The sequence below is a fragment of the Aquimarina sp. MAR_2010_214 genome, assembly GCF_002846555.1.
Taxonomy (GTDB): Bacteria; Bacteroidota; Bacteroidia; order Flavobacteriales; family Flavobacteriaceae; genus Aquimarina.
On the sequence record NZ_PJMS01000001.1, the window covers coordinates 3,806,313 to 3,863,983 of the forward strand.

At 31.2% G+C, this 57,671-nt stretch carries 56 protein-coding genes (2 of these 56 cut by a window edge); 41 read left to right on the forward strand and 15 right to left on the reverse strand.

The genetic code is table 11. The features are described from left to right. The 9 genes from ATE84_RS16360 to ATE84_RS16400 form a co-directional block, all read left to right on the forward strand. Positions 1-385 carry the 3' end of an ABC transporter ATP-binding protein gene (locus tag ATE84_RS16360; RefSeq protein ID WP_101448985.1) on the forward strand. Its footprint begins 509 nt before the window's first position, so only the last 385 of its 894 coding nucleotides appear in the window; its start codon lies beyond the left edge, outside the window; the stop codon is at positions 383-385. Between the two features lie 50 nt (positions 386-435). Further along, positions 436-4,065, forward strand: a complete 3,630-nt coding sequence (locus ATE84_RS16365) for a M1 family aminopeptidase (RefSeq protein WP_101448986.1) — start codon at positions 436-438, stop codon at positions 4,063-4,065. A 381-nt stretch (positions 4,066-4,446) separates the two neighbouring features. Further along, positions 4,447-6,027 (forward strand): patatin-like phospholipase family protein, encoded by a 1,581-nt coding sequence (locus ATE84_RS16370; protein ID WP_101448987.1) that lies wholly within the window; start codon positions 4,447-4,449, stop codon positions 6,025-6,027. Further along, a complete protein-coding gene (locus ATE84_RS16375; RefSeq protein WP_101448988.1) occupies positions 6,027-6,566 on the forward strand; it encodes a hypothetical protein in 540 nt (179 codons plus the stop codon). Before ATE84_RS16370 ends, ATE84_RS16375 begins: the two co-directional genes overlap by 1 nt. Positions 6,567-6,697: 131 nt before the next feature. After that, positions 6,698-7,048 carry a hypothetical protein gene (locus ATE84_RS16380; protein ID WP_143273654.1) on the forward strand — a complete coding sequence of 117 codons (351 nt, stop codon included), beginning with the start codon at positions 6,698-6,700 and terminating at the stop codon, positions 7,046-7,048. A gap of 4 nt (positions 7,049-7,052) precedes the next feature. Continuing rightward, positions 7,053-8,189: a hypothetical protein gene (locus ATE84_RS16385; protein ID WP_101448990.1), complete on the forward strand. Its 1,137-nt coding sequence runs from the start codon at positions 7,053-7,055 to the stop codon at positions 8,187-8,189. Between the two features lie 322 nt (positions 8,190-8,511). After that, complete coding sequence (locus ATE84_RS16390) at positions 8,512-10,686, forward strand: S9 family peptidase (RefSeq protein WP_101448991.1); 2,175 nt, start codon at positions 8,512-8,514, stop codon at positions 10,684-10,686. A 221-nt stretch (positions 10,687-10,907) separates the two neighbouring features. Beyond that, positions 10,908-11,948 carry a helix-turn-helix domain-containing protein gene (locus ATE84_RS16395; protein WP_101448992.1) on the forward strand — a complete coding sequence of 347 codons (1,041 nt, stop codon included), beginning with the start codon at positions 10,908-10,910 and terminating at the stop codon, positions 11,946-11,948. Between the two features lie 99 nt (positions 11,949-12,047). After that, positions 12,048-13,781: a S41 family peptidase gene (locus ATE84_RS16400; RefSeq protein ID WP_101448993.1), complete on the forward strand. Its 1,734-nt coding sequence runs from the start codon at positions 12,048-12,050 to the stop codon at positions 13,779-13,781. A gap of 15 nt (positions 13,782-13,796) precedes the next feature. Here ATE84_RS16400 and ATE84_RS16405 read toward each other — a convergent pair whose 3' ends face one another. Next, the gene (locus ATE84_RS16405; protein WP_233195829.1) at positions 13,797-14,495 is read right to left on the reverse strand and encodes a LytTR family DNA-binding domain-containing protein; all 699 of its coding nucleotides are present in this window, start codon (positions 14,493-14,495) and stop codon (positions 13,797-13,799) included. Then, positions 14,495-15,199: a sensor histidine kinase gene (locus ATE84_RS16410; RefSeq protein WP_158237270.1), complete on the reverse strand. Its 705-nt coding sequence runs from the start codon at positions 15,197-15,199 to the stop codon at positions 14,495-14,497. The genes ATE84_RS16405 and ATE84_RS16410 overlap by 1 nt, the downstream gene beginning before the upstream one ends. 557 nt (positions 15,200-15,756) lie before the next feature. On the opposite strand from ATE84_RS16410, the gene ATE84_RS16415 reads away from it, so the two are divergent. From ATE84_RS16415 to ATE84_RS16540, 26 genes are all read left to right on the forward strand, one after another. Continuing rightward, a complete protein-coding gene (locus ATE84_RS16415) occupies positions 15,757-16,332 on the forward strand; it encodes a nuclear transport factor 2 family protein (RefSeq protein WP_101448996.1) in 576 nt (191 codons plus the stop codon). Between the two features lie 17 nt (positions 16,333-16,349). Beyond that, positions 16,350-18,512, forward strand: coding sequence for a DUF5916 domain-containing protein (locus tag ATE84_RS16420; protein ID WP_101448997.1), 2,163 nt, complete (start codon positions 16,350-16,352; stop codon positions 18,510-18,512). Between the two features lie 196 nt (positions 18,513-18,708). Beyond that, on the forward strand, positions 18,709-19,539 hold the full coding sequence (locus ATE84_RS16425; protein ID WP_143273655.1) for a phospholipase A: 831 nt from the start codon (positions 18,709-18,711) through the stop codon (positions 19,537-19,539). 207 nt (positions 19,540-19,746) lie between these two features. Beyond that, positions 19,747-21,063 (forward strand): cation:proton antiporter, encoded by a 1,317-nt coding sequence (locus ATE84_RS16430; RefSeq protein WP_101448999.1) that lies wholly within the window; start codon positions 19,747-19,749, stop codon positions 21,061-21,063. Beyond that, positions 21,063-21,779, forward strand: coding sequence for a YafY family protein (locus tag ATE84_RS16435; protein WP_101449000.1), 717 nt, complete (start codon positions 21,063-21,065; stop codon positions 21,777-21,779). Before ATE84_RS16430 ends, ATE84_RS16435 begins: the two co-directional genes overlap by 1 nt. 126 nt (positions 21,780-21,905) lie before the next feature. Continuing rightward, positions 21,906-22,220, forward strand: a complete 315-nt coding sequence (locus ATE84_RS16440; protein WP_143273656.1) for a hypothetical protein — start codon at positions 21,906-21,908, stop codon at positions 22,218-22,220. 216 nt (positions 22,221-22,436) lie between these two features. Continuing rightward, complete coding sequence (locus tag ATE84_RS16445) at positions 22,437-23,258, forward strand: M48 family metallopeptidase (RefSeq protein ID WP_101449002.1); 822 nt, start codon at positions 22,437-22,439, stop codon at positions 23,256-23,258. A 126-nt stretch (positions 23,259-23,384) separates the two neighbouring features. Next, on the forward strand, positions 23,385-24,701 hold the full coding sequence (locus tag ATE84_RS16450; protein ID WP_101449003.1) for an MFS transporter: 1,317 nt from the start codon (positions 23,385-23,387) through the stop codon (positions 24,699-24,701). Between the two features lie 204 nt (positions 24,702-24,905). Further along, positions 24,906-25,385, forward strand: a complete 480-nt coding sequence (locus ATE84_RS16455) for a lipocalin family protein (RefSeq protein WP_024770202.1) — start codon at positions 24,906-24,908, stop codon at positions 25,383-25,385. 16 nt (positions 25,386-25,401) lie between these two features. Beyond that, positions 25,402-26,094 (forward strand): OmpA family protein, encoded by a 693-nt coding sequence (locus ATE84_RS16460; protein WP_101449004.1) that lies wholly within the window; start codon positions 25,402-25,404, stop codon positions 26,092-26,094. A gap of 80 nt (positions 26,095-26,174) precedes the next feature. Further along, entirely contained in the window at positions 26,175-27,305 is a 1,131-nt protein-coding gene (locus tag ATE84_RS16465; protein ID WP_101449005.1) for an NAD(P)/FAD-dependent oxidoreductase, read from the forward strand. Continuing rightward, a complete protein-coding gene (locus ATE84_RS16470) occupies positions 27,299-28,018 on the forward strand; it encodes a methyltransferase domain-containing protein (RefSeq protein ID WP_101449006.1) in 720 nt (239 codons plus the stop codon). The genes ATE84_RS16465 and ATE84_RS16470 overlap by 7 nt, the downstream gene beginning before the upstream one ends. Before the next feature lie 66 nt (positions 28,019-28,084). Continuing rightward, positions 28,085-29,092, forward strand: a complete 1,008-nt coding sequence (locus ATE84_RS16475; RefSeq protein ID WP_369828528.1) for a type III polyketide synthase — start codon at positions 28,085-28,087, stop codon at positions 29,090-29,092. A gap of 298 nt (positions 29,093-29,390) precedes the next feature. Next, entirely contained in the window at positions 29,391-29,729 is a 339-nt protein-coding gene (locus tag ATE84_RS16480) for a hypothetical protein (protein WP_101449008.1), read from the forward strand. 20 nt (positions 29,730-29,749) lie between these two features. Beyond that, positions 29,750-29,983, forward strand: a complete 234-nt coding sequence (locus ATE84_RS16485) for a hypothetical protein (RefSeq protein WP_101449009.1) — start codon at positions 29,750-29,752, stop codon at positions 29,981-29,983. Further along, the gene (locus ATE84_RS16490; RefSeq protein ID WP_101449010.1) at positions 29,964-30,419 is read left to right on the forward strand and encodes a hypothetical protein; all 456 of its coding nucleotides are present in this window, start codon (positions 29,964-29,966) and stop codon (positions 30,417-30,419) included. Before ATE84_RS16485 ends, ATE84_RS16490 begins: the two co-directional genes overlap by 20 nt. Positions 30,420-30,486: 67 nt before the next feature. Further along, positions 30,487-31,614, forward strand: a complete 1,128-nt coding sequence (locus ATE84_RS16495) for a hypothetical protein (protein ID WP_101449011.1) — start codon at positions 30,487-30,489, stop codon at positions 31,612-31,614. Next, complete coding sequence (locus tag ATE84_RS16500) at positions 31,586-32,440, forward strand: tetratricopeptide repeat protein (RefSeq protein WP_101449012.1); 855 nt, start codon at positions 31,586-31,588, stop codon at positions 32,438-32,440. The genes ATE84_RS16495 and ATE84_RS16500 overlap by 29 nt, the downstream gene beginning before the upstream one ends. A gap of 30 nt (positions 32,441-32,470) precedes the next feature. Then, positions 32,471-33,262 carry an SDR family oxidoreductase gene (locus ATE84_RS16505; RefSeq protein WP_101449013.1) on the forward strand — a complete coding sequence of 264 codons (792 nt, stop codon included), beginning with the start codon at positions 32,471-32,473 and terminating at the stop codon, positions 33,260-33,262. A 13-nt stretch (positions 33,263-33,275) separates the two neighbouring features. After that, positions 33,276-33,758 (forward strand): hypothetical protein, encoded by a 483-nt coding sequence (locus ATE84_RS16510; protein ID WP_143273657.1) that lies wholly within the window; start codon positions 33,276-33,278, stop codon positions 33,756-33,758. A gap of 12 nt (positions 33,759-33,770) precedes the next feature. Then, a complete protein-coding gene (locus ATE84_RS16515) occupies positions 33,771-34,208 on the forward strand; it encodes a 3-hydroxyacyl-ACP dehydratase FabZ family protein (protein ID WP_101449015.1) in 438 nt (145 codons plus the stop codon). A gap of 9 nt (positions 34,209-34,217) precedes the next feature. Beyond that, complete coding sequence (locus ATE84_RS16520; protein ID WP_101449016.1) at positions 34,218-35,117, forward strand: alpha/beta hydrolase; 900 nt, start codon at positions 34,218-34,220, stop codon at positions 35,115-35,117. Then, complete coding sequence (locus ATE84_RS16525; protein ID WP_101449017.1) at positions 35,110-36,384, forward strand: beta-ketoacyl synthase; 1,275 nt, start codon at positions 35,110-35,112, stop codon at positions 36,382-36,384. The genes ATE84_RS16520 and ATE84_RS16525 overlap by 8 nt, the downstream gene beginning before the upstream one ends. 37 nt (positions 36,385-36,421) lie before the next feature. Then, positions 36,422-36,676, forward strand: coding sequence for an acyl carrier protein (locus ATE84_RS16530; RefSeq protein WP_101449018.1), 255 nt, complete (start codon positions 36,422-36,424; stop codon positions 36,674-36,676). After that, positions 36,673-37,218, forward strand: coding sequence for a 4'-phosphopantetheinyl transferase superfamily protein (locus tag ATE84_RS16535; protein WP_101449019.1), 546 nt, complete (start codon positions 36,673-36,675; stop codon positions 37,216-37,218). Before ATE84_RS16530 ends, ATE84_RS16535 begins: the two co-directional genes overlap by 4 nt. A gap of 115 nt (positions 37,219-37,333) precedes the next feature. After that, on the forward strand, positions 37,334-40,183 hold the full coding sequence (locus tag ATE84_RS16540) for a pitrilysin family protein (RefSeq protein ID WP_101449020.1): 2,850 nt from the start codon (positions 37,334-37,336) through the stop codon (positions 40,181-40,183). 64 nt (positions 40,184-40,247) lie between these two features. Here ATE84_RS16540 and ATE84_RS16545 read toward each other — a convergent pair whose 3' ends face one another. Continuing rightward, complete coding sequence (locus tag ATE84_RS16545; protein WP_101449021.1) at positions 40,248-40,835, reverse strand: YceI family protein; 588 nt, start codon at positions 40,833-40,835, stop codon at positions 40,248-40,250. A 449-nt stretch (positions 40,836-41,284) separates the two neighbouring features. Between ATE84_RS16545 and ATE84_RS26235 the strand changes: the two genes are divergently transcribed. Beyond that, complete coding sequence (locus ATE84_RS26235) at positions 41,285-41,458, forward strand: hypothetical protein (RefSeq protein ID WP_158237271.1); 174 nt, start codon at positions 41,285-41,287, stop codon at positions 41,456-41,458. Between the two features lie 9 nt (positions 41,459-41,467). Here the strand turns inward: ATE84_RS26235 and ATE84_RS16550 are convergent, their stop codons facing one another. Further along, on the reverse strand, positions 41,468-42,679 hold the full coding sequence (locus ATE84_RS16550; protein ID WP_101449022.1) for a multidrug effflux MFS transporter: 1,212 nt from the start codon (positions 42,677-42,679) through the stop codon (positions 41,468-41,470). Between the two features lie 178 nt (positions 42,680-42,857). Here ATE84_RS16550 and ATE84_RS16555 point away from each other — a divergent pair, with 178 nt between their 5' ends. After that, on the forward strand, positions 42,858-43,385 hold the full coding sequence (locus tag ATE84_RS16555; RefSeq protein WP_101449023.1) for a hypothetical protein: 528 nt from the start codon (positions 42,858-42,860) through the stop codon (positions 43,383-43,385). A 116-nt stretch (positions 43,386-43,501) separates the two neighbouring features. After that, complete coding sequence (locus ATE84_RS16560) at positions 43,502-44,074, forward strand: DUF4251 domain-containing protein (protein ID WP_158237272.1); 573 nt, start codon at positions 43,502-43,504, stop codon at positions 44,072-44,074. 700 nt (positions 44,075-44,774) lie between these two features. Here ATE84_RS16560 and ATE84_RS16565 read toward each other — a convergent pair. The 6 genes from ATE84_RS16565 to ATE84_RS16590 form a co-directional block, all read right to left on the reverse strand. Then, entirely contained in the window at positions 44,775-45,239 is a 465-nt protein-coding gene (locus ATE84_RS16565) for a hypothetical protein (protein ID WP_101449025.1), read from the reverse strand. Positions 45,240-45,623: 384 nt separating this feature from the next. Beyond that, positions 45,624-47,897: an excinuclease ABC subunit UvrA gene (locus tag ATE84_RS16570; RefSeq protein ID WP_101451073.1), complete on the reverse strand. Its 2,274-nt coding sequence runs from the start codon at positions 47,895-47,897 to the stop codon at positions 45,624-45,626. 4 nt (positions 47,898-47,901) lie between these two features. Next, positions 47,902-48,465, reverse strand: a complete 564-nt coding sequence (locus ATE84_RS16575) for a TetR/AcrR family transcriptional regulator (RefSeq protein ID WP_101449026.1) — start codon at positions 48,463-48,465, stop codon at positions 47,902-47,904. Between the two features lie 2 nt (positions 48,466-48,467). Beyond that, positions 48,468-49,019 carry a dihydrofolate reductase family protein gene (locus tag ATE84_RS16580; RefSeq protein WP_101449027.1) on the reverse strand — a complete coding sequence of 184 codons (552 nt, stop codon included), beginning with the start codon at positions 49,017-49,019 and terminating at the stop codon, positions 48,468-48,470. Between the two features lie 310 nt (positions 49,020-49,329). Then, the gene (locus ATE84_RS16585; RefSeq protein ID WP_158237273.1) at positions 49,330-49,620 is read right to left on the reverse strand and encodes a type II toxin-antitoxin system RelE/ParE family toxin; all 291 of its coding nucleotides are present in this window, start codon (positions 49,618-49,620) and stop codon (positions 49,330-49,332) included. Beyond that, a complete protein-coding gene (locus ATE84_RS16590) occupies positions 49,607-49,864 on the reverse strand; it encodes a type II toxin-antitoxin system ParD family antitoxin (protein ID WP_101449029.1) in 258 nt (85 codons plus the stop codon). Before ATE84_RS16590 ends, ATE84_RS16585 begins: the two co-directional genes overlap by 14 nt. 574 nt (positions 49,865-50,438) lie before the next feature. On the opposite strand from ATE84_RS16590, the gene ATE84_RS16595 reads away from it, so the two are divergent. Continuing rightward, entirely contained in the window at positions 50,439-50,654 is a 216-nt protein-coding gene (locus ATE84_RS16595) for a helix-turn-helix transcriptional regulator (protein WP_101449030.1), read from the forward strand. 19 nt (positions 50,655-50,673) lie between these two features. On the opposite strand, the gene ATE84_RS16600 is transcribed toward ATE84_RS16595, so the two are convergent. Both ATE84_RS16600 and ATE84_RS16605 read right to left on the reverse strand, forming a co-directional pair. After that, a complete protein-coding gene (locus ATE84_RS16600) occupies positions 50,674-52,533 on the reverse strand; it encodes a hypothetical protein (protein WP_101449031.1) in 1,860 nt (619 codons plus the stop codon). 263 nt (positions 52,534-52,796) lie between these two features. Further along, positions 52,797-53,312 carry an N-acetyltransferase gene (locus ATE84_RS16605; protein WP_101449032.1) on the reverse strand — a complete coding sequence of 172 codons (516 nt, stop codon included), beginning with the start codon at positions 53,310-53,312 and terminating at the stop codon, positions 52,797-52,799. A gap of 440 nt (positions 53,313-53,752) precedes the next feature. Between ATE84_RS16605 and ATE84_RS16615 the strand changes: the two genes are divergently transcribed. Further along, positions 53,753-54,088: a helix-turn-helix domain-containing protein gene (locus ATE84_RS16615; protein WP_101449034.1), complete on the forward strand. Its 336-nt coding sequence runs from the start codon at positions 53,753-53,755 to the stop codon at positions 54,086-54,088. A 185-nt stretch (positions 54,089-54,273) separates the two neighbouring features. On the opposite strand, the gene ATE84_RS16620 is transcribed toward ATE84_RS16615, so the two are convergent. Then, positions 54,274-55,272, reverse strand: coding sequence for an IS1595 family transposase (locus ATE84_RS16620; protein ID WP_101444842.1), 999 nt, complete (start codon positions 55,270-55,272; stop codon positions 54,274-54,276). A gap of 643 nt (positions 55,273-55,915) precedes the next feature. On the opposite strand from ATE84_RS16620, the gene ATE84_RS16625 reads away from it, so the two are divergent. After that, positions 55,916-56,341, forward strand: a complete 426-nt coding sequence (locus ATE84_RS16625) for a hypothetical protein (RefSeq protein WP_101449035.1) — start codon at positions 55,916-55,918, stop codon at positions 56,339-56,341. Between the two features lie 56 nt (positions 56,342-56,397). Here the strand turns inward: ATE84_RS16625 and ATE84_RS16630 are convergent, their stop codons facing one another. Further along, positions 56,398-56,637, reverse strand: a complete 240-nt coding sequence (locus ATE84_RS16630) for a hypothetical protein (RefSeq protein ID WP_101449036.1) — start codon at positions 56,635-56,637, stop codon at positions 56,398-56,400. Between the two features lie 164 nt (positions 56,638-56,801). Further along, on the reverse strand, positions 56,802-57,671 hold the 3' portion of the coding sequence (locus ATE84_RS16635) for a slipin family protein (protein WP_101449037.1). Its footprint extends 231 nt past the window's final position; 870 of the gene's 1,101 nt are visible here — the last part of the coding sequence; the start codon falls outside the window, past its right edge; its stop codon occupies positions 56,802-56,804.

Consider the following 57,671-nt stretch of genomic DNA (forward strand, 5'->3'; position numbering starts at 1 on the left):
AAACCGGTTTTATAATCTACTAAGCGAACTGGGTGAAAATACCGTAGTCATTCTCTCTACTCATATTGTTGATGATGTTAAAGAGTTATGTACTAATATGGCCATTGTTAATCGGGGAGAAGTACTTCTGAAAGGAAATCCGGTTAAAGCTATCGAGCAATTGAAGGATAAGGTGTATAAAAAGACAATTGATAAAAATGAATTAGATAACTACAAACAACATCATGTCGTAATTGCCGAGAAATTTCTACTGGGTAAACCTGTTATTCATATTCTTAGTGAAAACAATCCGGGAGATGGATTTATACCGATTCAGGCAGATTTAGAAGATGTGTATTTCTCACAAATTTTTGGTAGAGATCAACATCAGAATGCATTGTCATAAATATAGACAGATCTAATATTTTCATTTCAATTTAATCTCAACTTAATCTTATGTGGTACGAAATACTAAAATTCGAAATTAAGTACAGAGCCAAACGCCCTGATACCTATATATACTTTGCAATTGTATTTTTATTTTCTATAGTAGCGGCAGATATTCTCATGGATAGAAACTCTGGTGCCTTGGGAACAAATTCTCCTCAGGATATAGCAAGAATAATGGCAATTGTCTCTTCTTTCTTTACTATGATTACTTCTATGATCATGGGAGTAGCTGCTTTAAGAGATTTTGATCATAATATGGAATCTCTAATGTTTATAAATCCCATCAAAAAAAGGGATTATTTAATTGGACGTTTTATAGGATCATTCATCATATTACTTTTTATTTTCTGTGGCCTGCTTTTTGGACTTATGCTAGGTGAATTTATGCCGTGGCGTGATGCAGACGTCATGTTACCTTTCAATTTCTGGCATTATCTACAACCTTTCCTGTATCTGGTTATACCCAATATATTTTTTTGTGGGGCAGTTTTCTATGTAGGAGGTGCTTTAAGCCGAAAATTAATGGTTGTATACATTCAAGGTGTGTTTTTACTAATGGCATATATAGTAACTCTTACATTATTAAAGAACCAGGATAATCGTTTTTTTGCTGCTCTTTTAGACCCATTTTCTTTTCAAACTATTAGCGTATTAACTCAATTCTGGACCAAAGCAGAACGAGGTATATTAATGCTTCCTATAGAAGGAGTGCTACTATACAACAGGTTGTTGTGGATAGGAACAGGGATAATTACGTTGATGATAGGGTATTATAAGTTTAATTTCAATTTGATTAGAGGTAAAGCCTCAAAAAAGAAACTAATAGCTGTTTCTGAAGAAGAAAACAAATCTACTGTACACCATTTGGATAATCAAGTTCCAAAGGCTAATTTATACTTTGACATTAAAGCTACTATTTTTCAATTCTGGAAGCACGTCTTATTTAATTTCAAATCAATTCTTAAAGAAACTTCATTCTGGGCCATTGTTCTTTGTGGGATGAGTATCATATTTATCAACTCTATTAGTTTAGATACCTCTTATGGTGTTAATAGTTATCCTGCTACATATATAATAGTAGAAGAGCTTCAGGAAATGTCTATATATTTCTTCTTAATGATTCTTTTGTTTTATTCTGGCGAACTTGTGTGGAAAGAAAGAGATACAAAATTGAATGGTATCTATGATGCCATACCCATGTCTGATTTCATCAATTTGGCAGGTAAGTTTATTGGACTTATGTTTATATATATAGTATTAATGTTAGCTTTAATATTGGCAGGAGTGATTTTCCAAACATTAAGTGGGTATTACCACTATGAATTGGATGTATATTTCTATGGTTTTTTTATTGAAATCTTTCCATTTCTTATCCTTTTAACATTTATCTCCTTTTTTTTCCAGGTTATGACTAATCATAAGTTCTTAGGACACATTATGGTTGTAATCTTTTTCTTTGTGGCGTTTATTTTGCTGGAAGTATTAGAGTTAGATCATGGATTATACACTTTTGGTGGTGGGGATTTAGGAACATATTCAGATATGAATGGTTATGGGCATTTTTTATGGCCATACATAAGTTTCAAAATATATTGGATTTTGTTTTCTATTATTCTATTTATTATTACCACCATATTTTCTGTAAGAGGTACAGAAACACATATAAAAAAGCGTTGGAAACTAAGTAAACAACGATTGACCAAGCCTTTGATAAAACTAGGTGCTGTTACTATCTTAATCTTTATAGTATTAGGGAGTTATATTTTTTACAATACCAACATTCTTAATGAATATTCATTTCCGAAGGAAGAGAGTATGTATAGAGTAAATTATGAGAAAAAACTCAAAAACTTTGAGTATTTGCCACAACCAAAAATTGTAGATGTAAATCTAAAAGTTGATCTTTTTCCATATGATAGAGATTATTCGGTTGAAGGATATTATATGCTAAGGAATACGCATAACACTACTATTAATGAAGTTCATATTCAAAAATTACCAAATTCTCAGGTAGCAATTGAATACATCAAATTTGAAAAAGGAGCTACGATAAATAATGATAATGAAGAGTATAGTTACTACATCTATAGACTAAATAAATCTCTGAAACCAGGAGATTCTATTAAAATGAAGTTTAAGCAAACATTTACTACAAAAGGTTTTGTCGAAAAATCAAATACTAAGATTGTTTATAATGGAACATTTATCGATAATTTCCATTTTCCGACAATAGGATATAATAGAAATCACGAATTACGGGATGATAAAGATCGTGAAGAGTATGGTCTGAAACCTAGAAATAGAAGACCCAAAATTGATGATCCACAAGCTATCAAAGAAGGTAGATCTAAAGGAGATGGAGAAGAAATCAATTTTGAAATGATTATTGGAACTGATGAAAGTCAAATCGCTATTGCTCCAGGTTATTTACAAAAGAAGTGGAAAGAAGAAGGTCGTAACTATTTTCATTATAAGATGGATAAACCCATGTCTAATTTCTACTCTATTGTTTCGGCAAAGTATGAAGTATTAAAAGATCAATGGATACCTACATGTGATAGCTTGGGTAATCCTGTTGATTTAGAAATTTACTACCACAAAGGACATGATTATAATCTTGACAGAATGATGAAAGGAATGAAAATGTCTTTTGATTATTTTAGTACCCATTTTGGGCCTTATCAATACAAGCAAATGCGAATATTAGAATTTCCTCGCTACCAGACTTTTGCTCAATCTTTTCCAAATACAGTACCTTTTTCTGAAGGTATAGGGTTTTTGATGGATATTGATGATGAACATGATGTAGATATGGCTTTTTATGTAACGGCTCACGAGCTGGCACACCAATGGTGGGGGCACCAGGTAAATCCTGCCTCTGTACAGGGAAGAGGAATGATTTCTGAAGCTTTGGCTCAGTATTCTGCTATTATGGTGCTGAAAGAAGCTTATCCAGAAGAAAAAGTAAGGCAATTTATTCAAACAGAAATGAATCGCTATCTAACAGGAAGAGCAGGAGAACAGACAGAAGAAATGCCATTGTCATTAGTAGAATCCGGGCAAAAATATATACATTATGGCAAAGGACTAGTGAACCTTTATGCCTTACAGGACTATATAGGAGAAAGGATGGTTAACCTTGCTTTAAAACGATTTATCAGAGACTGGAATAGTTATGATGGCCTGTTAAAGACAAAGACAGATAGATATCCAACTACAATAGATTTATTGAGTTATTTTAGGGAAGTTACACCAGATCACTTACAGTATATTATTGCTGATTTATTCGAAACTGTGATATTATATGAAAACAAGACAACCGAAGCTGTATATGAAAAACTTTCAGAAAATACATTTAAGGTAAATCTAACATTAGATGTTACAAAATACCGTATTGATAGTGCAGGAGTAGAAAAATCAGTACCTGTACAGGATTGGATTGATATTGGCGTATATGGAGAAGGACCTGATGGAGGAGAAGAGTTAATTTATTTAGAGAAACACAAAATTACCGATCAGGTAATGCAATTAGAAATTATTGTGGATCAAAAACCGATCAAAGCAGGTATTGACCCGCTGAATAAACTAATCGATAGAAAAATTGAAAATAATCAGCAAACACTTCTCATAAAATAATAGGAGTTATATTTCTGTTAAAGTAAAATTAAATATGGGATATCGTTTACAATCCTCACAATCAATAGATGTGGGGATTGTTTTTTTAATGCCACTTCAATGCATAGCGTCATGACGTGAGCCCATAAATACCCGTCAATAGGTATTTTAGTATGGTTTTAGATACATACTTTTATACATCTAAAATTAGGGGGATTCACCTCTTTTTTTGAATGTATATTTTTACTAATTTTAAATACTTCAATCGTCTCACAAATATTACCCCGATTTTTATTAATAGTAATTATGCATTTATATCCGTTTAATCATAAACCTGTTTATGTATTAACCAGATACGTGGATTCCTATTATAGTTAATGGTACTAAAAAGTAATTTCTAAAATGAATATTCAAGAACGAATTATTAAGGGCTTTTCTACTACATCTAGATTGTCTATATATAGTGAAGAAAATATAAAAAGAACAACTCGCTTTTTTACTACAGCAAATGAAATTTTAGAGAAATCAATAAATGACCCACAAGGTAAATTAAAAGACAAGTTTACTACTAACGGTCTTATAAAAAAGGAACTTATATCTGAAGCAACAATTAATGAAGTTTATGCAGGAGAATCTATAGAAAGACCAGTTGTTGATTTGGTTCAGCAAGGTGGGGGAATGTACGGAATTGCATTGTTAGGGTATACATATATTATGGAAAAGGTAGGTATTCGGTTTTATAGTCATGGAGGAACAAGTGCTGGAGCAATCAATGCGCTATTTCTGGCATCTATCCCTAACAGTATATATACTGAGGATTCAAAATTTCAGTATGGAAATAAATCACATCAAGCTACTAAATCTGAGATACTTACTCATATCATCGCAAATACAGATTTTAGCAAGTTCATGGAGAAAAATGGAATAATTGGGTGGTTACAGCAAAAATTACTTAGAAATTATAAATCAATCATTTTAAAACTTTTTCTAAGTGTTTTTTGTATAGGATTTCTTGTTGGCATATATGGGCTTTTTAGTATTATTTTTAATATTACTAATGGAGTTTCAGGAACAGAGCTTCGATTATTTGATTTTATAATAGGAACATTAAACGTAGTAGCACTTTTAATATTCATTTATATTCTTTTGGTAAAAATATTGGATACAGATTTTGGGATCAATACAGGAGAAAAATTTTATAGCTGGGCAGAAAATTTGCTGTCGTCTATACAAATAGAAACCAATAATGATCTTACAAAAAAGATGAATCAAGTAGAATTGACAAAAACCAAAAGTGAAAACACATCAAGATTAAGACCAATTGGTGACAAACCAAGACTAGTATTGATTACGTCTAATTTAACTCATAATCGTATTGTGAAATTTCCCGAGAGAGCAGATGATTATTGGACTACGCCAGGAAATATAAAACCAGCAGCATTTTTAAGAGCAACTATGTCGATTCCTTTTATTTACAAAAATTTCACCCCTGGTACAAAACATTATAAAAATGAAAAGAATACAGGGAATTCAGTAAAACTTAATGCAAGGTTTGTTGATGGTGGAATGCTCTCTAATTTTCCTATCCGCGAATTTCACAGAAAAGATAATATTGTGCCAAGATTTCCAACGTTTGGTGTTCTCCTCAGTGAAAGGGTAGTAGGTAATCAAAAAGAAAATAAAGACTCTTCGTGGAAAACAAAAAAACTAGAAAATATCACATTGATTGGATATATCACATCGTTCATAAGTACATTCAGAAATTTTTATGATAATGATTTCCTGTTTAATAATAAAGAAATTGAGAAAAGAGTAGTAACAGTAGATACAAAAGATCATAATTGGTTAGACTTTTGGATGGATGATACAGAAAAAGCTAAACTTTTTAATAAAGGTGTTGATGCTGCAATTCGACAAATTGAACAATTTGATTGGATAACTTATAAAGATATACGCGAAGAAAAAATTAAAAATTTGAATTAATGAGTAGATTAAAGTTTTATAGTAATCTTTGGAAAATTAATGTAGTACTAGTTTTTATACTGGGTATTCTGTTTGCATATATTCCATCAATACAAGTAGAGAATCTTATTAATATTGAATTCTCTAATTGTTTAGCAGAGTTTAATAATTTAATTAAAGACCCTGTATGTTTCAAGAATAATACATATTATGATTTTGTTTTTATTATAGCATATTCATTTCTTTTTTATTATTCACTTAAGGTTTTTGAGAACACCTTAAGTTTAACTCTTAAACCCTGGTTTTTTATCATTTGTTTTATTCCAGGTTTTTTTGATGTTATAGAAAACTTATCTGGATTATATTTAGTAGATTTTATTGGTAATGATAGTAGTAAAGATGCATCCAATATGTTTTCTGTTTTTTATTGGTTTGTTAGGCTTAAATGGGTTTTTGTTATCATATTTATATTAATGACATTAACCATTTTTCTTTATTACTTTGTTTTCGCTATTGAAAAATGGATTGAAACTCTTTTTTTTCCTAAAAAAGCAAAATGAATACATTTCGATTTACAAAAAAACACACTGAACTACATATAAAAAGTACCTATTTATTGGTATTTTTGATCTGATAAGCTGAAGATTATCTATAGGGTTAATAACCAACCGTATAACTTAAATATATAGCCATGAAAACATTTAAAATGAGTACTAATTCTGAGGTAAAACTTAATGTGAAAATTAGTACAGAAGCCTTAGTAGGTACAAACGTTAAATTAGATAACAAAATCATGAAAAAGAGTAGTACATACAACTTTTCTACGAACTTAGGTAACAGTAATGATATTGTAAATAAAAAGCTTAACGTAGTAACAAACTGTTTTGTAACTGATGAAAATATTGATCCAATCCTAGAAAATACAGTTTTTAAGATCAATTTAAAAGATGATGTAAACGAACAAAGTTATGAAGGTAAAAAACTGAAAATTGATGATGAATTTTTCATTGTTTTTGATGTTGTTGAATTAGTTAAAAATTAAGACGATGAATTACAAAACTATCTTATTTACAACCGTTCTAGTATATCTATCATATTCAGGTTGCGCACAAGAGGGGAAGACTGACCAAAATTTGAGTGATTTTACAATGAGTAATCCCAGTTCTCCTGCGTTTTTATTAGTAGGTGAGTCCCCAACAGAAATTTATACACCAACAAACTTGAAAGCATTAGCACTACATGTATTCAATAATTTTGGAGAAAGTTTTTCTATTGAAGTAGCTCCCTACTTTTTTATTAACCGTAAAAGTAATAACAGAACCTATTATAAATATATTGGTATAGAAGAAGACCAGACCACGGGAGAGATTAAACAGAAACCATTTAGAGGGTTAAATACTACAACATTATCTTTTGCATATGTAGATAAAGAATTTGAAGGTATTGTAGGAAAAAGAAAAACATATGCTATAGGATTGCGTACAACTTTGTTACGCTTTTATGATAAAGATAAAATACACGGAGAAGCGAAAAAAGTTGGTGATATTCTTAAAAACCTCGATAGTCCTCCTGTTGATGTATTAGCAGATGCTAGTGGAGATGATCCTGTAAAACGAGCGATAGCAGAGAAAGCTATTATCGAGCATTATAAAAAAGAAAAGGAGAAGATAAGTCCTCAATTAAAAGAGTTTAAAAAAACTATCAAACCCTATGTTAGTGTAGATGGAGCAATTGGATATAGTGCATTATTTAAAGAAGATAAGATAGATTCTGGCACAGCCAATCGCCTTGGGACTTGGATAACTGGTCAAGGAAGCTTGATCTTAAATGAAGGATCTGATAGCGAACGAAACAACTACCTTAATGTATTGGTAACTGCCAGATATATTGAAGATGAATTTAATATCAATAGTGATGATCAATTTTTTAAAACATTTTATCGAGATCTGGGAGCAAAAGTAGAACTTGAAATTGATCGATTTTCACTAGCATATGAGTATATTTCTCGTGATGGAAGTATCAATAGTGAGCGTTCTGTAGGGACTCTAAAATACACACTTTCAAAAGACATTACATTACTAGGCGGCTTTGGAAAAGATTTCCCGGTAGATGATAATTTGGTTACACTATTCGGAATTAATTGGGGAGTGAATTTTGGAGGTAAGGTTGCAATGAGAGAATAATCATTAGATAATCTACTACAAACTCCAAATAATCATTGTTTTAATAAAAACCAGAAAGGAAACCTATATGATGAATACTGTAATCAAGGCTATTCAGGACTACAAACCTAATATATAATTATAAATTTTCGTACATATTCCTTAAACATACTTACCATGCAAAATGGAACCATAATAGGCTTAGAGTATTTAACTGTCGAATAATAAAACAAGTCTAAAAACTAACAATTATATTTTTTTTATTACATTTTTTATATTTTATAATTTAAATTGTGGCAATGATTTAAAAAGAGGCTTATTAAAAACTAATTTTAAATACTTTATGAAAACTAAATTCATCTATTCACTTCTAATTTTTACGATGTTTTTTATGGCATGTAATACAGAAAAAAAAACTGATTTGGAACCTTATCAATCCATTGAAGCTCCTGTCGCCAAAAAAGTTACAGAAGAGTTAAAAGCACATGGAGATACACGTATCGATAATTATTTCTGGATGCGTCTAAGCGATAAGCAAAAAAACGCCGAAACACCCGATACTCAAACGCAAGATGTACTGGATTATCTTAATGCCGAAAACGATTACAAGGATGAGGCAATGAAACATACAGAAGGTTTGCAGAAAAAATTGTACGATGAGATTGTAGGACGTATTAAAAAAGATGATTCTTCTGTTCCTTATAATGACAATGGTTATTCATATTATACTCGTTATGAAAAGGGTATGGATTATGCTTTATATTGTCGAAAGAAATTAGATGACAATGATAAAGAAGAAATCATGCTTAACGGGCCAGAACTTGCAAAAGATCATGCTTATTTTGCTATAGGAGGTCGATCTGTAAGTCCGGATAATAAACTTTTAGCCTATAGTGTAGATACTGTTTCCCGACGTCGTTATATAGTTTATTTTAAAAATCTGGAGTCTGGAGAAATGCTATCAGATGAACTTAAAAATACAGGAGGAGGAGCCGTATGGGCAAATGATAACAAAACTGTTTTTTATGCATCTAAAGATCCAATGACACTTAGACAGGATAAGATATATAAGCATGTATTAGGAACAGATCAATCTAAGGATGAGTTAGTTTTTCATGAAAAAGATGAGACTTTTAGTTGTTTTGTATTTAAATCCAGATCAGATAAATACCTTATGATTGGTAGTAGTCAGACTTTATCGACAGAATATCGATATCTAGATGCCAATACTCCTAATGATGAATGGAAAATTATTCAACCAAGAGAAAGAGATTTAGAATATGGTGTTGATCATTATGATGATCATTTTTATATAAGAACCAATCTTGATGCTAAGAATTTTCGTTTAGTAAAAACGCCAATTACAGCTACAACAAAAGAAAACTGGGTAGATGTTATCCCACATCGCGAAGATATTCTACTACAGAGTTTTGTACTCTTTAAAGAACACTTGGTTTTACAAGAACGTGTTAATGGGTTACGTACTATTCGTGTAATGAAATGGAATGGTGATAATGATCATTATATAGAGTTTAATGATCCTGCATATTTATCGTATCCAACAACAAATTTGGATTTTGATACCAATATTTTAAGGTATGGGTATGCTTCTTTAACAACTCCTAATAGTACTATTGATTATAATATGGATACCAAAGAGCAAAAGGTACTAAAAGAAGAAGAAGTAGTGGATCCCAATTTTTCTAAAGATAATTACGTATCCGAACGTCTGTATGCAACAGCAAGAGATGGTGTGAAAATTCCTGTTTCTTTAGTATATAAAAAGGGGTTACAAAAGAATGCTAATACACCTTTGTTGCTCTACTCTTATGGTTCATATGGTAGTAGTACTGAGCCATTTTTTAGCTCAACAAGACTTAGTTTGTTAGATAGAGGATTTGTATATGCTATAGCACATATTAGAGGAGGACAAGAAATGGGAAGGCACTGGTATGAGGATGGAAAGCTACTTAAAAAGAAAAACACATTTACCGATTTTATTGATTGTGGAGAGTTTTTGGTTAAAGAAAATTATACAAGTGCAGAGCACATGTATGCAATGGGTGGTAGTGCCGGTGGTTTATTGATGGGAGCTATTTTGAATATGAAACCTGAACTATGGAATGGTGTTGTAGCTGCTGTACCTTTTGTTGATGTAGTTTCTACTATGATGGACGAAACTATACCACTAACTACTTTTGAGTTTGATGAATGGGGAAATCCTAAGAATAAAGAATATTATGAGTATATGAAATCATATTCTCCTTATGATAATGTTGAAGCAAAAGCATACCCAAACATACTAATTACAACAGGATATTGGGATAGCCAGGTACAATATTGGGAGCCGGCGAAATGGATAGCCAAATTGCGAGACCTAAAAACAGATAACAATATGCTAATCATGGATTGCGATATGGAAACAGGACATGGTGGAGCATCTGGACGTTTTCAACGTTATAAACGTACTGCTCTTTCCTATGCATTTATGATGGATCTTGAAGATATGAAAGAATAAAATTTGATTAAAAAATCAAAAAAACCGGTAAGAATATTTATTCTTACCGGTTTTTTTTGTGCCAGATAAAAGAAATACAAATAAGCTTTTCTAAAAATTTGGATCATAACGAATCCTATAAAAAGTAACTCAAAAAACTTAAATGATACTTCTATATTTGTAATCAATTTTTACTGCATTATTTTTATACAAGCTTATGTATTTGATATTTTGATCTAAATATGAACTTTTATTCTCAAATCTTATTTTTCTTTGGTGCACTAGGGGTTTTTAATAGCTTCCTGGTAAGTATATATTTTATAATTATTAAAAAACCTAAAGATTTTTCAAACATACTATTCGGAGTCTTTCTCTTGTTTCTAAGTGAGCGTGCATTACGATCTCTTATCTATTTTTTTAGTGATGCTACACCAAATTCGTATTCTACATTTGGCCCCATTACCTTTATTTTTATTGGTCCTTTTTTGTTTTTATATGTACTATCTATACTAAAATTAAATACTAAAAGCATTACCTATTGGAAACATCATATAGCATTTTGGATAGTCATAGCAATAGGTATACATCTTATATATCCTTTCAGAAGTGATCCTATATTTTGGAAAAGATATATTTTGGTTTCTATAAATATTCAATGGTTATGTTATACCCTGGTTTCGGGATATTATTTGGCAAAAAGAATGAAAAATATATCTAAAAAAGGAGAGAAACTCCTTCCTGTTAATTTGTGGTTAGTATGTTTACTTTTAGCTGTATTAATCCTATGGTTAATATTTTTCTTTACGAAATACTCTTATTTTGTAATAGGATCTATTACTTTTTCAGTATTGTTTTATTCATTCTTTCTGTATTTTCTTCTTAATAAGAAACAAAAAAATCAAATTTTCAGGGATGAAAAAAAGTATGCAGATAAAAAGATTGACAATACTAAGGCAAAAGTACTGGTAGGAAAATTACATCTTCTTATGAGTGGGCAAAAGTTGTATAAAAATCCAAATTTGAAATCTTCAGACATTGCAAAAGCACTTCATATATCTACACATCAATTTTCGCAATTGCTGAATGATAATTTAGGAAAAAGCTTTCCAGCATTTGTAAATGAATATAGAATTGAAGAAGCAAAACTAATAATTAGATCAAATACCAAATATACTTTGGATGCAATAGGCAATGAATCTGGATTTAATTCAAAATCAACATTTTACACAGTATTTAAAAAGCTTGTAGGTATGACTCCAGCAAAATATAAAGAACAATTTTAAGTTCATATTTATAAATTCAAACCAAAACAGTATAGTTTCACAACTAATAATTGTAACAAAACTCTGTTTTTTGTGAACGAATTTATCAATCAATAGAAAATGAAAAAACAAATCAAAATTCTTTTTAATGTGCTTATATGCACATGCCTATTAACAAGCTGTATCTCACAAGAGAAAAGTAAAACAGATGCTATACTAAATAATGATTCTACTGCTGCAGCTAAAAAATCAATTGTAGAGACGATTTCTGGTATTTCTACCACAAGTATTGAAGAAATTATTGATTATTATTATAAGCTTAAAAAGGAAAACCCCGAAGCTTATAATTTTGATGATGAAAATGAGCTTAATAATTATGGTTATCAATTACTAGATAAGGGAAAAATAAAAGATGCCATTAAGATTTTTGAGCTATTGGTTGCAGAATTTCCAAATTCTTCAAATCCATATGACAGTCTAGGAGAAGCATATTATGCTGATGGAAATAAAGAGCTAGCAGTTCAAAACTATGAAAAATCCCTTAAGCTTAATCCTAAAAATATAAATGCCGAAGATTGGATTAATAAAATTAAATATGCAGCATATGATTCTACAAGATTTCATAAAATGTATTCAATAAAACAATATAAAAATGACTTAGACGAATTAGGTCGCCGATTAACAGAAGTTAACCCTAATGCCTATAAATTCATAACTAAAGATGCTTTTTGGAAAGCAATAGAGGTAAAAAAGAGTCTGATTACAGAACGTACAACTTTTAGTGAATTTATCTGGCACTGTAGTGAGGTTATAGCAAATATTAGTTGTAGCCATACATCAATGGGGTATTTTAATCAAGAAAGAAAGATGATCCCTATAGAGTTACGCTTTCCTATAGAAGTAAAATTGATTAATGATAAATTATACGTATCAGATCCATTAGTCAATAGAGAGATAGTAACGTCTAAAAGTGAAATTACTTCAATTAATGGAGTTGAATTTGAAACTATCAAAACCGAAATCTTTAACCATATCTCATCACAAGGTAATATCGAAACGTATAAAAAGAACTTCATTAATTCGCATTCTACATCGATTATTCCTTATGCATTAGGCTTTCCGAAGTCTTATGTAGTGACTATAAAAGGAAAATCTAAGCCTGTTAAATTGAAAACGTTGACTAGCTATCAAAATAATTTTCAAAAACTCCCAGAATATTTATGTCAGGAGCGATTATGTCTGAAATATTCAGAAAACAATACCTCTGCAATAATGACAATACGTTCTTTTGCATATTATGGAAGTAAATTTCCAGAATTTAAAGCATTTATAGATACTAGCTTTAAAGAACTGGAACAAAAAAAGATTAAAAACTTAGTAATTGACGTAAGAGGAAATGGTGGTGGGCCATCTGATGCAGGTGTTTATTTGCTCAGATATCTTGCTCAAAAACCATTTGTATACTTTTCGAACTCTCAGTTTAATGAAAAACTAAAGCCTGTTCAACCATTTGAAAATGGATTTAAAAACAATTTATATTTTACTATAGATGGAAATGGAGGTTCTACTACCGGGCATTTTATGTCGTTGGTAAAACACTTAAAGTTGGCGACATTGGTTGGAGAAGAATTGGGCTCAAATCAATTCTGCACAGGTGGGCAAAAAAGACTTAGATTACCATATACGGGTATTATTTATGCAGTGAGCAGAAACACCTATGTAACCACAGCAACTTCACTTCCTGTTGATCGTGGTATTATGCCAGATTATACTATTACACAATCTATTGATGATTACCTAAACAAGGTAGATACTGTAATGGAATATACTCTGAGGCTGATAGAAAAAAAGTGATAAATACAATAATGGCTACAAATCAGATATATTTTTTTTATAATTTTCCCCAATGGGAATTTCAATAGCATCAATTTCAATATCTTGTTTTGTATATGCTGTAATTTTATCTCGATTTACGATATAGGAACGGTGTGTTCTTATAAACCGTTCATCCAATCTATCTTCGAATGCTGTTAAACTATATTTTATTAGCCTGGTTTTATGGGATAAATGAATCTTAATATAGTCTTTTACACTTTCTATATATAGAATATCATCATAAAAGACCTTTACTTGTTTTCGATCCTCGCGTATAAAAATAAAATCATCCTTTTGGGTAGTGTTATTCTTCTCAACTTCGGTTGAGATTGATCGCGTATTTTGTAATGTAACGAATTTTTCGGTTGCCATAAAAAACCTACTAAAAGTTATAGGTTTTAAAAGATAATCAACAGCATTCAACTCAAACCCATCAAGAGCATAATCTCTATATGCTGTTGTAAATATTACATGAGGCTTAACAATAAGGTTTTTAAAAAAATCTGTACCATTTAATACAGGCATTTCTATATCAAGAAAGAGTAAATCAATTGATTGTTGTTGTAAAACTTTACTAGCTTCTATAGCACTATTACAGGATGCCACTAACTCAAAATCATCTAACTGTTTCAAATGCGTTTCTATCAGCTCTCTGGCTAATTCTTCATCATCTACTATTAAACATCTATACATTATTTAGCTTCCAAAATTAAACGAACACAATATTTATCACTTTCTTCCTTAATATCCAAAGAATGATCATCTCCATATAGTAAATCTAATTGTTTTTGAACATTATTTAGTCCTATGCACTGCTGATTTTTATTTCCAACGGGTATAGTTGATTTAGAATTTTCTATGTTGAAAATGATATGATTGTTATCCGAACTAATTGTGATTGAAATAAAAGCTTCCTTTAGTTCCTGAGTTACACCATGTTTAAAAGCATTTTCTATAAAAGTCAATAACAATAACGGAGCTATTTTTGAGTCCTCTGTACTACTATTTTGAAAAGAAATACGAACTCTATTTCCGTAGCGTATTTTTTCTAAAGCAATATAATTCTCAATCAACTCTATTTCTTTTTGGATAGAAACAAATTTGCTATTACAGCGATATAGCATATAATCTAAAATGTCTGATAGTTTTTCAATGACTTCAGGTGTCTGGTCTGACTTTTTTATAGCCAAAGCATATAAATTATTAAGTGTATTAAATAGAAAGTGTGGATTTAATTGATTTTTCAATGCAGTTAATTCGGCTATTTTTTTCTGTTCGTTAAGTTTTAGATAATTCTGTTGATTTTTATAAAACCGAAACATCAAGAGTAGGGCAGTAGGTGTTAAAAACTTAATGCTTTTAGAGAAAAATACTGAAAAACTAAATAACCTTTTCAAAAACGAATATTCAGTATATTTTTTTGCTTCATCACTGTAAAATTCTATGTATTTGGATTCGAAATAATACATTTTACAAAGAATAAACAGAATGTACATGCAAATTAATAGAATCAATACCAGTAGTACAAAAGAGATTTTTTTACCCTTATTTAAAAAATGAGGAACTAAAATGTAAATGCATGTATATGCCGTTATTATTTGTAAAACAATAAAACTAATAGAATAATCTATTAATTCTCTGTAACTAATATAGTTATCAATATTAACGGAAAGAGTGAAATATGAAAATACGCACAGCCAGAATAAGATATGACGTACTCCCGGTGTATTAAAATATGTTCTTAATGATTTCATAAGGCTATCGACAAAGATAGTCTATACGTCTTGTATAAGGGTTAATTATCTACGGAGCTAGTATTTATAACTACCAATAGGTCAAAATCACCTACCAAAACCCAATTAAACCTTAATAGACTAAACTGCCCTTTCGGTCTACTTTATAAAAAAGGGATGTATATCAATCATAGTTTTGAATAAACTTAAAACATAAAATCATGAAACATCTACTTTTTATTACACTTCTGTTTTGTTTTTTTTCTGCTTTATCACAAAACAAAAATGATAGTATAGCACATATAAAACAGCAATTGCTTATGAGGAATTATCATAATATGAATCAAAACAGAGTAATTGATTATGATAAAAGTTTTGTAAGTGATGATAAACTTTTTTATGAAAGTTTAACGAGAATTCCCGAAATAAACTATTCATTTTCTGAGAAGGAAATGATTGAAAAAACGCTTAAAAAATATATCACAGGGAGTTCTTATAATGATTTAGAAAAACTAGAAAGCGCCTTTGCAACTGATGCGACTTTATACCTTACAGTAAGAGGCACATTTAAAAAATTAACTCCGACAGATTATTTCAGTTTTTTTAAGAATAAGAAAAAAGGAGTCTTTAGTGGAAGGAAAGGAAACATTCTATCGATCGATATATACCATGATATAGCCACTGCCAAAGTCGAAATTTTTATTCCTGATGGAAATTTGAAGCTAATGGATCTTTTTTTACTAAAAAAGCTGAAAGGAGATTGGAAAATAATAAGTAAAACAGCAACAAGGCTATAGATTATTAATATATAGACATGATAAGAATATTTCTGATAACCCTTTGTTTTTTATCTGTTCTGGATACTCAGGCACAAACGAAAACAATTCAATTTAAGGATGCTAAAATTACCATAGACGGACAGTTACATGAAACTATTTGGAAAGAACTTCCTGAATACACTGGGTTTTATAATTATATGCCAACAGATGAAGGTTTAGCCGAAAATCAAACATCAGTACAACTATTTCATAATGGAGAATATTTATATGTGAGTTTAATTTATAATGATACCACATCAAAAACACAAGTCAGTTCTTTAAAACGGGATGTTCCTATTGGGCTAAGTGATGGATTTGCCATGGTTTTAGACACACAAAATCAACAACAAAGCGCATATTATTTTTCGGTAAATAGCTATAGTACACAAATAGATGGTATTGTCGAACGTGTTAATGAAGGATATGATTTTAGTACAAGTTGGAATACAATATGGAAAGCTAAAGCATTTATTAATGGTAAGCAAAAACAGTACGAAATAGCTATTCCTTTAAAAGCATTAAATTTTGATACGAATAATGCTGTTTTTGGAGTTCAATTTTACGTTAGGGATATTAAAAAAAATTCCTGGACTATTTTTAAAAATGTAAAACGTAATTATCGTCTTTTTGACTTACGATTTACAGAAAAAATGACCGTTGAAGCTTTACCCAACACATCAAATTCGCGTTTTACGACAACACCATCTATTACCGCCAACTATCAGAACGATGTTGTAGAGAATAATACAGAAACTACATTTAAACCAAGTCTGGATGTGCAGTATAATGTTACCTCTTCTTTACGATTAGATGCAACAATAAATCCTGATTTTTCGCAGATAGATATTGATCAACAAGTAACAAACCTAACTCGCTTCTCGGTTTTTTTTCCCGAGAGACGTAATTTTTTTCTTGAAAACTCAGATCTATTTTCAAATCTAGGAGTTGATGGCGTAAATCCTTTTTACTCAAGACGTATTGGGGCAAATTCAGATATTCAATTTGGATTAAAATTATCAGGAAATGTATCTCCAAAAACTAGAATTGGAATTTTAAACGTACAAACTGATAAGGAAAATGAAATTGCATCAGAAAACTTTGGAGCTCTTGTTACCGAACAGCAGTTATCGAAAAACTTTACAGCAACCGGCTTTTTTATCAACCGACAACAAACAGATAAGTTTAAATTTACCAATGATTATAATAGAGTAACAGGGGTTAATGTGAATTATAAATCAGATAATAATAAATGGCTCGGTTTGGCAAATTTTGGAAAAAGCTTTAATGATAGAATTTCTAAAGACAATAGTTTTTATAATGCGGGAATTTGGTTTAATAAAAGAGGGCTAGAATGGAATGCTTCAATCAAAAATGTTGGTAAAAATTATATAACAGATGTTGGTTTCACACCAAGATTAAACAACTACGATGCCATTAATGATATTATTGTAAGAGAAGGTTATACTCAAACTACTGTAGGATTAGAATACCAGAAATTTTATGAAAAATCCAAAACATTAAACTCTGTTCGTTATTTAAATTATAGTAATGACACCTATCTAGATGAACATGGTAAGTTGAACCAGTCATCACATTTCTTAAACTCGGCTATATTTTTCAAAAACCTATCGGCTTTATATTATGTATTTAAATATGATTATGTTGATTTAAGATATGGTTTTGATCCATTAGGGAATGGTAATTCTTTACTCCCAGATGAGTATCGCTTTGGGATTTTAAAAATAGGATACAACTCTGCAAATAATCAAAAATTAAGGTATCGATTTAATGTTCAAAAAGGAAATTATTATAGCGGAAAAAGAATAGCTGCAGGAGCATATCTAAATTATCAGCTATTACCTTTTGCTAATTTAGAAGTAAGATATGATATTAATAAAATTGATTTGAATCTATTAGGAAAAGAAACTTTTCATTTAACTCGTTTTACAGGGCAAATTTTCTTTTCAAATCGTTTAAACTGGACAACCTATGTGCAGTACAATACACAGCAAGATAATTTTAATATCAATAGCAGACTACAATGGGAATACAAACCTTTATCATATATTTATTTGGTTGTTTCTGATAATTATAACAAAGATATTACCCGCACAAATTGGGGAGTTGCCTTTAAAATGAATTATCGTTTTGATTTTTAATTTTTGACTTTTCCGAACAGAATTCTAGACAATAAATTATTACTTGTTAAAAGTATGTATATTTACCCATTCCTATTTTTTTAAATTGATATATTTCACATAACTGATTATTAAGAGCAAGAAAATAACACTAGTAAAAATATATATTTCTCTAATTTTATTGGTCTTTACCTATTCTATTAGTAAAGGACAAACCATGATTCACGATCCGGGAGGGAATCTGTCTCAACGCTGGCAAATCAATAATGATACTATAAAGCTTTTTAAAATAGTACCGTATAAGCCCGTTTATTTCTTATTTGCCAACTATACTAGCAATATAAATAATCAACCAACAAGTGATAATAAAATAAATGCTGTAGATGAACCTTCTGATTTTTCTAATACTGAATTAAAATTTCAACTTAGTTTTAAAACCAAAGCTATAAGAAACATATTTGGTAAAAAAATCGGCGGTGATTTATGGATTGCCTATACTCAGTCTTCGCGATGGCAACTATACAGTGCACATATCTCCAGACCTTTTAGAGAAACTAATTACGAACCAGAGTTCATGTTAATCTTTCCTACGGCCTATAAAATTTGGGGGGTGAATGGTGTATTTGCTGGGATTGGTGTTAATCATCAAAGTAATGGCAGATCAAACCCCTTATCGAGGAGTTGGAACCGGGTTATTTTGCAATTTGGTTGGGAAACCCCTTCTTTAAGCATTGTCTTACGGCCATGGTGGAGGGTACAAGAAACCCCTATAGAAGATAATAATCCGGGAATAGAAAATTATGTGGGAAGAGCAGAACTATTATCTGCATTTTCGAAAGGGAGACATGATGTGAGTATAATCGCTAGACATTCATTACGAGGAGGAAGTAGAAATAGAGGTAGTATTAGGTTAGATTATGCTATAAAAGTCCTCGACCTCTTACAGATTCATGCTCAGGTATTTCATGGGTATGGAGAAAGTCTTATTGATTATAATCATAAACAAACTACTATTGGAGTTGGGTTATCTCTTTTACAATGGAGGTAATGCTTTCTTGAATGATATGTATAGGTGTTTAATTAATACAATAGATGAAATAAATTGTTATAATTATCTTTTGATAAAAACCTCTATTTCTGGAGTATACTTATATGAAAGTATAAAGTAGTTGGTGGCAGCTCTTTTACTTTAAAATAATTTACTATCTTTTCATTCGTTTATAGATCATCTAATATAATCAACCAAGACCTCCCTATGGATATTTTTTCTTCTTATAACCTGATTATTGAAGTTTCGATAGTCCTTATTTTATCATTTATCTTTAACGGAATTGCGAAAAAGACAAATGTTCCTGCTGTTTTAATGTTAATCATTTTAGGAGTCATTATTCAATACGGAATTAAAGCTTTTGGAAATGGATCTTTTGATTTTTTTCCAATGCTAGAAGTGCTGGGTATTGTTGGATTGATTATGATTGTACTCGAAGCGGCCTTAGAGTTAGAGTTAAAAAGTGATAAACTCATGCCGATCCTTAAATCAATGGCAATTGCTTTAATTGGATTGGTAGCTTCTACGTTTATAGCAGCAGTGATTCTAAAAGCATTAGTAAAAGGGATGACAATGCAATCAGCATGGTTGTATGCCACGCCACTGTCTATATTATCCAGTGCAATTATTATACCTAGCGTGTCATCACTACCAATAGCAAAAAAAGAATTCCATATCTATGAGAGTACATTTTCTGATATTCTGGGAATTATGTTGTTTTATTTCCTTACCGGAAGATTAAATCCCGCAGAAGATTCAGGAGTAGGTGGTTTTTTTCTTAACCTGATTCTTACGATTGTGATTTCTTTGGTGGCTAGTTATGCAATTATCCTGATATTTCAGAAGATCAAAAGCCAGGTGAAATTATTCTTACTTATCGCAGTACTCTTATTATTGTATGCTTTAGGAAAAAAAATGCATTTATCATCCTTAATAATCATTCTTATATTTGGATTAGTTATCGCTAATATGAAATTATTTTTTCAAGGAAAACTTAGAGGATATCTTCATCTCGAAAAAGCAAAATCGATCTATCATGAGTTACATGTAATTACTGCTGAAACAGCATTTGTTGTGCGTACATTGTTTTTTGTGATTTTTGGAATTACTATTGTACTTTCTTCCTTATTAAGTCTAAAAGTAACTCTAATTAGTCTTTTGATATTAATCTCTATTTATGCTATACGATATGGATTGCTACGTCTTTTTATGGGGAAAGACATTTCACCCCAATTGTTTATTGCACCAAGAGGATTGATCACAGTACTTTTGTTTTATGCTATTCCGACAGAAGCTGCAATTGAAGGATTCGAACCAGGTATTTTACTATTTGTGATTATAGGAACAAGTTTAATTATGACAGGAGGAATGATACGAGATAAAAAAATGAACCCTCCTCAAGAACTTACTCCAGTAGAGCCTAATGAAAATATTGAAGAAGCTGAATATTTTATTAATAACACAACAGATTTAAGTGAAATTGATGATGCTTTACCGTCATCTGATGAACATGAAACCGAATAATGAAACGTTTACATCGATTAACAGCCATATTAGTAAAATTACAATCCAAAAAAATTGTTCAGGCAGCAGAATTAGCAGACAGGTTTGATGTAAGTTTACGTACCATATATCGAGATATGCAGGCTCTCACTGATGCAGGAGTTCCAATTGGTGCCGAAGCAGGTACAGGATATTATCTGGTAGATGGATATTCCTTACCACCGGTTATGTTTACCGAAAAAGAAGCTAATGCATTACTTACAGCTTCCAAAATTATAAAGACTAATAATGACCAATCCTTGATTAATGAGTATCAGGAAGCCATAGATAAAGTAATTGCAGTACTTAGAACTACACAAAAAGAAAAACTTAAAATCCTAGAAGAGCGTGTTTTTACATATAATAGAACTGCAATTCACCCAAGTACTACTTTATCAGTTATTCAACAAGCAATTACAGATTTTAGAGTGCTCGAAATTCAATATACCAAAGCATCTGGAGAATATAGTAAAAGGTTAATTGAACCACTTGGAGCTTATTTCACTAACAATACCTGGATTATGATTGCTCATTGTAGATTAAGAAAGGATTACCGAGAGTTTAGAACAGATCGGATTGTTAATCTTATTGAAACTCAGGAGCTTTTCTCTCCGAAATATTTTAGTCTTGAGGATTATTATAAAAAAAGAGCCGAACAATGTAATTATTCAACTTTCCCAAAAGAAAATAGCTACTGACATAGGGTTGTCACAGGCCTGATTTAGTTTTGATGAAAATCAAGAATCATAAACAATTAATCCTAATCAATTATGATAAACCTATTGTTTAATTGTACAACAAAACCTAATCAAAACCCTGTATTAATGAAAACCCGAAGTAAAGTAGTAGAAGTCGTATTGTTTGAAGTAAATCCCGGATATTCACAGAAAGAAGCAGAAAAGGCATTAGCTTCTCTAAATGATGTTTTAAAATTATATTATGGATTTATTGAAAGAACTACAGCGAGAAATGGAGATGGAAAATATATCGATATTGTGTATTGGAGTGATATGAAATCAGCCAAAGAAGCAGCTACAGGTATCATTAAAAATGATATAGCAACTTCAGCTTTTAGCATTATTAAACCAGAATCTGTTCAAATGCATCACTATGATACATTTAATCATTTTGAAGAATAATTTTCATTTAAATCATTTTAAAATACCCTCTTTTATTTGAAGAAGGTTAAGTAATTTATCTTTTTATATTCAGAATCTATATAGAGGAAATTACCTTTTATCGAACAATACAGTATTATATAGATTTTTTAAAGGAAATATTAGCTGTTCTTTTTTGAAGGTGATCTGTTATTTTTGTAATTTTAACAAAATGAAATTTCAAGATAATACTAATATATGAAGACACGAAAATCTATAGTCCTATTAGGAACTGTTCTATTATTTATGTCCTGTGCGACAAATCCATTTACAGGTAAGCAGACATTGGCATTAGTGCCTAATTCTCAGATATTACCAATGGCTTTTCAGCAGTACAACCAATTCTTGGGAGAGAATAAGGTCGTAAAAGGAACATCTGATGCAGTTATGGTTACTAGGGTTGGTCAAAAAATAGCAAGAGCATCAGAACGTTGGTTAAATGCAAATGGTTATCAAGGATATCTCAAAGACTATAAATGGGAATATAACCTGGTAGAGGACAAAAATGTTAATGCCTGGTGTATGCCTGGAGGAAAAATAGTAGTCTATACCGGAATTTTACCAATAGCAAAAAGTGAAACAGGAATGGCTGCAATAATGGGACATGAAGTTGCGCATGCATTAGCAAACCATGGTCAACAGCGAATGAGTGCTGGTCAAATACAGCAAGTAGCGGGAGCAGCAACTGCAATTGCAGTTAGCGGAAAAAATCAAAAAACACAACAAATTGTTGGTACAGCGTTTGGTTTAGGAAGTCAGTTTGGAGTGATGTTACCTTTTAGTAGAAGTCATGAAACTGAAGCAGATCGTATAGGATTGCAATTAATGGCAATTGCTGGTTACAATCCTGATGAAGCAGCAGAATTATGGAAACGTATGAAAGCTAATAGTGGAGGTCAGGCACCACCAGAGTTTATGAGTACTCACCCATCAAGTGATACACGTATTGCTAATCTTACGGCATGGGCCCCTGCTGCAAAGGCTGAAGCCAAAAAATTTGGAGTAACCTCTTTTAAATAATTGTAAAGTTTATAATCTTAAAAAGATTATACTTACTTTAGAAGCTGTTCTGAGCTAATTCAGAACAGCTTTTTTTTATATAAACATATCCATCAAATGATGGATATATTTTAATTTTTTAAGTAAATGAGTACACTACTACCAAAGGGACATAAGAGATTATTAAATGCCTGGGCTTTCTACGATTGGGCAAATTCAGTATATAATTTAACGATTTCTTCAGCCGTTTTTCCCATTTTTTGGGGAGCACTAACTATAGTAAGAAATGATCAGGGAGATATTGTTAATGATACAGTGCGTTTCTTAGGGTATGATTTTAATAACGATTCTTTGATCAGTTATGTTACTGCATTAGCCTTTTTAACGGTATCAATAATTAGCCCTTTACTTTCGGGAATAGCTGATTATGTTGGTAATAAAAAAAACTTCTTAAAATTCTTTTGTTATTTAGGTGCTTTATCCTGTATTGGACTTTATTGGTTTAATCTCGAACACCTTTGGTTTGGTCTATTATGTTATTTTCTGGCTTTAATAGGCTTCTGGGCCAGCTTGGTATTTTATAATTCATATTTACCCGATATCGCATTTCCAGAGCAGCAAGATGCTATTAGCGCCAAAGGATATTCTTTGGGGTACATTGGAAGTGTAATTCTATTGATTATTAATCTTGTTATGATTTTAAAGTACGATTGGTTTGGTTTTGAAAGTGAAGGTGTACCAACCAGATTATCTTTTATTATGGTAGGAGTTTGGTGGATTGGGTTTAGCCAATACACATATTATTATCTTCCCAAAGGGAATAAAAAAGATGTGCTAACCAAAGCAGTAGTTTTTAATGGCTTTAAGGAGTTAAAAATGATATGGAAAGCACTTCAAAATGATATAAAACTTCGTAGATATCTAAGTGCATTTTTTGTATATAGCATGGCAGTACAGACTATTATGCTTATTGCAACTTATTTTGGTATCGAAGAATTAGACTGGGGAGAACAAAATCCTACTACCGGGTTAATCATAAGTATCCTGTTAATTCAACTTGTTGCTGTATTAGGAGCATATCTTACTTCTAGAGCTTCTTTAAAATTCGGAAATATACAAACATTGATCGTAATTAATTTCATCTGGATTGGTATTTGTGTGTATGCTTATACAATCACTACACCATCAGAATTTTATGTTACTGCTGCAATTGTAGGCCTTGTTATGGGTGGTATACAAGCATTGTCAAGATCTACATATTCAAAATTATTACCAGAAGATGCTGTTGATACAGCCTCATACTTTAGTTTTTATGATGTATCCGAAAAAATAGGTATCGTAATCGGGATGTTCTCATACGGGATTATCGCCCAGGTAACAGGAAGTGTGCGATATTCTATTCTTTTCCTAATCCTTTTCTTTGTCGTTGGTCTTGTCTTGTTATTCAGAGTGCCAAAAAAATAATAATAGTGAAATAAAAAATTGTAAGGTTTTTATAATAGTAATGAAAAGAATAAAAGTTAGAGAGAATCTTTTATCCTTTTTTTTGTGTACTTCATCTAAGTTTTTAGGATTATTTAGCTCATAATAATTAAATATGATTTGAAATATAATAATATTGGAAACGTTATCGTTATTAGCTATTTTTATATCATAAAATTCACAACAATGAAAAAACTTATGTTAGCGCTAGTAGTTGTACTACTAGCTTCATGTAATACTACTCAACAAACCGTTATTGCAGCAAAAAAGACCCTAAAGGGGGAATGGTCTCTTGATAAAATCTCTTATGACCGTCAGGGGATATTTGAAGTAAATCTGTATAATGATGCTTCTGCAGAATGTTTTACTGGGAGTGTATGGAAATTTATCCCTAATAATAATACTGGAAAGTATGAAGTAAATCAAAGTAGTTGTGTTTCTACAGGTGCAAGAAACTTTAGATTTACAATTCCTAAACCAGAAGGTAATGGAGAATATTACTTTATGTTTAAACCAATAAACGAAAAGAAAAAAAGCACAAATAATAATGCGGGTTACAGAATGCTTTTAGATCACCTTGATGATGCTACCATGACATGGAAAATGACTGTAAGCTTAGAAGGGAAACCTTTTGTAATCACTATGAATTTTAATAAATTACAATAACTCAAATCAATAAATGATGAAGACAAATCTTAAAAAAATGGTGGTTGCTGTAATGGCTGTTACAATTTTAACAAGTTGTGAGGCCGTTAAAAACTCAAATAAGACACAAAGAGGAGCAGTAATTGGTACTGCTGCCGGAGCTGTAATAGGAGGAATTATAGGAAATAATGTGAAAAATAAGAATTCTGCACTTGGTGCCGTAATTGGTGGTGTTGTAGGAGGTGTTGCTGGTGGTGTTATCGGTAAACAAATGGATAAGCAAGCTCAGAAGATTGAGTCAGAAATACCAGGGGCCGAAGTAACAAGAGTAGGAGAAGGTATTGATGTAGTGTTTGATGAGAATAGTGGAGTATACTTTGCTACTAATAAATCTGATATCAATTCAAAATCAAAAGCAAACCTTAAGAAGCTGGCAGGTATTTTTAAAGAATATCCAGATACTAATATTATTGTAGAAGGACATACAGATAGTACTGGTGATGATAGTTATAATATGGCATTATCTCAAAGAAGAGCTAATGCTGTAACAAACTATCTAGTATCTCAAGGAATAAGCAAAAGTCGTTTAACGACCTATGCTCACGGAGAGACACTTCCAAAATATGATAATGCAACTCCAGCAGGAAGAGCAAAAAACAGAAGAGTTGAACTTGGTATTGTTGCTAATGACAAGATGAAGCAAGATGCACAAAAGCAAGTAAAACAATAAACTTTTGTAATAAAACATTTAAAATCCCGACTATACAGTCGGGATTTTTTTATGCTTAATTTTTAATGTATATTCAATACTTGAATAAGTCTTCACACATAATAATCATTGGCGGAGGGCTCGCCGGACTAACTAATGCTATTCACCTGGCTAAGGCAGGTATTCCTGTTACACTTATCGAAATGAATATATATCCAAAACATAAAGTATGTGGTGAATATATATCTAATGAAGTACTCCCATATTTTGATTTTTTGGATATCGATATCAATGTTTTACAACCTACCAGGATTTCAAAATTTAATATAACTACACAAAAAGGAAAATGTATACAAAGCACATTACCATTAGGAGGTTTTGGAGTTAGTAGATATACTCTAGACCATTGGCTTTGGAAAAAAGCAGCAATAGCAGGCGTACAATTACTAAATGATCAGGTAATTGATGTGCATTATGAGAATAATAATTTTCAGGTTAAAACGGCTGGTAATAAAATGTTAACTACTGATTATGTTATTGGTGCATATGGAAAGCGAACTCAACTTGATAAAGCTTTACAACGAAATTTTAGTTATCGAAGATCTCCTTGGTTGGCCGTTAAAGCACATTACAGGGCAGATTTTGATTCAAATACTGTCTCTCTCCATAATTTTGAAGGAGGATACTGTGGTCTTTCTATGGTAGAGAATAACATGGTAAATGCGTGTTATCTGGCTACTTATGATAGTTTTAAAAAACATAAAGATTTAGGTATCTTTCAAAAGGAAGTTCTGTGTAAAAATCCATATCTAAATACATTTTTTAAGAATGCAGAACCACTATTTGGTACCCCCATTACTATAAGTCAGATAAATTTTGATAAGAAAAGTCCAGTTGAGGATCATGTCTTTATGACCGGAGATGCTGCTGGCTTAATTCACCCTCTTTGTGGTAATGGTATGGCAATGGCAATACAAAGTGCTCAGATACTTAGTGAGCTACTAATAAATAATTATGATCAAGGCTTAATTACTCCAAGGAAAATAATAGAAACAAACTACACTAAGCAATGGAATAAAGCATTTTCTAAACGATTGTATGCTGGCAGAGCATTACAAAAAATCTTATTAAATGGTAGACTACAAGAGCTCTCTTATACTATAGCCAATATAATACCAGCTATAGTGCCTAGAATTATAAAACAAACCCATGGAGAGCCTTTGATATGCTAACAAATTTACAACATAGAAGTAATGAGGTAGAACTCATGGATAATCCAGAGGTTGAAGAAAAAGCTTTACAACTGGCCTTATCTGATATTTCGAGAGCAAATAAATGGCTGGGAGGTAATGCAATTACTATTAATGCCGTGCATAGATTGGTTAGAAATCAGAATCCATTACAAGAGATTACAATTCTTGATTTAGGCTGTGGTGATGGTGAAATGTTAAGAGCTGTTGCTGATTCATTTAGGAAAGAAAAAAAGAATACGAAGTTAGTAGGTATTGATCTGAATAGTAAATGTTTAGATCAAGCTATTAAACTAAGTACTTCATATCCGGAAATATCATTTTTCAACAAAGATATTTTAGAAATGGAAGGGTCAGAATTTTCTTGTGACATCATTATTTGTACATTAACATTACATCATCTTAGAGACGAGGAGATCAAAAAAGTGCTAAAAAAAGCTGTTGATCTAGCGAGAACTGCAGTGGTAATTAATGATCTTCATCGTAGCACATTAGCATACTACCTCTTTAAAGTATTCAGTTTCTTTTTTATTAAAGGATATGTTGCAAAAAATGATGGATTAGTTTCTATAAAAAGAGGTTTCAAAAAACAAGAGTTGTTATATTTTGCCAAAGCACTTCATTTACAGGAGTACAAAATAGATTGGAAATGGGCTTTCCGGTATCGATGGGTTGTGAAAACCACCAGTGAGTAAAACTAAAAAAGTAAATATAATTTGAGTGTAAAAATAACTACTGTAACCAAGCAACTCCCTCAGTACATGAGAGAGACAAAAGAGATATTGCCCTTTGTTTCCGAATGGCTATCGACTCAGAATGATCGTTTCAGACGTAAAGTAATTAAGATTTTTGAAAACGCTGCGGTAGATAAGCGTTATGGGATCATGAGTATTGAAGAAGTATTTTCGGCGACTTCTTTTGAAGAGAAAAACGATATCTATATTCGAGAAGTAAAAAAATTAGGAACATCTGTTTTAAAAAAAGCATTAGAAAAAGCTGATTGGCATCCTAAATCTCTTGATTATATCATTACTGTAAGTTGCACTGGCATTATGATTCCTTCTATTGATGCATTTATTATTAATGATCTTAATCTCAAACAAGATATTGTAAGGTTGCCTGTTACAGAAATGGGATGTGCAGCAGGTGTTTCGGGGATTATTTATGCGAGAAACTTTTTACAGGCTAATCCAGGAAAGAGAGCCGCGGTGATTGCTATAGAATCGCCCACAGCCACATTTCAGTTAGATGATTATAGTATGACCAATATGGTAAGTGCTGCTATTTTTGGTGATGGAGCAGCGTGTACATTATTATCATCTGAAGAAGATGCTACAGGACCAAAAATCATAGGAGACGAAATGTATCATTTTTATGATGCAACAGCAATGATGGGATTTAAGCTAACTAACGGAGGCTTGCAAATGATACTAGATCCTAAAGTGCCAGAGACCATTGCAGCCCATTTTCCTAATGTGATTCATCCCTTCTTGGCAAAGTACAACAAGACCATAGAAGAAGTAGATCATCTTATTTTTCATCCCGGTGGAAAAAAGATAGTACAAACCATAGAAGAACTTTTTGGACATTTAGGCAAAAATATAGAAGACACAAAGGCTGTTTTGATGGAGTATGGTAATATGAGTAGCGCTACAGTGTTGTATGTATTAGAACGATTTCTAGCACAAGACCCGGCACCAGGAGAAACTGGGCTCATGCTTAGTTTTGGACCCGGATTTTCTGCGCAAAGAATATTACTAGAGTGGTAAAAAAAGACTGGCATACTCTATTGCCGTTTTTTTTTAAGCACAATTATTATCAAAAGTTCAATAAAACGATGAAAAATATAATAGTAATTAGTGATATCAATATTGATGAAGAGATATACGATCCTTCTTCGGATAAATACTTTATAGTTGAAAAAATTAGCTATATGGATTCAGGAAATGATTGGTGGATTTGAGTAAGAGCTTCTGATAAAAACCCTGAAGAAAAAGGTTTCAGTATAAGTTTAACAAGTTTGAAAGATGAAAACTATAAGATAAGTCACTAAAGTTCAATAAACCGATGAATAGTATACAACTTGCAATGATGGGACCTTGGCAAATAATTCTTTTGATTATTATTATCCTTTTATTATTTGTTTTCCCTTTTTATCTAATTTTTTATAAGAGAAATGAAAAAGAACATGGCATACCAATTTTTGCGAAAATAATATTGATAATTCCCTCCTTGACATGGGTAGGTATAATTACAGGATTATATATCTTGTTTAGAAAAAAAGAATTCTCTGAAGGGAAAAATTACAAGTTTAATAAATCAACAAGGTATTATGGAACATTTCTCCTTGTTTTAAGTATTGCTTGTACGGTGTTTTATTTAATAATGAAGGAAGCAAGAGTGTAATAGTAAAGTTTAATAAATCGATGGTTGATAAAGAAAGTGAAGAAATACAAAGAGAATTTGAATTGGCAAAACGATGGTTTGATCAAAAAGGTAAATTAATTTACTTTACCATTAATAGAAATGAGAATAATTATACCAGAGTGATATTTTCTTGTAAAGATTATACCGAAGAAGAAAGTCATGCGGATAGTAAGTTAGCAACTATTAGATTATATAATAAAGTTCAAACAAACGATGCTTCTAAAATTACTTAAAAAGCCACATTTACTTTTCTGGAGCATCATTCCTTTATTGTTGCTTCTATCTTTTTATAAGGCTGATCAAACATTAGATGTAAATGTTCACGACACCTATTTTGTTTTTTCTCAACAACAATTATTAGTTTTATTAAGTTTGTTTTTTGGACTTACGGGCTTTATATATTGGTTGTTAGAAAATTTTAATTTTAAAACTTTAACTTTATTAAATGTATTGCATCTAATTTTTACTATTGGGGTTGTTTTGACAAATAGTATCCAAGGATTTTTATTAGATTATTTTTTAGATAAAAGGTATTATACAAATACATCCATCCCTAATTCATCTGTATGGTTCTGTATTTTGGTAGTAATTACAGGGCAATTCATTTTTATAATAAATATTATTTTGGCTATTTTGAAAGGAAGAAATTCTAAATCTAAAGTTCAATAAAACGATCCTTCACTATTTCAGTTTTCAAAATTTACCGCTACCTTTAATGAGCTTAAATAATTATTGAATGAAAATAAAAAAAAATGTACTATTCGGGTTTATCATTTGCATCTACTCTTGTAACAATATTGTTGATCCTAATGAGCGCTTTTTTATTCCACAATGCTCTATCAACGAAGGAATTATAAATAAATATTATGTTACCGCGTATCCTGCTAATAATAGTGACACTAAAACTAATCTAGAATATTCTTATATAAAGAAAATTAATGATAGTCTATATGTTAAAGAAATGTACAATCCTGCATTTAAACTTGAATCTACTAGAAAATTTAGTATAAACAATAATAATGCTAAAGAAATTAGTTATCAGCGGTTCTATCCTATGGATACACTTACTGCCGTATATCCAGAAAATACAACTGCTAACTACATCACTTTTGATAAGGATACTGCTTATTATAGCGTTAAACTAAAAAATAAAGACTCTATTTCTATCAAAATTGATAAATCTACACTAATGCTTAAAGACACCTTAGTAGAAGAAAAATCTGCCAAAATTATAGAACAAATTACTACAAAAACTACTTTTTTTGGAGAAACGCTTAAGGATACTTTTCAATATCGTTCTCGATCCATTTATGTTCAGGATTTGGGATTGTGGAAATCTACTGTGACTACAGATACCCAAATTAAGGAAAGAATATTAGTAGCACAATTGCTTCCAGAACAGTTTGATACACTTTCTAAACATGGCATAAAAAGAGTTGGTTATATTGATTTTGATGATACTATAGATGCAGATGCTACACTAGCACTCTGCTCTTCTCATGCTCGTATAGTGGATTACTACAATGGAGGTAATGATCGTAGCGGATTTATAGGAGGTAAAGGAAATCTAAAAAAGTTTATTGATAAAAAACTTGATAATAGCAAGTTGAATGATGAATCTGGCTATCTTACCCTCAGGTTTGTTATTAATTGCAAGGGACAAGCTGGTAAATTCGTTACCAATGAGGTTGATTTTGATTATAACGAAAAACAGTTCTCTAAACAGACTGTGATGCATTTGTATGATATCGTTTCTAGTATAGAAAGATGGAAACCTTGTGTGATTAGAAATATAAAAAGAGATTCTTATATCTATGTAACTTTTATTCTAAAAAATGGAAAAATTCAAGATATTTTACCTTAGTATTTTTTGTGTTTGGTTACTCTTATCAGTTAGTTCTTGTAGCCAAAACTCTGTTTTATACAAAAAGGATTTTACAGAAGCAGAGGCTAAAGTCTTTGCTAGACAATTCATACAAGGTCTTGGTCGATATTACTATCAAGGAACACCAGAAGAACATTTTTTAATACATGAAGCTGTCGCATTAGATTCGACTTTTTCTGATGCACATAGAGAAATGGGAGCTTCTAGAGTAAAAAGAGGGATCAATACTGAAGCTATGAAGAAGTATGCAAAAGCCGTCAAATATGATGCTGAAGCTTGGCAAGGTTATCGAGGGTATCTATACTTATATTTTTATAGGGATTATGATAATGCCATTAAAGATTTTGATGAATTAGATGCGCTTACACCAAATTTTGTAGATTACCCGCAGTCTGAAAATATTGATTTTATGAGAGGTATTGCTTATTTAATGAAAAAGGAATACTCAAAATCACAAGAATATTTCAAAAAATTCTTTACTCATGAATTGAAATCTGGTGATCTGAATTATGTTGAGAGTAGAGCTTTTATGTACTACGGAATTACGTATTTTGAAACTGGAGATTTTGAAAAAGCATTAGAAAAATTCAATTTAGGGATTAAACATAATAAAAATGCAGATCTTTTGTATTGGAAAGTAAAGACACTAATGAAACTTGAAGCTACTAATTCCTCTGAAATCATAGTACTTCTTGAAGAATCGAAGAAACTTTTAGCCCAAGGATACAATAGCAGAAGACCTTACGTTGAAGAATTTTACCAAACCTATGTAGAAGATATTGAAGCTCTGAAAAAGTTTAAATAAAACAATACGATAATTACTGAAATTTAGCGTGTGAATAAAGATTTTATCAATAAAAATGAGTGGACACTGATTCTAGGTGGTAGTAGTGGACTAGGTTTAGCCTCTGCCAAAAAACTAGCTTTACATGGGATGAATATCATCATTGTGCATCGCAATCGTAAAAGTGAAATGAATCAAATTGAAGCTGAATTTGCAACAATTAGAGAAACAGGAGTTGATTTTATTTCGTTTAATATCGATCTTTTGAAACCAGAAAAACGAATAGAAGTCATTACCGAAATAAAGAATACGATCGATGAAGGGCGCATAAAAACAGTAGTACACAGTGTTGCAAAAGGAAATCTAAAGCCTATGGTAGATACTACACACGTATTGAAGAATGATGATTTTCATTTGACAATTGATGCTATGGCAATTAGTCTTTATGATTGGGTTACATCGATTTTTAAAGCTACATTGTTTGCAGAGGATACAAGAATTATTTCTTTTACCAGTGAAGGAAATACCAAGGCTTGGAAAAATTATGCAGCTGTTTCCGCAGCTAAAGTAGCTCTCGAAGCGATTACCAGAAGTATAGCATTAGAGTTTGCTCCCTATGGCATTAAAGCGAATTGCCTGCAGCCTGGAGCAGTCGATACCCAGTCTTTACGAATGATACCCGGTCATGAGCAGATAATAGCACATAGCCAGCAGCGTAATCCGTTTAATCGAATTACGACACCAGAAGATGTGGCTAATGTGGTATATCTGTTATGTAAAGATGAAGCTTCCTGGATCAATGGTTGTATCATACCTGTGAATGGGGGTGAACATTTAAACTAATATAGAACTGAATATGAAAAATATGTTAATTCTGTGTCTTCCAATTATGCTTTACATCCTGTCTTGTAAAGAAGATGGCAATAGTACGGGAGATATGGTTACCGGTGCAGATAATAATAAAGCAGAGATTATCAGTGTCGAAGTAACAGGAGAAGAAGGTAAGTATTCCTTCAGTGTTGGTATCAAAAGTCCGGATACGGGATGCAATCAATATGCAAATTGGTGGGAAGTTATTTCTGAAGATGGAGAATTGCTTTACAGAAGAATTTTAGGGCATAGCCATGTGAGTGAACAGCCTTTTGTGCGATCAGGTGGTCCAGTTCCTATTAAAAAAGATCAAATAGTGTATGTACGTGCACATATGAACACAAGTAAATATGGTAATAAGGTGTTTAAAGGTAATGTGAGTGAAGGGTTTGTAGAAAACGTCTTAGATAGTGAATTTGCTAATGATTTAGAAATAAAACAACCGCTTCCAGATGGATGCGCATTTTAAACTCGTTTAATTTTGGTTATAGAAGATATTATACAAGAACTGCCCTATAGCAAACCCTTTTTGTTTGTAGATGAAATTATGGAGATTGATGATGATCATATCAAAGGAAACTATACGTTTCTGCAAGATGAATATTTTTACGCAGGACATTTTAAAGACAACCCTGTTACTCCAGGAGTGATCCTTACCGAATGTATGGCGCAAATCGGGATGGCATGTTTTGGGATTTATCTTTTAAAAGGAGAATGGAATCAAGCTGATTTTGGAGTAGCAATGACTAGTAGTGATATTAATTTTTATCAACCCGTTTATCCTAAAGAGAAAGTGACCGTAATAGCTAATAAAGAATATTTTAGATTTAGTAAGTTAAAATGTAAGGTGGTGATGTATAATTCTAAAGATGTGTTGGTTGCTAAAGGTATCGTGGCAGGAGTGGCATTTAAAAAATAAAATAAAGAAATGAGTATAGGGTATTCATTAGTGAAATTAGTTCTTAGGCTGAAAGGAGAAAAGAAATCCTGGTCTCAAACTCCTATTGATTATCGCAAAAAAAGAAAACAAGACGTACATACTCCTAATACAAAGCTTTTGTTAGGTAGTACGTTTGAAACCAAAGAGATATGTAATAGTAGAGTAACTAGTATTGTTCCAAGAGAAGCCAATACAGATGTATTATTATTGTATTGTCATGGTGGTGCTTTTGTTTATGGTCCGACTCGTGAAAACTGGATAGCAATCGCTAAAATCGCAAAACAAGCACATTCTAGTGCATGGATGGTAGATTATCCAAAAGCGCCGGAAAACACTATTAAAACGATAACAGAAAGCGTGTATCAGGTATATCTGGAAGCAGCGAAAGCATACGATCCTTCTAGAATTATTTTAATAGGTGATTCTGTAGGGGGAAATTTGATTATGACTCTTACACAGCGATTACTAAAAGAAGAGTATAAGCTTCCGAATAGGTTAATAGCAATTACACCAATAGTGGATGCCAGCTTAACAAACCCAAAAATTAAGGAAATTGATTTGATAGATCCGATTCTTAGTGTGAAAGGAGTGAAATCTGCAAAGAAGATGTGTGCAGGTCAATCTTCGCTAAAAGATCGGATGATTTCCCCTGTGTACGGCGGTTTTGATAATTTTCCACCAGTACACCTGTTTACTGCTACAAACGACATATGCTCTCCTGATCAAGAGATTTTAATAGATAAAATAAAAGAGGCACAAGGCTTAATAGAAGTTATTAAAGGAAAAGGAATGCCGCATATATGGCCAATATTACCGATACTATCTGAAGCTAAAATTGCTATAAATAAAATAGTATCGATTATTAACTCAGCTATAAATAATGAATAGAAGGCGTGTAGTTATAACAGGTTTAGGTGTAGTTGCTCCAAACGGAACGAGCGTTTCAGAATTTAAAAAACATGTTCGTGATGGAGTAAGCGGTATACACTATATAGATAATTTAAATCATCTTAAGTTTTCATGTCAAATAGCTGGTTTACCGATATATAACAATGATTACTTAAATAATTACTTTAATTCAATTCAATTACATGGATTGAATGCTTCTGGTATGGAATACGGAGTTATTGCTGGCATGGATGCTTGGAAAGATTCCAAGTTACCTATCAATGATTCTGAAACACCTCTTTGGGATGTCGGGGTTATTTTTGGAACGGGAATATTAGGCGTAGATAAATTTCGAGAAGCCATTTATAAAGTAGATGAAGGTAAAGTAAGAAGATTGGGTAGCACTACAGTTACTCAAACTATGGCCAGTGGTATTAGTGCTTTTTTAGGAGGTATGTTAGGATGCGGAAATGTGGTTACCACTAATTCTTCGGCTTGTAGTACAGGAACTGAAGCTATTTTGATGGCTTATGACCGAATATGCGATGGTAAAGCAGAAATTATTCTGGCTGGTAGTACAAATGATAGTGGTCCTTATGTATGGGGAGGCTTTGATGCTATGCGTATTTTGCCGTATAAGTATAATGATAACCCAACTGAAGCTTCACGGCCTATGAGTGCTACAGCTAGCGGTTTTGTTCCAGGGAGTGGAGCAGGGGCTTTGGTTATCGAAAGTCTGGATAGTGCCCAAAAAAGAGGAGCTACAATCTATGCAGAAATTTTGGGTGGACATGTAAATAGCGGCGGGCAACGTAAAGGAGGAAGTATGACAGCTCCAAATAGCGAAGCAGTACAACATTGTATTCGTAAAGCAGTAACCAATGCAGAAATTGATCCGGGAGAAATCGATGCCATCAATGGTCACTTAACCGCCACAACAATGGATAGCATCGAAATACAAAATTGGAGTATTGCCTTAGGGCGAAAAGGGCAGGATTTCCCGTACATCAATTCACTTAAAAGTATGGTGGGACATTGCCTTGCGGCTTCTGGTAGTATAGAAAGCGTAGCAACTGTATTACAATTGAAAGAAGATTTCATCTTTGGGAATATAAATTGTGAAGATTTACACCCCGAAATTGAAAATATGGTATCCAGAGATCGAATTCCTACCAAAACCTTTGACTATTCTCCTAAAATTATAGCAAAAGCTAGTTTTGGGTTTGGAGATGTAAACGCTTGCGTTATCTTTAAGAAATACTCATAAAATAGTACTAAATATAAGTATCAACTCAAATTATATTATGACAAAAGAAGAATTACTTTCTAAATTAAAAACAATTATTACTCCGTATGTGCAAAATGAAAAAGGACTTAATACCCTTACCGAAAACACTGATTTTATAAAAGATCTGGAAATTAATTCTGCCAACCTGGTAGATGTAGTACTTGATGTAGAAGACGAATTTGATATTGAGATTGATAATGATTCGATGGAGAAGATGTTAACCATTAAGGCTTCAATAGCTGTGATAGAAGATAAATTAGCTTCCAAATGATTGGTAATGATATTGTAGACCTTCAATTGGCCAATCATCAGAGTAATTGGCAGAGGAGAGGTTGGTTGCAAAAAATATTTACCAAAACAGAACTACAATATATTTATACTTCAGAAAATATAGAATTACAAATCTGGAAGTTTTGGAGTATGAAAGAGGCGGCATATAAAGCTCATCAGAGGCGATTTAACTTTTTTCCGAAGTACAATCCCAAAAGTTATCAATGTACGCTAAATGGCGCTGTAAATGTAGATAACGATGTCTACAAAACGATTACACTTAGCCAAGATGAATATGTGTATAGTATTGCAAGGATATCATCTGATAAAGGATATTACTCTTCAGTATATGATAAAAAAGTAGATGTACATTCTAAACTAAAAGAAATCATCACTAAAAAACTTAATATATCTTCACCATTGATTTACTTTAGAAAGAATAGTAGGGGAGTCCCGATAATAAATATTGATGAACATTCCTTAGAATTACCTATATCCATTACTCATCATGGTCAATATTCAGCATGTGTAGTCACTTTTTAATAATTTGCCGCTTAGTTCATTAGAGTTTTATAAACATTTTAAGAAATTCTTAGGTACTGTTTCCCTATTTTTGGGAATCAACTAAGCAATTCATTAATCAAAATATCCTTTCACAATGTCATTTTGTACAAAAGCACTAACTTTAATTGCCGTATTTGGAATGTTATATTCTTGTTCTAATTCAGAACAAAAAGTTACTAAAGAAGAAATATCTGATACTTCTCCAGAATTTAAAATCGATTATGAAAAATTCACATTAGATAATGGTCTAGAAGTCATTCTACATAAAGATGATAGTGATCCTATTGTGGCAGTAGCAACTATGATGCACGTAGGATCTAATAGAGAAAAACCGGGTAAAACAGGTTTTGCACATTTCTTTGAACATATGTCTTTTAATGATTCAGAAAACACCCCTGTTGGCGCTAACCGAAAATTAATACCAGAATGGGGAGGAACAAGAAATGGTGGTACCTGGAATGATGGAACCGTATATTATGAAGTTGTACCAAAGGATGCTTTCGAAAAAATCCTGTGGATAGATTCTGATCGCTTTGGATATATGATCAATACGGTTACTGAAGCAGCTCTAGAAAGAGAGAAACAAGTCGTTAAAAATGAAAAAAGACAACGAGTTGATAATGCTCCTTATGGATATACCGATGAAATTATTCGTAAAAACCTATATCCAGAAGGACATCCTTATAGTTGGACAGTCATTGGATCACTTCCAGATCTGCAATCAGCAACTCTAGATGACGTAAAAGAATTTTATAATCAATTCTATGGGGCTAGTAATGGTTCATTAGTAATAGCAGGAGATATTGATATTGATAAGACCAAAGAATTGGTTAAAAAATGGTTTGGAGAAATTAGAAAAGGATCAGATGTTAAACCTTTAGAACCAATGCCTGTTACTCTAGAAAGTAGTAAATCTTTATATTTTGAAGATAACTTTGCAAAGCTTCCAGAACTTAGAATGATATATCCTACAGTAGAAGAGTATCATAAAGATACATATGCTTTGGGTATTTTGGGTAAATTATTAAGCGGAAGTAAAAAATCACCTTTATATAAGATTCTTGTTGAAGAAAAGAAACTGGCACCTAATCCTCGAAGTTTTCAGAGATCTAGCGAGATTGCCGGTGAGTTTTCATTCATAGTACGAGCAAACGCTGAGACAGATTTAGATAGTGTTAAAACAGCTATAAACAATGGATTGCGACGTTTTGAAAAAGAAGGATTTACTGATAATGAACTCAAAAGGATCAAAGCCGAGCTCGAAACTCAATTATATAAAGGATTTAGCACCGTACTTAATAAAGCATTTCAATTGGTTCAGGATAATGAATTTAAAGGAGATCCTGGTTATATTTCAGAAACTGCCAAATTAACGAATGCGGTTACTCGTGATGATATCATGCGAGTCTATACCAAATATATCAAAGATAAAAACTATGTTATGACCAGCGTAGTACCAAAAAATCAATTAAACCTTGCTGTCACAGATGCTCAAGAAGCTAAAGTATGGGTAGAGGAAGTGAAACAAGATGTTGCCAGTGAAGAAGTAGAACAAGGAGAAGAAGCAGTATATGAAAAAACACCGTCTTTACATGATAGAAGTGAGCCTGATTTTGGAGAATTACCATTGTTTAAATCTCCAGAAGTATGGACAGGAGAATTATCAAACGGAATGAAGCTGTACGGTATAGAAAATAACGAGTTGCCACTAGTTAGTTTCGATATTATAATTCCGGGTGGACATTTATTAGACCCAATAGAGAAATCAGGAATGTCTAGTTTTATGACTAGTATGATGATGGAAGGTACAGCTACAAAAACTTCGGCAGAGTTAGAAGAAGCTATTGGATTATTAGGGGCATCAATCAATATTACTAGCGGAACAGAAGAAATACGTTTGAAGGCCTCTTGTTTAGCTAAAAACTTTGAAGAGACTATAGGGTTGATCGAAGAGATATTATTACAACCACGGTGGGATGAGAAAGAGTATACTCGTTTAAAACAAGCCTTACAGACTAATTTAAAAGGTAGAGAAGCTAGTCCGCAAGCTATTGCTTCGATTAATTTTAATAAATTATTATATGGAAGTCAGAATATTTTAGGACTCCCAAATTCTGGAACATTAGAAACCACAGAGAATATTTCTTTGGATGATATTAAAACTCATTACAAAAATCTATCGCCTCAAAATGCAACTTTTCATATTGCAGGAAATATAAATAAGAGTAGAGTAAAAGAAACATTATCATCGCTTGCTTCTAGCTGGAATACTGAAAGTGTAGTAATTCCCAAAATAGAAATCTCAGAAAAAGATCAAGCCGGTCATTTGTACTTTATAGATGTACCAGAATCTAAACAATCAGTTATATTTATTGGCAAATTAGCATTATCAGCAACAAACCCTGAGTTTAATAATCTAGATTATGCCAACGAAATTTTAGGAGGTGGGTCCAGCGGAAGATTGTTTCAAACATTGCGTATTCAAAAAGGGTATACTTACGGGGCATATTCGGTAATTAGAGCACAAAAGAACATCTCTCCATTTTTTGTAGTAACAAGTGTGCGTTCAAATGCCACACTACCATCTCTCAAGATTATAGAAGAAATGATAACTTCTTATGGTGAAAGTTTTAGTGAGAATGATGCAGAAATCACAAAAACTAAGATTTTAAAAGGGAGTACTAGAGATTATGAAGCATTGGATGATAAGTTAAGTATCTTAAGAGAGATGAGTAAGTATAATAAACCGGCCTCGTTTATAGAAGATGATCAGAAAGAGCTTATTGATATGAGTGAATTAGATTTTAAATCAGTTATATCCAAGCATATTGAAGAAGATAAAATGATTTATGTTGTTGTAGGAGATAAAGCCACTCAATTAGAAGAAGTTAAAAAATTGAATAAGGTAGTCATCGAGTTAGATATTAACGGAAATAAGATATAGAAGTAAATAAGTTTACCAAATAAGAATAAATTCACAAAAGCAGTACTATAAACGTACTGCTTTTTTATTGAAGTATTGGAAAATAGAATCGAATATCTAATTTATTCTTTTCACGCTCATCATGAATATTTACTCCAAAATCACTAGTGTGGATAGTAGTTTTTCCTAATAGTTTTTTATCATCAAGAGAGAACGTGAGAATAATTTCTTTTTGTATTCCTTTAATAGTAAGATTACCTATGACTTTATAGATATTCTTATCAAAAGAAACTACATGAGTACTCGTAAAACTTATTTTTGGGTACTTTTTTCTATAGAAGAATTTTTCCCACATTAAGTGTCCATCACGTAAAAAATTATCGGTATCTAGTGTAGTAATAAGTGCTGTACCTTTAAAAGTTGCATTTTCAGGATCTTGAGGATTGAAATTAATTTTGAAATCTAATCCTGCAATGGTACCAGAAGTTTTATCTTCTATAAAATCAAAAGATACTCTTGACTTTTCTTTGTCAAAAATAATACCTTGATAATCATTGATTAATGCATAATCAGAAGTTGTACTAGTTGGTAACTGTGTGGTATTAGGGATAATATCTTGCCCAAATCCTTGCACATAAATGATACCAATAAAAATATAGAGAAAAGTTCTCATAGGGATAATTATAATGTTACTAAGTTAAAAATAATCAAGAACCATTCCAAGGGTTTATCTCAATTTTACACTATGATCAATCTATACTAGCTACAGTTATTTAAGCTACAGACTTATAGCTTTCTAAATTATTTCATATTACAAAATAATAAGGATTAGTTGATGCTAGGCAAGTAATCAATAAGGTTGGTGAGTTTTATTAGAATAGTTTAGTGCCTGAAGATTACAATATTCTTTTTGTTGTAGAGGAACATAATGCCAAAGAAATCACTGTAATTCTCGATAAAAATAAGAAATAGAAGACTTATACCAAACTCTAAGCAGGATTGTTCGTACGTATCATAAAATAAATATAAAGTGTTTTAAATGAATAGATTAAAATCAAAAAAAGTAATAACTTAGAAATAGAATTAATTGATAATCGTTTAATTTAACTAAAACTTACCATTATGAGTAGTAAAGAAAAACCCACTAGAAAAAGACGATTTGCAGATTTCCAGAATAAATATCGTAGATCTTCAAATTTTGGATATGGATCAAAAAAAGATCGATTTGCCATTGCTGGAAATGGTGATTTATCTGTTCCAGACGATAGTAATACAAATAAAGAGAATAATAGATAACTATTTCTATTAGTCATTAATCTTTTGTCGCTTTACAGATACTTTTAAGTACAAAAGGATAATAATAGAAAGTATGGCACATACCAAAAACCCAATAAAAAGAGGTAGGGTAGTACCCAAAACAAATCTTCCGATATAGGTACTGATTGGAACTGCCATCATTGTAGAAACAAAACCCGTAATTGCAGCACCTATACCTGCAATATGACCAACAGGTTGCATGGCTAAAGCCCTTAAATTTCCGAATAAAAACCCAATAGCAAAAAATTGCATTCCGAAGAATAGTAATAAAATTTCTACGCTTGGATTTGAAGAGTTATAAAATAATATGATGTATAACAGAGAAATCCCAAAAAATGCAAATAGAGAAGTGGTAACCAATTTCTCCATACCATATTTTAAAACAAGCGTTCCATTTAAGAAAATAGCAGAACCTATTGAAAATGCTAAAAGACCAAATATATATGGAAATTCTTCTTTTAACTGATATTGCTGTTCAAAAATTTGTTGCGAAGTACTTAGATAAACCATAAAAGACCCCACAATGAAGCCCGAAATAAGGGTATATCCAATGGTCGTTTTGTATTGTACTAATTCTTTAAGGCCATCCATAAAAATAGTAGATGTAAATTTAATACGTTTAGATATTTCTAAGGTTTCAGCTTGTCGTTTCCAAAACCAAAAAGATACTAGTATACTAAACACCATTTGTACATAAAATATCGTTTGCCAATCATAATGATCTAATATAAATTTTCCCAATGCGGGGGCAATAATAGGCACTAAAATAAATACTACGGTGATAAATGACATGATACGTGCCATATAATCTCCGCTATAGATATCTCGAATCATGGCAATAGCAATAGTTCTGGGTGCTGATAGTCCAATACCTTGTAGAATTCGACCTAATACCATCATTTCTATACTTGTAGCAAAAACACAGATGAAGCTTGCAATAATAAAGAGCGCAAACCCCACATACACAACAGGTTTTCTCCCTAAACTATCTGATATTGGCCCAAAAATTAATGGACCAATACCAAGGCCAAGAAAAATCATAGTAATTAACAATTGATTATCTGCTATCTGCGTAGTACCAATAGTAATTCCTATAATATCAAGTGCTGGTAAAAGAGCATCTATAGCCAAAGCAACAATAGACATTAAAGATGCCATAAGGGTTACAAATTCAAACTGAGCGAACTTATTTTTTTGCATCTGGCAAAAGTAACGTATTTGCCCCACAAAGAATTAAAGTAGAATGTTATATTCTGTAACGCAACATCATTTTTGATAGTCTTTTATGCGAATAGTATTTTTTAACTAATATCATCACTTAATTATGATAAATAGTGACTCTTTAGAATACAACAAACAAAGATTAAAACTGTTTCGAATGCATGGAAAAAGGCATACTATTCTTGTAGTAGGAGTAGTTATATTTTCTGTTTTCTTATCTGGAAAACAAATATATGCACAGGAAAAAGAAACAGATACAAATGGGGTGGTAGATAAGAAATCAAAATTAGCAATCGGTGGATTTTCATATTCTGGACTATCAAGTCGTGAACAGCATGCATATTTTACAATTAACTATGAAGTAAATTCAAATTTATTTATAGAATTACAGGGGTATAATGATACATATCTATCTGCAGATGTTTTTAAAATGCCGATTAGAGGAAAATTACATTTGACAAATAAATTTCATCTTTTTTCTGGTTTGGAAATAGAACTTACACGAAATGTAAATCATGATATAATAAAAGTTCCGTTACAGACTAAGTTTATATATGGTATGGGGTATGATTTTGACACTAATTTTTCTTTAGAGGTAAATCATAATCTAAACTTTGGTACATCAGAGTTTGGGTATTATGGAACCCCAAATTTATTATATGTACGAGGAAGGTATAGGTTTTAGAGCCTAAAACATTCTATTAATAATCTGATTTACTGAATGTTATGCTAGAAAAATGTGTTAATATTTTAAAAAATGATATACTATTTGAGGCGATAATTAGTATATTATCAATAAAAATGAAAACTCTTTTTTTAATATTTACAAGCTGTTTGCTAATCAGTTGTGGAAGTTCTCAAAATATGGAGGTATCTACAAATGAAAGTAAGGTTTTAGATGAATTGGTAGCACAAAAAAGGCTAGAGATTATATCGGATTGGGCATCACCAATAGCTAGTGCTAGTCTTAATGAATTGACCAATAGCGTATTGTTTCCTCCAGGAAGTACAGCGAGTAATATAAGTTTATCAGGAAATTTAAATCATTTTAGAATGATTGGAGATAGTATATCGATCTATTTACCGTATTATGGAGAACGCCAAATATCTGCAGGTTTTAATAATAAGAGCAATAACATAGAATTTGATGGCGTACCAGAGCATGTTAAAGTTACATACAATGAGAAAAAACAAAGGTACTTGATGAACTTTAAAATTAGGAATGCTACAGAATGGCTTAGAGTATCAGTGACACTATATCCAAATTTGAGAAGTGATATTATAATACATAGTAATTACCGAACATCAATACGATATAGAGGTAATGTATTAAAACTCGAAGAGAAAAATAATACTGCAGTATCTAATAATTAGTAATAGCTCAAATAAATAACAGGGAAGCAACTAAATATTCTATTTTACATAATATAAATTATAGTACAAATGTATATTATAGCAAATTGGCGCATACGTAGTATTTTACATAGTTGCAGATATAACGACACCGTTAGGTGTTTTATATCGTCAGCAATTATGTAAAAGCCAATTTGCGGCTTGTTAGTTCTATTGTAACTATAATGTAGTATTATGTAAAATATCCCACAGTGATTCAATTTCATAATGATCGTAGCTACTGACTGGGGTCATCATAATTACAAAAAAAACTATTGTTTAAACATTCTGCTTACATTTGTATCTATAATTAGCCGTTATGTAAAATAGCCGCTACCAAGCGCTCGATTGTTTTATAAAATCAAATTGCTCTGGCAATTTATTTTACACACAATTATCCATCGCTTACCAACGCCAAAATAAAAGCTAACCTTTTTGCACTAATTAAAAATCGCGTATTCGATAAAATGTACGTAATAAAAAATTTTAGACGATTCTCGTAAGCTTGCCACAAGAGCATAAATTTTATGAAATCGACTTTTTAGGAGATTCACGAACACATTTGAAGTTTCTGCAAATAATTAAATATGTGAGTAAAAATAAAATTCTATGCACTTGTTTTATTCTCGTAACTATTTAAACTTTTTTTAATTCTACCAATTAATATTATGTAAAATAGAATCTACTTTGAATTATTTAATGGTGGTAATTCACCAAACTTATATAAATATTCCAATAACATAGAAGATTCTATGTCTCTTGGATTATCACAAAAAATTATACGTAGTTTGATATTTTCAGGTTTTAAATGCTTTTGGAATACTTCTATTTCTTGATATCTCAAACCCATGCTATGCTTGCCTGTTGTAGATGTTCCATTTATCAGGTTAATAAGAGTTCCAAGCCTTCTTGTTAAATTCTCTGACTTTCCAATATATAAAATGCCTTGATTGTCTTTACCAATTAACCTTGAAATAGGAATTATTTCATCATTATTATATCTCTGTAAAAAATATATACCAGAAATTGAACTATCTATATTTTGGTCTTCAATATCCGCCCAATTGTCGTAAAAGTCTTTATGTACACCACTTACTATTACTGAATTAATGAGAATTGTATCTAATTTGTAGCTTGTATTTATCATATATCTAAATTAGCTTATCTTTTTTTCTTAATAAAAAAAGAAATCGACTTTAGGAGATTCACGAACTCCAATAAAATATTAACGCGTGAGCTAAACAAAAAAATCAAGACTGCACAAAACTTTGAAAACAGGGCTGAAATATAAAGGTCTTCCAGACCTTTATATGCAAGAGCCAGCTGGTGCGTTGGAGCTCAATCGCTATATTTTAGACGGCATAAAATTGAAAGTCTAGTAGACTTTTGATTTTGTGAGCGAGCTGGCGTGTTGGCGATTTACAACGTTTTGTTTAATCTAGGTTACCACCATTATCCAGCCGCATCATCTCGCAGATATAATAATTCCTCCACTGGAGCAATCATTATATCTCGTGTTTTGACCAAAGTTTTATGAGGTCGGCAAATTCGAACTATTATAAAGATTTAGAAATTTTGAAGTATAACTTTCGCTTTTCATCTGAAGTTCTGATGGTGTTCCTTCAAAAATCAATTCGCCTCCATTTTTGCCTCCTTCAGGACCAATATCTATAATCCAATCTGCATTATTCATAATATCTAAACTATGCTCAATAACAATTACTGAATTCCCTTTATTTACTAATTTTTCTAATAGTTCAATAATCTTGGTGATATCAGATAAATGCAAACCTGTTGTTGGTTCATCCAGAATATAAATGTTTCCTTCTTTATGTAGTTCACTTGCCAATTTTACACGTTGGCATTCACCTCCAGATAAAGTTGACAATGGTTGACCTAATTGTAAATAACCCAACCCAACTTCTTGAAGGACATTTAATTTTTTTAGAATCTTCTTATCATTAAAGAAATCGATTGCTTGATTTACTGTTAATTCTAAAACATCTATAATCGTTTTATTATTAAATTTGTGGTTTAAAACTTCACTCCTGTAGCGATTCCCATTACACTTTTCACAATTGGTTTTTATTGGGTCCATAAATGCCAAATCCATTAAAATGTATCCTAATCCTTTACAGTTTTCGCAAGCTCCTTCTGCATTAAAACTAAATAAGGAAGCTCTGGTCGTTGGGTTTCCTTTTTCGAATAAATCACGAATTTGGTCGAATACTCCTGTATAAGTTGCTGGATTTGAACGAATAGATTTACCAACAGGTGATTGGTCAATAACTATTGCATCTGGATGTGCTTTTAAAAACTCTTTATGAATTAATGAACTCTTACCAGAACCTGCAACTCCAGTAACACAAACAAATATTCCTTCAGGAATCTTAACATTTATATTTTTTAAATTATTAGCTGTTCCGTTTTTAATTTCAAAATAATTAATCCAATTTCTAAAGTTCTTTTTTACTGGGATTTTTTGATTTATATATTTGCCAGTTAGTGTTTTAGCCTTTAATAATTCATCAAAATTTCCTTGAAATACCACTTCTCCTCCTCTACTTCCTGCGTGTGGTCCCATATCTACAATATGGTCAGCAATTTTTATTAAATCTGGGTCATGTTCAACCATTAAAATTGTATTTCCCTGGCTACGTAACTCTTTTAATAAATCTGCAACCAAATCTACATCTCTTGGATGCAAGCCAACACTTGGTTCATCTAAAACATATAACATTTCGGTTAAACTATTGCCTAACTGTTTTGCTAATTGAACACGCTGTGCCTCACCACCTGATAATGTTCCTGTTGCTCTTGATAAATTTAAATAACCAACACCAATCTTTATAAGGTTGTCTGTTCGTTTTAAAAGTTGTTCTAAAACAGTTTCTACTTTCTGACTTTCAATTGATTTTAAAAAGCTATGGAACTCTGTAAGCTGTACGTGTCCAAGTTCATAAATATTCTTGCCATTAATTTTACATGCCAATGCTTCTTTTTTTAATCGTGCTCCATGACAATCATTACAGGTTGTTGATTTCACAAACTGCGTTATAATTTTTTGTCTTGATTTAGAAAGACTATTGAAATCTTTCTTTAAAAATCCTCTATTTATTTTTGTAACTATACCATTAAAATTTGCATCGAATCCTTGTTCTCCTTCACTTAATTTAAACTTGAGTCCATCTGCATAAAACAATGTTTCTTTTTCCTTTTCGGAATACTCTTTTAATGGTTTATCCATATCAAAAAAACCAGAGTTAACTATCAATTTCCAAGCTAAAGAATTCACTTTAAAATCTGGGAAGAGAATTGCTCCTTGTTTTAAAGATTTATTCCAATCAATGATTCCGTTAATATCTAAATCATTTATTGAACCTGCTCCTCCACATTTTGGACACATACCTTCTGGAGAATTAGGAGAAAAGTGATTAGACATACCAACTTCTGGTGAACCTATTCTTGAGAATAACAATCTTAAAAATGCAGAAATTTCAGATAATGTTCCAACATTTGAGCGTGAATTTCCTACAATACGTTTCTGTTCTAAAAGGATTACTGGAGATAGATTTTCAATTGCATCATAGTCCGCTTGGTCGTATTTCGGTAAACGACTTCTTGCAAATGTGCTAAATGTATCATACAGTTGTCTTTGGGCTTCAGCAGTGATAGTTTCAAACACCAAAGAAGATTTTCCAGAACCTGATAATCCTGTAAAAACAACTATTTGATTCCTTGGAATATTAACATTGATATTCTTTAAATTGTTTTGTCTCGCTCCTTTTATTTTAATGTGTTTCATAGTGTTATACTCTTCCAAATATCCAATCTATTCCTTTATAAAAGTCATTGATAGTCAATACTCCTAAATCTGTTTTTTTATTTTGGGAAGCTGCTGCTAATGCAAACCCATGTGTGTAATCAACAATCACATCTGCAAACAAAATACCTTCAGTTTCATCATTAACTAACAAAATGGCATGCTCTCTAATAGAATTTGTAAGACTAATTAACTCCTGATTAATTAATGAGTGGTCTCCTAATAGTAATCTTGATACATTAGGGTGTTTAAAAACACATTCGCAATAGTTTCCTAATAGTTTTCTAATTACATCTTTAGAATCTTTAGTTTTAGGAATATTATTTACGTTCTTATAAACAATTTCTACAAGGCTTTTAATGATATCTTGACGTGAACCTACATGATGTTTTAAAGCCATTGCAGTAACTCCAAATACTTTTGCTAACTTTCTAAAAGAAAGCCCACTTTCTCCTTGTTCATCAAGAATTATAAGTGCCTCTTTTAGAATATCATCTTTTGACAATAACAATTTATCGCTTGTCGGTCTACCTAATGCCTTATTTGTCATCTTTATTTCTTTAATACTCGATAGTGGTTTTGTACAAACCCAAACTTCATCTGTTTAGAATTAATTAATTCTAAATCAATATCGCTTTCTGTTTCATCAAACAATCGTTTTCCTTTTCCTATAAGAATAGGAATTAGTGTAAGCGTAATTTCGTTAATCAATCCATTATTGATAAATGATTGTACCAATTTACCTCCATCAACATATACTTTTTTTAAGCCTTTTTGAACAAGAAATTGCATAAGTTCATTAGGGCTTAAAGCTTTAATTGTTACTTTGTCTTGTAATGATTTTGGAACATCTCCTTGAGTTAATATTCTACTCATTACATATGTAGGCATTTTATAAGGCCATTGGTCAAAACCAAGTACAGTTTTAAACGTACCACTTCCCATTACTAATACATCTATATTTTCAGTAAACTCCTCAAAGCTATTGTCATTTTCATCTACACCATACTTCATTAACCAGTCTAACGAGTTATCTTGTCGCGCAACAAAACCATCTAAACTTGAAGCCATAAAGACGTAACCATTTGCATATTTATCTTTCATATTGTCTGAATTTAAATTATAAATATACGGTGTATAATTTTAACATTAAAACTATAACTTCCATTTCACACACATTACGCTTCCCTCCTACGTCGTCGCATAAAAAGTGTTCCATTAACATCGTAGAAGAAACTTTTGAGAATAAATTTTTTCAAGAAACTGTAGTAACAACTTTCGCTTTTAACCAAAGCTCAAGTTACATAACGCAGAACATTATGATACAAAAATAGTAATCATAATAAGACATTATATAAAATTGCTTTAAACTTTATAAATTATTGTTTTATTGTATTAAGATGTGAGTTAAAATTTATAAATTCTTTTCATAATCCATGCTTTGGTTTAATACACGAATAATCAAAATATCAATATCTGTAGTCAAATAAAAAATAGTATGAGATTTATAAGAAAATCGTTTTAATGATAGAATAAATTCTGATGCATCACGTCCAAGATTAGCATTATCAGCTAATACTTGAAAAAGTGTGTGCATTCCTAATAAATATTCTTTAGCTTGTTTTAATCCAAATGTTTCAATACCATATTCGTACATTTTGGTAATGTCTGTTTCTGCTTTTCCAGATACTTTATAAACGCCCATCTGCTCGCATTCGTTCTTCAACATCTTTCATAATGTCTGGAACAGATTTATCACTAATACCACTATCCATACCTTCAGTTATAGCTGCTTTAAGTGCTGAGAATTTAGCCTTTTTAGCTTGGTCACGCCTTACTAAATCACGAAGATATTCACTATCATTTGTGAACTCTCCTGCCTTAATTTGAGACTTTATCCACTTATCTTGCTTCTCTGTAAATGTGATCGTTTTTCTAATTGTTGACATAATTAGGTGTTTAAATAATCATACTATTGGTGTAATATAGCGAATTTAGTTAGATATATAAAATTTGAGAGTACAATTTATGTGATAGGTAATAATCCCATTCTATACACATTCCCACTTCACTCCTATTGTCGCTTCGGGCAAAGCGTATTCCATTACATTTTTAAAGAAACATTTGAGAAGAAAAAAATAAGAGAAAATTTATCTAGTGACTAATTTTATAATTAACAGTATCTCTCATAAAATTCATATAAGTTTCCATCCAATGATCACCTGTTTTTCCACTGGTACATTCATAAGTCTGCTAACTATTTCTGATATTTCTATAAAGTAAAGCTAAGTACCGCAAAGCCCTATTTCATCTAAACCATATAATAGTTGACTATGTTTTAAATCTTGTTGTATAACTTCAATGATTAATTCTTTGTTTTTCATATTAATTATATGTTTAGAATGGTATAAATATTGATTTAACCAATGCAAACATAGTTATAAACAATGTTTTTATCATATATACCAGTATTCCTAAGTTTAGTGGATTGTATGAAACTATCATTATGACTAATTTTACTATATGGCAGAAAGAATAAATAGAATAAAAGAAGTACTGATTATTAAAGGGATGAGTCAAAAAGAACTAGCTGCCGAGCTAGATAGAAATCCTAATACAGTTACTTCTATGTGTAATAATAAATCACAACCGCATTTAAAAGATTTAAAGCGTATTGCTGAGATTTTGGATGTGGATATTAGAGAATTATTAGTGCCTACTAAAGAATCTAAATCATAAAAAGTTTTTATTTCAATGGTCAAAATTCTACAATTTCAAATTCGATTGAAGGCATATTATGGTTAACGCTATAGATATATTTATTAACGCTTGAACTCTTACTCATGAATTTTAAGAATGGAGGATTATCAATATACGCTTTTAGATTCTTAATAAATTCTTTTTCATTATTATAGTACATTATTTCTTCAATTATTTGAGTATTTCCTTTACTTACTGATTTGATTTTCATTCTATCAGTATAGAAATAATTTAAAAGTGTTTCTTCATTAATAATAGGAAAGCCTTTGATTTTTAACCCATCATAAACGGGGAAATTTGTTATTAATACAAAAATCACATTATCTTCGGTTATACCACTTAGTTCTTTAGGCAATATCCTAGAGTTTTCTATAATAAATTTTTTGGTTTCAATTAATTGATTTGCCCCTTTATATAAATCTCCATAATGATAACTACTATAATACTTTCTTGAATTTATAGGATAGACTTCTGCTTTTAATTCTGCAACTATATATAAATTTTCGATCTTAAGAACTAAATCTATCTGTCCGTTAAATTTATCAATTTTTTTTATTGGAAGAACTGATATTTTTGAATTTTTAGAATCAGTTATATGATTGAATTTCTCCTTAACTAGCTTCTCATAATTAATACCTTTTATTGAATTGTTTATATCGCCAACTGATAACCAGTTATCTATCATTAGATGGATAGAACTCCTTTCTAGTTGATTAAAAGTAAAATAGATATTATCATCAACTATGATTAATGGAAATATATGAAGATCGAAAGGTTTAGAGTCAGAATTTAAATAAATGCACTTATTTAGAAAATTACAAATTACCTCTTTTTTATATGGGAGAACTTTAATTAATGATTTCTCAAAACTACTAACACTTATTTTGGGTAAATATTCTTTTAAATTGTTTAGAATCCCTTCTTCTGTAGATAATAATACAGGCTTTTGATACAAATTCACAATATGTTGAATTTCTGAAAATATGATAAAACAGTCTAAAATATTTAAATCATATAATTCAGGTAATTTATCTTGCAAAATGTGTGAATAATATGATTTTGCAAAAACTAAAAAATCACTAACATAATTACAATCACTTATTGCTCTTTTTCTATAAGAAATTTGTTCATCTATTGAAAAATTAATTTCACCAACAATTATTGGATTAGTATTCATTCTATTTAAAGTGAAATTCTTTACCTCACTCTCGATATGATTATCACCTATAGCACCTAATAAAGTGTTTTGTATGTTTTTTATACCGATATCACGTGATTTAAGAAATCTATTGTCTCCAAAATTAAATGAAATATTATCTTTATTTAATATAATTTCTCCTGCTGACCATATAGCCTTTTCATAATGCTTTTTATATTCAAAACAGCAATTGGAGAAATGTAAAATTTGGGATACTATATCTACTTCTTTTTCATCAAAAGAAAGTAAAGAATTCTTATTAGAAAAACTTAAATAAGTAAAGAATTCAAGCTGAAAAGATGTTATATCTAATATATTTTCAAAAACGGTATCGTTTTCAGTAATTAGATTTATTTCTTTAGATTTTTTTAATTTTTGTTTAAAGGAATATTGAGTCAAATGTGTTTCATAATTTGATAAGCATATAGTATATTTAACCAATTGAGAATAGCTTAATGATGATTTTTTTGTAAGTATATTAACATTATTTAATAAGGGATTGAAAATGTTAATGTTCAATATAATTAATGAATTAGCTAGTTTATAATCTTTTTTATTTCTTATAATATTGGCAAATTTATTTTTATTAAAATTCGTAGAGAATGGATCAAATCCTTTCTCATGTCTAATTTTTTCAAGAAATTCCGGAGAATAAACCATATTTAAAATTTAAAACTAACATAAATATAACCCATTCCATACACATTCCCACTCCCCTCCTGCCGTCGGCTCGTATAACAAGTGTTACATTACCTTTTTAAAAAGAACATTTCGTTAGAAAACTTTTAAGAATGTGTAGAACAAGAAAGCCAACGCCATTATGATACAGAAATAGTAATCATAATTCCCAGCCACATCATCTCGCAGATTTAATAAATTGATTTAAACTTTAAAAATTATTGTTTTATTGTATTCAGACATCCTTATAGTTTTTTAGAGAATACGATGTTTTCATAAGAATTTCCATTGACTATAAAATTTAATTCTCCAACGTTTTTAAATTCATTTTTTTCATAGAACCTTATGGCTCTATTATTTTTTATATAAACGGAAAGCCACATGGTATCTAATTTTAATGCTTTGGCTTGCTCTTCAACATAAGTTAGTAACTGTTTTCCAATTTTTAAGGGTATAAAATCATTAAGGATGAAAATTCGTTCTAATCGACAATTGTTTTGTGAAGCAACATTTTCATGTATAACATTTACTATTAATTTCGCATAACCAATAGGTAAATCATCTGCATAAATAATATAGAAGTGTTGCTTGGGGTTTTTTATATTCTGTTTCGTTTTAGAAACTGAAAAATTCTCGTCAAGGTATTTTAATAGATTGTTTTTATCATCTATATAATGACCATGAGATTCAGCCCATGTTAATCTTCCTAAAAGTGCTAAAACTTCTGTGTCTGATTCTTTGGATTTTTTTATTCTAATCATTGCTATTATCTTTTATTCGTAATCTTCTTATGTGAAATCCATGGAGAAACACAGCAATTGTACATCCTATTATTATTGGTGAAGCACTAATTAATGCGCCATAAAAAATGTAACCTATATTCGCAATTAGTGAAATTAATCGCAGCTTATATTCACCTTTGGTGGACATAGAATATAGATTAATCACTAAAGCTGCGTAACCAATACTATCAATTAAAACTGGGCTCATAGCTTATCTTTTATTATTTTTTTAATGTTTGATTTTTTTTACCTAAAGAAATGTTTTTCTAAAAGCATTTGTTAGTTTTATTTTATCTCTTTCAAATTCAAACAAATCATATTATGATTTTATTACTATACTTAATATAGTTACAATATTAAGTATATTATATTATCTTTGCAATAACGGTCAAAAATGATAGTTTAATTAAATTAGAAATATGTATACATTTAACGAAAAAGAATATCCCTGCTGTACAAGTTTAGCGATGGGAATTATTGGTGGGAAATGGAAAACAGTTATCATATATCACCTGAAAAATAATACATTACGATATAATGAACTTAGAAAGAAAATACCTTGGGTAACTGAACGCACCTTGAGTTTGCAGTTAAAAACATTGGAAAAAGATGGAATCATAAAGAGGAAAGTTTATACCTCAAAACCACCTCTAAAAGTAGAATACTTTCTAACTGAGTTTGGCGAAACTTTAATACCTCTGATTCAAGCTATTGTAGATTGGGGAAATTATGTGATTGAGCATAAGTTAAAATAAGATAAAAATTCTATACAAATTTATTAAAGTTTTAATGCGAAACGGATCTTCAAATGCTGATTCTAGAAAGATGTTTTAGAAGTGTAATCCATTACACACACATTCCCCTACTCTCCTACTGTCGTTTCGGGCAATAAGTGTTACATTACCTTTTTTTTAAAGAGGCTTTTCGTTAGAAAACTTGGCTAAGTTCTAAAAAGCATATTATTTACTACTATGTTTTTAAATTCCATCCAGGCAGTATTGGAAGCAAAGGCTATAGCTGCTACGGTTGCCATTTTACTGGTTGAATTTTTTATTTTTTCTAAGACTAAAAACCAATTCAGATAATTCTGAAGGTATTTTGTTGCCACTCCATTGAAGGGCTCCATAAATTTCCTTAGACGCATATCCATATTATTCACATTTTGTACGTGATATATTTTGTCAACAGCTCTTTGACCCTTCGAAGCATTAAATTTTTTGTGTGCTACCTTCTTGTCTTTTGCAAATGCAGTATAGCTTCTGTGACTGTCGCTACAAAGGGTTTCTACTTTAGCCAACTTCCCTTGTAATATAGTCTCCAAGTCACTTTTACTAATGCGACCTCTGGTAGCTACTTTGAAATCTTTGTTCCCTGATCGGTCACAACTGGCTATCACAGCTACTTTTTCATTACTGAGACCAGCTTTACTTGCCTTTGCGCCACGTTTTCTAGCAGGACGATCCAAATTTCGATTCCCTTTTTCAGAGTAAGCAAAGAAAAGATCATCACTCTCTAGGATTCCTTGGAATTCATCCACACTTACGCTCCCAAAGGAGACAAGTAATTTGTGCCTCCAATCAAAAGAAGTCTGAATAGAAATCCCTGTTTCTTTGGCACTCTTGCGAATACTATATCCAGAGAGTAAACAGAATAAATAACGATTAACTTTGTCTTTCTTCTTGAGGTTGTACCAGAACTTACCGGTAGTTTCACTAAAGTTTTTATGACAAGTATTACAAACATAGCGCTGTACTCCTTTGAGCTTACCATTAGCCTTAATTTTATTGCACTTACAATGAGGACAGCTTATGGCTTTACTCTGATTGCTATCAATCAGGGCTGAACCCTCAGTAGAGATCTCCAATAATGTGGAAACAATTTCTGATTGAACCAAAGCCGATGAACTAATGAAAAAATCTCTAAAATCTTCTGGTATCATTTCTCCGTTTTTATAAAGTAAAGATAAAACATATTCTAATTAGAACTTAGCCGAAAACTTTTAAAGAGAATGTAGAACTAGAAAGCCAACTCATCTTCTCGCCCACAATTTCAAAGATTCTTAATCTTCAAAATTATGTCGTACCAAAGCAAAGTGACCCTTCGGCAAACTCAGGGTAATACATAACGCAAGTACATTATAGTACAAATGTATTATGTAAGGTAAAACGGCGGATACCGCGTATTTGATATAATATCAGATATAAGTACGCGTCAGCGTATTATATAGTCCTACGTCGTCGTGTAAAAAGTGTTACATTAACTTTTTAAGGAACTTTTGATAAAGATTTTTTGAAGAAAATTAGTTAGTTAAACTTTGCTTTACCGAACTCCAGAGCCTTCCTAAATACGTTTTAGGATATTTATATTCGAATTCAGTTTCCATCGGTTAATTAGAATTTAAAAAAAAATGAGAGCAATCGTATGTATAATGAACAGCTCCTTTTTAAAAAGGGTTTTCCCCTTTTTTGAAGAGGAAAAACCCTTAAATTTTTCAGGGCATTTCCTATTGCACAAACTATTACTTTATTCTAATTTTATTAAAAACAAAAATCATTCACAATTAATAATTTAAAAAAAATGCTATGAAACTATTTTTAATTGCTTCATTGGCCTTTACGCTTTTAGCAACAAAATGTAATGATGTCAAAATAGAATATAAGAAACAGCGATACCAAATTGAGAATCATCTTGAAATTGATATTTCAAATGCAGTACCGAATCAAGAAATGATAGTAAAAGTATTTAATGTGCCTGAACGCTTAGATCAAAGAAGAAGAATTACAACAGACTCTGAGGGAAAAGCATCTCTCAAATTTATTTATGTTTTTCATGACGAATTCAAATATTGGTGTGATTTAACCACAAAACAAAGAAATCAGAAAGCTTATATTAACGCTTCCTACGTTAATGATTATTTTGCAGAAAATCGTACAAGTAAACCAGTACTTTTTAACGGTGCTATTTTGATTCCAAACATTATTTATGGAGGGACTTGTCCTGAAGATTAAAATAATGGTTTAATCAAACTATTCTTATAAGCTAACTCCTCTACTTAAACATGATTTTAATCTTCTCTATAAAACCCAAAAGTAAACGCTACCGACTCTACATAAACAAAACTTTCCAAATGTATATTATATTCAATTGGAGCATTTAATTTTTTCATTACGCCAATTGTTCTGTATAATTTAGTTTTAGAAATTCCTAAACGAAAGGCAAAGTCTTCTGGTGTACCTGTTGCCTGCAAACGAATTAGTTGATCAATCCGTTCTATGATTTCGATATGTTTGATGATAATATTCATGATGTGTTTTCCCTTTAGAGGATTACTTTCAATCTTCTTTAGTTTGCTTCAAATATTGGAATGGTTTACGTTTATTTTCCTTTAATGAAAGTTTGTTACGTTATATATGATGTTGTAATAAAAATGCACCAGCTGCTATAAAAACCAGTGCATTCTTTTCACACCTACCTATTCACAGAGAATATGTCCTTCAATTGTTTTACCATACCACCGTCTCCAGAGACACTAATCTCACCGATTTTGTCAGCAATTTTCTCTACATACTCCATTTCTTTAAGTTTGTAGAGCATTTCATTATCTTCCATAAGTTTGGCAGTATTTAGCAAACTACGGGTAGAGGCTGTCTCTTCACGACGAGTAATGATATTGGCTTGCGCTCTTTTTTGAGCGATCAATACTTGGTTCATGATATCTTTCATTTCACCGGTCAAGATCACATCACGGATACCACAGTTTAGGATTTTTACACCTAGTTTAGAAGCTTCTGTTTTTGTGTCTTCAAATACTGCTTGTGCAATACTTTCTTTACGTTCTAAAAGCTCATCCAAAGTATAAGTACCTACATAAGTACGTAATACTAATTGCATGGCGATATACAATTGTTTTTCGTAGTCTTTATTATCCAATAAAGCTTTTTCAATATCAGTAACTTTATACTGTGTATAAAAGTTGATACGAACTGCTGCTTTATCTTTAGTCAACAATTCCTGGCCCGAAATTTCTAGTTGCAATTGACGTAAATCTGCTTTAGCAATCTTGATAGAAGTATCATTTCTCCAGAAACGGTATGTACCACTTTCTAAAGTTTTGGTATACACATCATCTACAATCAATACTGCTTTTTCATAAGCAGCTACCTCGAATGCTCTGATGTATTTAGTCAACGCATAATGGCTAAACAATGATTTATCAATCTTTTCGGTGATATAAATCTTACTTAAATCTGCTGATGCAAATTCATAATCAATCAATCCTTTCCAGTAGACATAACGACCGGCGGATAATGTATTTTTGAAATTACCATTCTCGTACAT

Excerpts from the sequence above, each read along its gene's own strand:
- ATE84_RS16365 (WP_101448986.1), top strand. The coding sequence starts at position 436 with ATGTGGTACGAAATACTAAAATTCGAAATTAAGTACAGAGCCAAACGC.
- ATE84_RS16370 (WP_101448987.1), top strand. The coding sequence starts at position 4,447 with ATGAATATTCAAGAACGAATTATTAAGGGCTTTTCTACTACATCTAGA.
- ATE84_RS16375 (WP_101448988.1), top strand. The coding sequence starts at position 6,027 with ATGAGTAGATTAAAGTTTTATAGTAATCTTTGGAAAATTAATGTAGTA.
- ATE84_RS16380 (WP_143273654.1), top strand. The coding sequence starts at position 6,698 with ATGAAAACATTTAAAATGAGTACTAATTCTGAGGTAAAACTTAATGTG.
- ATE84_RS16385 (WP_101448990.1), top strand. The coding sequence starts at position 7,053 with ATGAATTACAAAACTATCTTATTTACAACCGTTCTAGTATATCTATCA.
- ATE84_RS16390 (WP_101448991.1), top strand. The coding sequence starts at position 8,512 with ATGAAAACTAAATTCATCTATTCACTTCTAATTTTTACGATGTTTTTT.
- ATE84_RS16395 (WP_101448992.1), top strand. The coding sequence starts at position 10,908 with ATGAACTTTTATTCTCAAATCTTATTTTTCTTTGGTGCACTAGGGGTT.
- ATE84_RS16400 (WP_101448993.1), top strand. The coding sequence starts at position 12,048 with ATGAAAAAACAAATCAAAATTCTTTTTAATGTGCTTATATGCACATGC.
- ATE84_RS16405 (WP_233195829.1), bottom strand. The coding sequence starts at position 14,495 with ATGTATAGATGTTTAATAGTAGATGATGAAGAATTAGCCAGAGAGCTG.
- ATE84_RS16415 (WP_101448996.1), top strand. The coding sequence starts at position 15,757 with ATGAAACATCTACTTTTTATTACACTTCTGTTTTGTTTTTTTTCTGCT.
- ATE84_RS16420 (WP_101448997.1), top strand. The coding sequence starts at position 16,350 with ATGATAAGAATATTTCTGATAACCCTTTGTTTTTTATCTGTTCTGGAT.
- ATE84_RS16425 (WP_143273655.1), top strand. The coding sequence starts at position 18,709 with ATGATTCACGATCCGGGAGGGAATCTGTCTCAACGCTGGCAAATCAAT.
- ATE84_RS16430 (WP_101448999.1), top strand. The coding sequence starts at position 19,747 with ATGGATATTTTTTCTTCTTATAACCTGATTATTGAAGTTTCGATAGTC.
- ATE84_RS16435 (WP_101449000.1), top strand. The coding sequence starts at position 21,063 with ATGAAACGTTTACATCGATTAACAGCCATATTAGTAAAATTACAATCC.
- ATE84_RS16440 (WP_143273656.1), top strand. The coding sequence starts at position 21,906 with ATGAAAACCCGAAGTAAAGTAGTAGAAGTCGTATTGTTTGAAGTAAAT.
- ATE84_RS16445 (WP_101449002.1), top strand. The coding sequence starts at position 22,437 with ATGAAGACACGAAAATCTATAGTCCTATTAGGAACTGTTCTATTATTT.
- ATE84_RS16450 (WP_101449003.1), top strand. The coding sequence starts at position 23,385 with ATGAGTACACTACTACCAAAGGGACATAAGAGATTATTAAATGCCTGG.
- ATE84_RS16455 (WP_024770202.1), top strand. The coding sequence starts at position 24,906 with ATGAAAAAACTTATGTTAGCGCTAGTAGTTGTACTACTAGCTTCATGT.
- ATE84_RS16460 (WP_101449004.1), top strand. The coding sequence starts at position 25,402 with ATGAAGACAAATCTTAAAAAAATGGTGGTTGCTGTAATGGCTGTTACA.
- ATE84_RS16470 (WP_101449006.1), top strand. The coding sequence starts at position 27,299 with ATGCTAACAAATTTACAACATAGAAGTAATGAGGTAGAACTCATGGAT.
- ATE84_RS16475 (WP_369828528.1), top strand. The coding sequence starts at position 28,085 with ATGAGAGAGACAAAAGAGATATTGCCCTTTGTTTCCGAATGGCTATCG.
- ATE84_RS16480 (WP_101449008.1), top strand. The coding sequence starts at position 29,391 with ATGAATAGTATACAACTTGCAATGATGGGACCTTGGCAAATAATTCTT.
- ATE84_RS16485 (WP_101449009.1), top strand. The coding sequence starts at position 29,750 with ATGGTTGATAAAGAAAGTGAAGAAATACAAAGAGAATTTGAATTGGCA.
- ATE84_RS16490 (WP_101449010.1), top strand. The coding sequence starts at position 29,964 with ATGCTTCTAAAATTACTTAAAAAGCCACATTTACTTTTCTGGAGCATC.
- ATE84_RS16495 (WP_101449011.1), top strand. The coding sequence starts at position 30,487 with ATGAAAATAAAAAAAAATGTACTATTCGGGTTTATCATTTGCATCTAC.
- ATE84_RS16500 (WP_101449012.1), top strand. The coding sequence starts at position 31,586 with ATGGAAAAATTCAAGATATTTTACCTTAGTATTTTTTGTGTTTGGTTA.
- ATE84_RS16510 (WP_143273657.1), top strand. The coding sequence starts at position 33,276 with ATGAAAAATATGTTAATTCTGTGTCTTCCAATTATGCTTTACATCCTG.
- ATE84_RS16520 (WP_101449016.1), top strand. The coding sequence starts at position 34,218 with ATGAGTATAGGGTATTCATTAGTGAAATTAGTTCTTAGGCTGAAAGGA.
- ATE84_RS16525 (WP_101449017.1), top strand. The coding sequence starts at position 35,110 with ATGAATAGAAGGCGTGTAGTTATAACAGGTTTAGGTGTAGTTGCTCCA.
- ATE84_RS16530 (WP_101449018.1), top strand. The coding sequence starts at position 36,422 with ATGACAAAAGAAGAATTACTTTCTAAATTAAAAACAATTATTACTCCG.
- ATE84_RS16535 (WP_101449019.1), top strand. The coding sequence starts at position 36,673 with ATGATTGGTAATGATATTGTAGACCTTCAATTGGCCAATCATCAGAGT.
- ATE84_RS16540 (WP_101449020.1), top strand. The coding sequence starts at position 37,334 with ATGTCATTTTGTACAAAAGCACTAACTTTAATTGCCGTATTTGGAATG.
- ATE84_RS16545 (WP_101449021.1), bottom strand. The coding sequence starts at position 40,835 with ATGAGAACTTTTCTCTATATTTTTATTGGTATCATTTATGTGCAAGGA.
- ATE84_RS26235 (WP_158237271.1), top strand. The coding sequence starts at position 41,285 with ATGAGTAGTAAAGAAAAACCCACTAGAAAAAGACGATTTGCAGATTTC.
- ATE84_RS16550 (WP_101449022.1), bottom strand. The coding sequence starts at position 42,679 with ATGCAAAAAAATAAGTTCGCTCAGTTTGAATTTGTAACCCTTATGGCA.
- ATE84_RS16555 (WP_101449023.1), top strand. The coding sequence starts at position 42,858 with ATGCATGGAAAAAGGCATACTATTCTTGTAGTAGGAGTAGTTATATTT.
- ATE84_RS16560 (WP_158237272.1), top strand. The coding sequence starts at position 43,502 with ATGAAAACTCTTTTTTTAATATTTACAAGCTGTTTGCTAATCAGTTGT.
- ATE84_RS16565 (WP_101449025.1), bottom strand. The coding sequence starts at position 45,239 with ATGATAAATACAAGCTACAAATTAGATACAATTCTCATTAATTCAGTA.
- ATE84_RS16570 (WP_101451073.1), bottom strand. The coding sequence starts at position 47,897 with ATGAAACACATTAAAATAAAAGGAGCGAGACAAAACAATTTAAAGAAT.
- ATE84_RS16575 (WP_101449026.1), bottom strand. The coding sequence starts at position 48,465 with ATGACAAATAAGGCATTAGGTAGACCGACAAGCGATAAATTGTTATTG.
- ATE84_RS16580 (WP_101449027.1), bottom strand. The coding sequence starts at position 49,019 with ATGAAAGATAAATATGCAAATGGTTACGTCTTTATGGCTTCAAGTTTA.
- ATE84_RS16585 (WP_158237273.1), bottom strand. The coding sequence starts at position 49,620 with ATGGGCGTTTATAAAGTATCTGGAAAAGCAGAAACAGACATTACCAAA.
- ATE84_RS16590 (WP_101449029.1), bottom strand. The coding sequence starts at position 49,864 with ATGTCAACAATTAGAAAAACGATCACATTTACAGAGAAGCAAGATAAG.
- ATE84_RS16595 (WP_101449030.1), top strand. The coding sequence starts at position 50,439 with ATGGCAGAAAGAATAAATAGAATAAAAGAAGTACTGATTATTAAAGGG.
- ATE84_RS16600 (WP_101449031.1), bottom strand. The coding sequence starts at position 52,533 with ATGGTTTATTCTCCGGAATTTCTTGAAAAAATTAGACATGAGAAAGGA.
- ATE84_RS16605 (WP_101449032.1), bottom strand. The coding sequence starts at position 53,312 with ATGATTAGAATAAAAAAATCCAAAGAATCAGACACAGAAGTTTTAGCA.
- ATE84_RS16615 (WP_101449034.1), top strand. The coding sequence starts at position 53,753 with ATGTATACATTTAACGAAAAAGAATATCCCTGCTGTACAAGTTTAGCG.
- ATE84_RS16620 (WP_101444842.1), bottom strand. The coding sequence starts at position 55,272 with ATGATACCAGAAGATTTTAGAGATTTTTTCATTAGTTCATCGGCTTTG.
- ATE84_RS16625 (WP_101449035.1), top strand. The coding sequence starts at position 55,916 with ATGAAACTATTTTTAATTGCTTCATTGGCCTTTACGCTTTTAGCAACA.
- ATE84_RS16630 (WP_101449036.1), bottom strand. The coding sequence starts at position 56,637 with ATGAATATTATCATCAAACATATCGAAATCATAGAACGGATTGATCAA.